This is a genomic window from Rhodoferax mekongensis, assembly GCF_032191775.1.
GTDB lineage: Bacteria > Pseudomonadota > Gammaproteobacteria > Burkholderiales > Burkholderiaceae_C > Allorhodoferax > Allorhodoferax mekongensis.
Genome location: NZ_CP132507.1, coordinates 2,230,135 through 2,287,805, shown reverse-complemented (window position 1 = coordinate 2,287,805; position 57,671 = coordinate 2,230,135). Strand labels below are relative to the sequence as shown.

General features: G+C 57.4%; 46 protein-coding genes, 1 tRNA gene, 1 pseudogene and 1 riboswitch (2 of these 49 only partly in view). Of the genes and pseudogenes, 27 read left to right on the top strand and 21 right to left on the bottom strand.

Going from position 1 to position 57,671, the window contains the following annotated elements; all coding sequences use genetic code 11:
* From RAN89_RS11010 to RAN89_RS10995, 4 genes are all read right to left on the bottom strand, one after another.
* Positions 1–351, bottom strand: the beginning of a protein-coding gene (locus tag RAN89_RS11010) for an aspartate kinase (RefSeq protein ID WP_313866352.1). 1,071 nt of this gene lie to the left of the window's left edge; the window shows 351 of its 1,422 coding nt (coding positions 1–351); its start codon is at positions 349–351; its stop codon lies off the left edge, out of view.
* A 328-nt stretch (positions 352–679) separates the two neighbouring features.
* Positions 680–1,861: a GGDEF domain-containing protein gene (locus RAN89_RS11005; protein WP_313866351.1), complete on the bottom strand. Its 1,182-nt coding sequence runs from the start codon at positions 1,859–1,861 to the stop codon at positions 680–682.
* A gap of 91 nt (positions 1,862–1,952) precedes the next feature.
* Complete coding sequence (locus tag RAN89_RS11000) at positions 1,953–2,201, bottom strand: hypothetical protein (RefSeq protein ID WP_313866350.1); 249 nt, start codon at positions 2,199–2,201, stop codon at positions 1,953–1,955.
* Between the two features lie 54 nt (positions 2,202–2,255).
* Entirely contained in the window at positions 2,256–3,464 is a 1,209-nt protein-coding gene (locus tag RAN89_RS10995) for a serine hydrolase domain-containing protein (protein ID WP_313866349.1), read from the bottom strand.
* 227 nt (positions 3,465–3,691) lie between these two features.
* Here RAN89_RS10995 and RAN89_RS10990 point away from each other — a divergent pair, with 227 nt between their 5' ends.
* Both RAN89_RS10990 and RAN89_RS10985 read left to right on the top strand, forming a co-directional pair.
* Positions 3,692–3,916 carry a hypothetical protein gene (locus RAN89_RS10990; protein ID WP_313866348.1) on the top strand — a complete coding sequence of 75 codons (225 nt, stop codon included), beginning with the start codon at positions 3,692–3,694 and terminating at the stop codon, positions 3,914–3,916.
* Between the two features lie 190 nt (positions 3,917–4,106).
* Positions 4,107–5,837 carry an MFS transporter gene (locus tag RAN89_RS10985; RefSeq protein WP_313866347.1) on the top strand — a complete coding sequence of 577 codons (1,731 nt, stop codon included), beginning with the start codon at positions 4,107–4,109 and terminating at the stop codon, positions 5,835–5,837.
* A 134-nt stretch (positions 5,838–5,971) separates the two neighbouring features.
* Here the strand turns inward: RAN89_RS10985 and RAN89_RS10980 are convergent.
* The 6 genes and pseudogenes from RAN89_RS10980 to aceE all read right to left on the bottom strand — a co-directional run.
* Positions 5,972–6,637: pseudogene (locus tag RAN89_RS10980) on the bottom strand (FAD-dependent oxidoreductase); the annotation flags it as partial.
* A 143-nt stretch (positions 6,638–6,780) separates the two neighbouring features.
* Positions 6,781–8,421: a methyl-accepting chemotaxis protein gene (locus tag RAN89_RS10975; protein ID WP_313866346.1), complete on the bottom strand. Its 1,641-nt coding sequence runs from the start codon at positions 8,419–8,421 to the stop codon at positions 6,781–6,783.
* Positions 8,418–9,737, bottom strand: coding sequence for an ABC transporter substrate-binding protein (locus tag RAN89_RS10970; protein WP_313866345.1), 1,320 nt, complete (start codon positions 9,735–9,737; stop codon positions 8,418–8,420). The genes RAN89_RS10975 and RAN89_RS10970 overlap by 4 nt, the downstream gene beginning before the upstream one ends.
* 607 nt (positions 9,738–10,344) lie before the next feature.
* The gene (lpdA, locus tag RAN89_RS10965) at positions 10,345–12,180 is read right to left on the bottom strand and encodes a dihydrolipoyl dehydrogenase (protein ID WP_313866344.1); all 1,836 of its coding nucleotides are present in this window, start codon (positions 12,178–12,180) and stop codon (positions 10,345–10,347) included.
* Between the two features lie 15 nt (positions 12,181–12,195).
* Positions 12,196–13,863, bottom strand: a complete 1,668-nt coding sequence (gene aceF, locus RAN89_RS10960; RefSeq protein ID WP_313866343.1) for a dihydrolipoyllysine-residue acetyltransferase — start codon at positions 13,861–13,863, stop codon at positions 12,196–12,198.
* A 19-nt stretch (positions 13,864–13,882) separates the two neighbouring features.
* Entirely contained in the window at positions 13,883–16,591 is a 2,709-nt protein-coding gene (gene aceE / locus RAN89_RS10955; protein ID WP_313866342.1) for a pyruvate dehydrogenase (acetyl-transferring), homodimeric type, read from the bottom strand.
* Positions 16,592–16,757: 166 nt separating this feature from the next.
* On the opposite strand from aceE, the gene RAN89_RS10950 reads away from it, so the two are divergent.
* The 5 genes from RAN89_RS10950 to RAN89_RS10930 all read left to right on the top strand — a co-directional run bounded on the left by RAN89_RS10950 (position 16,758) and on the right by RAN89_RS10930 (position 23,684).
* Complete coding sequence (locus tag RAN89_RS10950) at positions 16,758–19,304, top strand: PAS domain-containing sensor histidine kinase (protein WP_313866341.1); 2,547 nt, start codon at positions 16,758–16,760, stop codon at positions 19,302–19,304.
* 4 nt (positions 19,305–19,308) lie between these two features.
* Entirely contained in the window at positions 19,309–19,935 is a 627-nt protein-coding gene (locus tag RAN89_RS10945) for a response regulator transcription factor (protein ID WP_313866340.1), read from the top strand.
* Between the two features lie 70 nt (positions 19,936–20,005).
* Positions 20,006–20,884 (top strand): bifunctional methylenetetrahydrofolate dehydrogenase/methenyltetrahydrofolate cyclohydrolase FolD, encoded by an 879-nt coding sequence (gene folD, locus RAN89_RS10940; RefSeq protein ID WP_313866339.1) that lies wholly within the window; start codon positions 20,006–20,008, stop codon positions 20,882–20,884.
* A 50-nt stretch (positions 20,885–20,934) separates the two neighbouring features.
* Complete coding sequence (locus RAN89_RS10935; RefSeq protein ID WP_313866338.1) at positions 20,935–22,992, top strand: M3 family metallopeptidase; 2,058 nt, start codon at positions 20,935–20,937, stop codon at positions 22,990–22,992.
* A 50-nt stretch (positions 22,993–23,042) separates the two neighbouring features.
* Positions 23,043–23,684, top strand: a complete 642-nt coding sequence (locus RAN89_RS10930; RefSeq protein WP_313866337.1) for a glutaredoxin domain-containing protein — start codon at positions 23,043–23,045, stop codon at positions 23,682–23,684.
* Between the two features lie 117 nt (positions 23,685–23,801).
* Here RAN89_RS10930 and RAN89_RS10925 read toward each other — a convergent pair.
* The 5 genes from RAN89_RS10925 to cysS form a co-directional block, all read right to left on the bottom strand.
* Positions 23,802–23,894 (bottom strand) — tRNA-Ser (locus RAN89_RS10925).
* Between the two features lie 112 nt (positions 23,895–24,006).
* Entirely contained in the window at positions 24,007–24,981 is a 975-nt protein-coding gene (tilS, locus tag RAN89_RS10920) for a tRNA lysidine(34) synthetase TilS (RefSeq protein ID WP_313866336.1), read from the bottom strand.
* A gap of 17 nt (positions 24,982–24,998) precedes the next feature.
* A complete protein-coding gene (locus RAN89_RS10915) occupies positions 24,999–25,976 on the bottom strand; it encodes an acetyl-CoA carboxylase carboxyltransferase subunit alpha (RefSeq protein WP_313866335.1) in 978 nt (325 codons plus the stop codon).
* Between the two features lie 47 nt (positions 25,977–26,023).
* Positions 26,024–26,677 carry a DNA-3-methyladenine glycosylase family protein gene (locus tag RAN89_RS10910; protein WP_087493623.1) on the bottom strand — a complete coding sequence of 218 codons (654 nt, stop codon included), beginning with the start codon at positions 26,675–26,677 and terminating at the stop codon, positions 26,024–26,026.
* A complete protein-coding gene (gene cysS / locus RAN89_RS10905) occupies positions 26,677–28,053 on the bottom strand; it encodes a cysteine--tRNA ligase (protein WP_313866334.1) in 1,377 nt (458 codons plus the stop codon). The genes RAN89_RS10910 and cysS overlap by 1 nt, the downstream gene beginning before the upstream one ends.
* Before the next feature lie 184 nt (positions 28,054–28,237).
* On the opposite strand from cysS, the gene RAN89_RS10900 reads away from it, so the two are divergent.
* From RAN89_RS10900 to RAN89_RS10880, 5 genes are read left to right on the top strand one after another with little or no spacing between them, the layout of a single operon-like run.
* Positions 28,238–29,392, top strand: a complete 1,155-nt coding sequence (locus RAN89_RS10900; protein WP_313866333.1) for a L,D-transpeptidase Cds6 family protein — start codon at positions 28,238–28,240, stop codon at positions 29,390–29,392.
* Positions 29,393–29,420: 28 nt separating this feature from the next.
* Positions 29,421–30,698 (top strand): L,D-transpeptidase family protein, encoded by a 1,278-nt coding sequence (locus tag RAN89_RS10895; protein ID WP_313866332.1) that lies wholly within the window; start codon positions 29,421–29,423, stop codon positions 30,696–30,698.
* Positions 30,699–30,748: 50 nt separating this feature from the next.
* Positions 30,749–31,279 carry a peptidylprolyl isomerase gene (locus RAN89_RS10890; protein ID WP_313869381.1) on the top strand — a complete coding sequence of 177 codons (531 nt, stop codon included), beginning with the start codon at positions 30,749–30,751 and terminating at the stop codon, positions 31,277–31,279.
* Between the two features lie 3 nt (positions 31,280–31,282).
* Positions 31,283–31,789: a peptidylprolyl isomerase gene (locus RAN89_RS10885; RefSeq protein ID WP_313866331.1), complete on the top strand. Its 507-nt coding sequence runs from the start codon at positions 31,283–31,285 to the stop codon at positions 31,787–31,789.
* A 5-nt stretch (positions 31,790–31,794) separates the two neighbouring features.
* Positions 31,795–32,589, top strand: coding sequence for a UDP-2,3-diacylglucosamine diphosphatase (locus RAN89_RS10880; protein ID WP_313866330.1), 795 nt, complete (start codon positions 31,795–31,797; stop codon positions 32,587–32,589).
* Here the strand turns inward: RAN89_RS10880 and RAN89_RS10875 are convergent.
* Entirely contained in the window at positions 32,586–34,202 is a 1,617-nt protein-coding gene (locus RAN89_RS10875) for an HD domain-containing phosphohydrolase (RefSeq protein WP_313866329.1), read from the bottom strand. The genes RAN89_RS10880 and RAN89_RS10875 overlap by 4 nt on opposite strands.
* Before the next feature lie 80 nt (positions 34,203–34,282).
* A complete protein-coding gene (locus RAN89_RS10870; protein ID WP_313866328.1) occupies positions 34,283–37,012 on the bottom strand; it encodes a DUF349 domain-containing protein in 2,730 nt (909 codons plus the stop codon).
* A 939-nt stretch (positions 37,013–37,951) separates the two neighbouring features.
* On the opposite strand from RAN89_RS10870, the gene RAN89_RS10865 reads away from it, so the two are divergent.
* From RAN89_RS10865 to RAN89_RS10810, 12 genes are all read left to right on the top strand, one after another.
* Positions 37,952–38,770: a lytic transglycosylase domain-containing protein gene (locus RAN89_RS10865; RefSeq protein ID WP_313866327.1), complete on the top strand. Its 819-nt coding sequence runs from the start codon at positions 37,952–37,954 to the stop codon at positions 38,768–38,770.
* 35 nt (positions 38,771–38,805) lie between these two features.
* Positions 38,806–38,935: riboswitch (ZMP/ZTP riboswitch) on the top strand.
* 44 nt (positions 38,936–38,979) lie between these two features.
* Complete coding sequence (gene glyA, locus RAN89_RS10860) at positions 38,980–40,224, top strand: serine hydroxymethyltransferase (protein WP_087493613.1); 1,245 nt, start codon at positions 38,980–38,982, stop codon at positions 40,222–40,224.
* A 16-nt stretch (positions 40,225–40,240) separates the two neighbouring features.
* Positions 40,241–40,690, top strand: a complete 450-nt coding sequence (nrdR, locus tag RAN89_RS10855) for a transcriptional regulator NrdR (RefSeq protein ID WP_087493612.1) — start codon at positions 40,241–40,243, stop codon at positions 40,688–40,690.
* A gap of 110 nt (positions 40,691–40,800) precedes the next feature.
* A complete protein-coding gene (locus tag RAN89_RS10850) occupies positions 40,801–41,385 on the top strand; it encodes a GspH/FimT family pseudopilin (protein ID WP_428984442.1) in 585 nt (194 codons plus the stop codon).
* Between the two features lie 20 nt (positions 41,386–41,405).
* Complete coding sequence (gene pilV / locus RAN89_RS10845) at positions 41,406–42,017, top strand: type IV pilus modification protein PilV (RefSeq protein ID WP_313866325.1); 612 nt, start codon at positions 41,406–41,408, stop codon at positions 42,015–42,017.
* Complete coding sequence (locus RAN89_RS10840) at positions 42,014–43,096, top strand: PilW family protein (protein WP_313866324.1); 1,083 nt, start codon at positions 42,014–42,016, stop codon at positions 43,094–43,096. Before pilV ends, RAN89_RS10840 begins: the two co-directional genes overlap by 4 nt.
* A 32-nt stretch (positions 43,097–43,128) precedes the next feature.
* Positions 43,129–43,809 (top strand): pilus assembly PilX family protein, encoded by a 681-nt coding sequence (locus RAN89_RS10835; protein WP_313866323.1) that lies wholly within the window; start codon positions 43,129–43,131, stop codon positions 43,807–43,809.
* Positions 43,810–43,829: 20 nt separating this feature from the next.
* A complete protein-coding gene (locus RAN89_RS10830; protein ID WP_313866322.1) occupies positions 43,830–48,491 on the top strand; it encodes a pilus assembly protein in 4,662 nt (1,553 codons plus the stop codon).
* A gap of 409 nt (positions 48,492–48,900) precedes the next feature.
* Positions 48,901–49,389: a type IV pilin protein gene (locus RAN89_RS10825; protein ID WP_313866321.1), complete on the top strand. Its 489-nt coding sequence runs from the start codon at positions 48,901–48,903 to the stop codon at positions 49,387–49,389.
* Positions 49,377–49,976: a hypothetical protein gene (locus RAN89_RS10820; RefSeq protein ID WP_313866320.1), complete on the top strand. Its 600-nt coding sequence runs from the start codon at positions 49,377–49,379 to the stop codon at positions 49,974–49,976. The genes RAN89_RS10825 and RAN89_RS10820 overlap by 13 nt, the downstream gene beginning before the upstream one ends.
* Before the next feature lie 13 nt (positions 49,977–49,989).
* Positions 49,990–51,126, top strand: coding sequence for a bifunctional diaminohydroxyphosphoribosylaminopyrimidine deaminase/5-amino-6-(5-phosphoribosylamino)uracil reductase RibD (gene ribD / locus RAN89_RS10815; RefSeq protein ID WP_313866319.1), 1,137 nt, complete (start codon positions 49,990–49,992; stop codon positions 51,124–51,126).
* A gap of 54 nt (positions 51,127–51,180) precedes the next feature.
* Positions 51,181–51,804: a riboflavin synthase gene (locus tag RAN89_RS10810; RefSeq protein WP_313866318.1), complete on the top strand. Its 624-nt coding sequence runs from the start codon at positions 51,181–51,183 to the stop codon at positions 51,802–51,804.
* A 12-nt stretch (positions 51,805–51,816) separates the two neighbouring features.
* On the opposite strand, the gene rpiA is transcribed toward RAN89_RS10810, so the two are convergent.
* Positions 51,817–52,506, bottom strand: a complete 690-nt coding sequence (gene rpiA / locus RAN89_RS10805; RefSeq protein WP_313866317.1) for a ribose-5-phosphate isomerase RpiA — start codon at positions 52,504–52,506, stop codon at positions 51,817–51,819.
* A 66-nt stretch (positions 52,507–52,572) separates the two neighbouring features.
* On the opposite strand from rpiA, the gene RAN89_RS10800 reads away from it, so the two are divergent.
* Positions 52,573–53,652 (top strand): quinone-dependent dihydroorotate dehydrogenase, encoded by a 1,080-nt coding sequence (locus tag RAN89_RS10800; protein WP_313866316.1) that lies wholly within the window; start codon positions 52,573–52,575, stop codon positions 53,650–53,652.
* A gap of 50 nt (positions 53,653–53,702) precedes the next feature.
* Here RAN89_RS10800 and RAN89_RS10795 read toward each other — a convergent pair whose 3' ends face one another.
* Genes RAN89_RS10795 through RAN89_RS10785 form a run of 3 tightly spaced genes read right to left on the bottom strand, consistent with a single transcriptional unit; the run spans position 53,703 to position 56,203 of the window.
* Positions 53,703–54,566: a DUF4394 domain-containing protein gene (locus RAN89_RS10795; protein ID WP_313866315.1), complete on the bottom strand. Its 864-nt coding sequence runs from the start codon at positions 54,564–54,566 to the stop codon at positions 53,703–53,705.
* A gap of 53 nt (positions 54,567–54,619) precedes the next feature.
* On the bottom strand, positions 54,620–55,723 hold the full coding sequence (locus RAN89_RS10790; protein ID WP_313866314.1) for an NAD(P)/FAD-dependent oxidoreductase: 1,104 nt from the start codon (positions 55,721–55,723) through the stop codon (positions 54,620–54,622).
* Positions 55,724–55,729: 6 nt separating this feature from the next.
* A complete protein-coding gene (locus RAN89_RS10785) occupies positions 55,730–56,203 on the bottom strand; it encodes a hypothetical protein (protein WP_313866313.1) in 474 nt (157 codons plus the stop codon).
* Positions 56,204–56,323: 120 nt separating this feature from the next.
* Here RAN89_RS10785 and RAN89_RS10780 point away from each other — a divergent pair, with 120 nt between their 5' ends.
* Together RAN89_RS10780 and RAN89_RS10775 are read left to right on the top strand one after the other, a co-directional pair.
* Positions 56,324–57,355, top strand: a complete 1,032-nt coding sequence (locus RAN89_RS10780; RefSeq protein WP_313866312.1) for an alpha/beta hydrolase — start codon at positions 56,324–56,326, stop codon at positions 57,353–57,355.
* A gap of 16 nt (positions 57,356–57,371) precedes the next feature.
* A protein-coding gene (locus tag RAN89_RS10775; RefSeq protein WP_313866311.1) for a PilZ domain-containing protein crosses the window boundary here: on the top strand, positions 57,372–57,671 show its beginning. 390 nt of this gene lie beyond the right edge of the window; only the first 300 of its 690 coding nucleotides appear in the window; the start codon lies at positions 57,372–57,374; the stop codon falls past the right edge of the window.

The following is a 57,671-nucleotide window of genomic DNA, read 5'->3' as shown; positions in this document are numbered from 1 at the left end:
ATATTCGCGGGCTTGGGCAATGCGCTGATCAATAAAGGCGTCGGCCACGACAAGTGGCAAACCGATGTCGGCATAGCTGGCGTTCAGCTTTTTCAGGCTCGCAGCCAAGCCGGTCAGGGCGTCCTGGTAGCCCTTGCCTTCAGCAAACAGGGCGTAAATGCCGCGTTCACCTGTCTTCTTGTGCTCCAGCAACTGGTTGGTCACGCCGGAGTAGGCAGACACCACGTAAATGCGTCCGTAAATGCGTTTCGGGTCATGCAAAACGATGTGGCGCAGCACATCACCAAAAGCGGTCATCGAGGTGCCGCCGATTTTCTCGACAGAGATCTTGGAAGAATTTACGTCTGACATGGACAAGCAGGGAAGAGCAAAAAGGGGTTGGAGAGCCGGCAAGGAGCTTCTGCCGTAAGTTTGTCAACGGCTGAAAACCCTCTATTTTCCACCACTTTGGCTGGGAGCCCGATTTGCGAACCGGTCTTGCACCGCAAGCCTTACCCATCACTTCAACTTTATGTACTAATCCGGCAGCCAGCGCTCATGGAATAGACGCGAGATACTATTAAATATATAGCACTCCATCTCCTGACTAGGGGCCTATGAGATGCCGTCACAAAAAAGCGGCCCTAGGTCGGCTCAGCCCGCGACTAGCGTTCCGTCGGTCCGATGCCGCACGGTTTGCTTAATGTGCAGCCTGCTTCATGGCATACATTCTTTGGTCTGCAAGACCCAACAATGCTTCGACAGTGCTTCCGTCCTCCGGAAAACTGGCGAGACCAAAGCTGAATTCGGGCACCAATAGGGCCCCACCCCCGGTCAGTATCGGGTTCAGGCGCAACTGCTTGCGAATCTCCTGGATGGTGCGCTCTATCGCTGTAGCCTTGGCCATTGGATAACAAGCGACGAACTCATCCCCGCCCAGGCGACCCACGATGTCGGAATTGCGGGCTGACTTGCGCAACACCTGCGCAAAGTGGGCGATCAATTGATCGCCTGCCAAATGACCCTGCGTATCGTTGACTTGCTTCAGACCATCCACATCAAAAAGACCGATCACCACACGCTCTTGGTATCGCGCAGCACGCTCCAAGGCCACAGCCAACTGATCTTCAAAATAATGGCGGGTCGCCAGGCCACTCAGTGCATCCACCTGATAGCGCTTGATGTTGGCCGAATAGCGTTCTCTGGCCAATAGCACCACCTCAATCTGTGCGCGAAAGCGCTCCACAATTTCAAGGTCTTTTTGGTCGTAGGTACTCGCAATCGACGAGTCCAGATTCAACAAACCGAACAAGCGATCACCGACAAAAATCGGCGCACTGATGACCGATTGGTACCTCCAATCGTCGGGCTTGATGACGGTGGCCACGTCCTCAAAATCTGTGGCTGTGATCAAGCGCGCTTCCTTGAAGTTACCTTGCGTTACCTGGTACAAAAAGCTGTCTTCCAACCGGAGTCTGAATTTGCCCACAAACTCGTCGGAGAAGCCTTTGGATGCAACAAAGGTCAGGTGCCCATCGTCGCCCAGCTTGAGTATCGAACCGGTTGTTGCTTCATTGAAAATCCGGAACAGGTAGCCAAGAATATTGGCGTAAATCAGCCCCAGATCTTCATTGAGCAGGATGTCCCGGTTGACTTGGACATTCATTGCGGCAATGAGGCCCAACTTCCGGGACGACTCATTCACATCCCGCAAGCGCAACACGAGAAAAGTAAGCACCCCACACAGCAAGCCAACAAGGAGTGCCACCTCGATGGCCAGTGGCTTGGAGGCACCGTCATGCCAAGAAAAAACGAAGAAGCAAGCCAGTCCAGCGGCAGCGAAGGCCGATCCTGTCCAAACCACAGCTTTGTGCCCTTGCACTGCATGCTCCAATGGTTGCTTTTTTTGCAGTATGGCACACCGTGCGGCAACTTAGGAGTCGCTTTGTCGGCACCCCAGAACGGGAAAACAACTACTGCTGCATAGCAATCAGTCGGGCATCTGCCAGCCCGGCGGATCGGTGGTGAACGAGCGCTTTCAGGGCATTCGCCGTATAGCGTGCATAAGCCTCACGCCCGGTGCATGGCGTCTCCTTGCACTCAGGGGTGTATTCGGCCTGCTCTTTGAAGCGCAGCAGGTTCAGCATGGTGACTGGTTTGTCCGGCGCAGTCTTCACAAAGAGCTGGCTGAAACTCTCGCGGCTGGGATCGATAGTAGCCATGTCATCACTCCTGGGCTTCTTGGGGAAATCGTGAGCGGTGCACCCCGCAAAAAATTATTTGCCGGGCGCTGCACCTTCATCGTCAACGGCCTTTTGTACCTCCCGGTAGAAGGCCTCACGCGCGTTGGATGCCTCTGGGTCACGCGCACCCCCTGCCCAGTTGGCGTTGGACACGATGACCAACTTGCGCTTGGGGTCGATGAAAATGCCTTGCCCGAAAATGCCGCGAGCAGAAAAACTGCCGTCGTCATAAGTCCACCATTGGTAGCCATACCCACGGCCTGCTTGGCCGATGTCTGTGCGCTTGGTAGTGGCATCCGCCCACCAGCCATCGGGCACGATTCTTTTGCCACCTGCCATGGCGCCACTCAAAATGTATTGGCCCATACGGGCGTAATCCCGTGGCGACGCCTGGATGCAGCAGCCCCCGATTTCCTGACCGGTTTTGCTCAATATCCAGGTGCCTTGCTGCTCCATACCTGCCGGCCCCCACACTTTTTCGGCCAGATAGGTGGCCAAGGGCTTGCCAGTAGCTTGCTGCACAAGGGTGCCGACCAGATTGGTCTCGCCAGTGCTGTAGAGCCAACGGGTTCCCGCTGGCACATCACGCGGGAGCTTGCGCATGTAGCTCACCAACGCATCCACGCCTTCCTCAGGCTTGTGGTTGTTGAACTTTGCGACATCCGACTGCGGGTCAGAATAATCTTCGTTCCACTTTACGCCGGAGGTCATGGTGAGCAATTGGCGCACGCTCACCGCATCGTAAGCCGAGCCTCTGAGGTCCGGAATGTAGAGGCTGACTTTGTCGTCGAGGCTCTTGATGAAGCCGTCCTTCACTGCGGCGCCGACCAAGGTGGAAGTAAACGACTTGGCCACCGAAAAGCTGGTCCAACGCCCTGCCGCATCAAAGCCCAGGCCATAACGCTCGAGGCGCAACTTACCGTCTTGCAAGACCAAGAGCGCAGCACTGCGCTGGCCGGCCATGTAGGCGTCGACATTGCTTGTGAGTTTCAGTGGCGCACCCGCGGGTAAAGCAGATGGTGTACCGCCAGCGGACACCACGCGCGACTCGGCGAGAAAAGGCAGCCGGTCCAATGCACGAAAGGCGGCATCCCTTTGGGATTGAGACCAGAACAGCAGATCGCGGTTGATCGGCACCGTCGCCAACAACCCGCGGGTTTCCTTGTCGAGACTGAACCAAGCGCACACGCCGGCCACCCCCAGAACTACCAAGGTGCCGAGCACCATTTTCTTAAAGGCCAAAAGAAAACTCCCGGAACGCGCGATCACGCGAAAAAGGGAAATGTTGCACTGGCCTTAGACATATGACCTTGAGACAAACCCTTGCCGAGTCCTGCTGGAGACAGGCACTACCCGGCAACAGAGCCCTGCAGATGCCCTAGCTAGGCGTGGGGTTCCGACCTTACGTGCGCTACGTTTTTTTCCAGACCGAATGCACAATCCGGCCCTTCACTCTTACCTGAATCGCTATGAAAGACTCTGCGTTGTTGATCGGTATCTCGGATGCCGTCGGATTTGTAGCAGGTGCCCAATTGGGTTTGTGGCTAGGTCAATCCATGGGGTTTGACGCCTTCGCGGGAGGGTTTGGCAACAACGCATTGGTGGGTATGGTTTTGTTGGGCTTGGGTGGCGGTCTGGGCTTGCAACTGGCGAGTCGTTGGCGCAGCTGGCGCGCAGCCAGAAAGAGCGAATAGCCTCTCGTCATTGAAGTTTCCGAGCGGCGGCGTACCCCAAAAATCGCCAGAAAAAAGCCCCACTTTTTCCAAGCCTTAACCTTCGTGGGGGAGTAAGAAATCCGTCAGAGGCGGTTTTGACACTGCGGCCGTCCATGGCATCGCCGTGGATGCTGAGAACCGCCCTAACTAAACAAAACGGAGACTCCCCATGAGCATCAGCCCTGCCAGTGCCGCTTCGATTGAAGACCGCAAGCGGCCCATGACGCGCGAAGAGAAACGCGTCATCCTCGCGTCTTCAGCTGGAACCATTTTTGAGTGGTACGACTTCTACCTCTATGGCTCGCTTGCAGCGATCATCGGGGCCCAGTTTTTTTCTTCCTTCCCGGAAGCCACACGCAACGTGTTTGCCTTGTTGGCATTTGCCGCCGGCTTTCTGGTGCGCCCCTTCGGCGCACTGTTCTTCGGCCGATTGGGTGACATGATCGGGCGCAAGCAAACCTTCCTCATGACGATTTTGATCATGGGGATCTCGACCTTTGTGGTCGGCTTGCTGCCGGGCTACAACACCATCGGCTGGGCCGCGCCGGTCATCCTGATCCTGCTGCGCATGCTGCAGGGCCTTGCTTTGGGTGGTGAGTACGGCGGTGCTGTGGTGTATGTCGCCGAGCATGCTCCACCCGGACGTCGTGGCTTCTTCACCAGCTGGATTCAGACTACCGCTACCTTGGGCCTTCTGCTGTCCCTGATGGTGATCCTCACGGTGCGCACTATTGTTGGCGAAAAAGAATTCGCCGAGTGGGGCTGGCGTATTCCATTCCTGCTGTCGATCTTCCTGCTGGGTATCTCGGTATGGATCCGCTTGCAGATGGAGGAGTCGCCTGCGTTCAAGAAAATGAAAGCAGAAGGAACCAGCTCCAAAGCACCCATTGCCGAAGCTTTCGGTCAGTGGAGCAACGGCAAGTTTGCGCTGATCGCCTTGTTCGGTTTAGTCGCAGGTCAGGCCGTGGTCTGGTACACCGGCCAGTTCTATGCCTTGTTCTTCCTGCAAACCATTTTGCGGATTGACATGTTTACCGCCAACGTGCTGATCGCCTGGTCACTGATTCTGGGTACAGCCGGGTTTGTGATCTTCGGTTCGCTGTCCGACAAAATCGGCCGCAAGAAAATCATTCTGGCGGGTTGCTTCCTGGCCATCGTGACCTACTTCCCGGTGTTCAAAACTATCACTCAAATCGCCAATCCGGCATTGCATGCTGCGCAGCAGAACACCAAGGTGACCATCATCGCCGACCCCAACGACTGCTCGTTCCAGTTCAACCCGACCGGCACTGCCAAGTTCACCAGCTCTTGCGATGTGACCAAGGCGCTGCTCGCCCGCAGTTCCGTGAACTACTCGGTGCAGTACACCGCTGGAGCGATTCCGGCCAAGGTGCAAATCGGTACTGCTGAAGTGGTGGGCTATGAAATCGCCAAGCTCACTGGCGATGACGTCAAGGCCACGCCTGCTGCCTTTGCAAAGTCGGTGAACGAAGCATTAGCCGCCGCGGGCTACCCTGTGCCCGGCAAGCCAGCACCAGGCATTCTCAAGATGGAAGGCTTCTTTGACATCTTCAATGCCCAAGTGTTCCCGCTGGTGATGATCCTCACCTACCTCGTGCTGTTGGTCACCATGGTGTACGGCCCGATTGCTGCTGCCCTTGTAGAGCTGTTCCCCACCCGCATCCGGTATACGGGCATGTCATTGCCGTATCACATCGGCAATGGCTGGTTTGGTGGATTGATGCCAGCAACCGCGTTTGCCATGATCGCGCAAACCGGTGACCCCTACTACGGCTTGTGGTACCCCGTGGTGGTGGCCGGCATGACCGTGGTGATTGGCCTGCTGTTTGTTCCAGAGAACAAAGACAAGGACATCTTCGCCGAGGACAGCCGCCGGTAAGGCAAAGACCTCGCGACTATCAATGGAGCCCCGGACAGGCCATGACCCGTCCGAGGTTCTTCAGTCGAAACAGGCAGAAAAAAAGCCCGAACCGTTCCCGGTTCGGGCTTTTCCTATTGCTGACTAAGCTTTACTTATTTCTCGGCCGGCGGCACATCCTTGCAGCTGCCGTGCGCAATCTCCGCCGCCATGCCGATGCTTTCGCCCAGCGTGGGGTGGGGGTGGATGGTCTTGCCGATGTCCACCGCGTCTGCGCCCATCTCAATCGCCAGAGCGATCTCGCCGATCATGTCGCCCGCATGCGTGCCGACCATGCCGCCGCCCAGGATCTTGCCGTGGCCGTGTGCTTCGGGGGAGTCATCAAACAGGAGTTTGGTAACGCCTTCGTCGCGGCCATTGGCAATCGCGCGGCCGGATGCGGTCCAGGGGAACAAGCCCTTCTTGACCTTGATGCCTTGGGCCTTGGCTTGGTCTTCGGTGAGGCCAACCCAAGCCACTTCGGGGTCGGTGTAGGCCACGCCGGGGATCTCACGGGCGTTGAATGCCGCTACTGCCAGTTCCTTGTTGCCTTGCAGTTCACCGGCAATCACTTCAGCGGCCACGTGGGCTTCATGCACCGCCTTGTGCGCCAGCATGGGCTGGCCCACGATGTCGCCGATAGCGAAGATGTGCGGCACGTTGGTGCGCATCTGAATATCGACATTGATGAAGCCACGGTCGGTCACCTGCGGTGCGGGGGCGGTGCCACCCTCTTCTGCTGGCGCAAACGTCACTTCGATGCCCTTGGGCAAGGCGCGTGCTGTAGACAGTGCCCATTTCCAGGCCGATGATGCCAACTGACGCAGCATGGGATGCGCCTGAAGCGAGAGTTTGTGGCGGATGCTTGTGCCACCTAACCCCAGCAGCGTACCATGAGAATTTCAGCCAAGTAGGCCTCTAGACCCTATGCTTCTTGCGCGAGTAGCTCCTGTTTTGATAGTGACAACACTGCGTCTGAGGTGTCGCCAGATTCCCCCGCAGTCTGGAAGACCGCCACCACGCGCACCAGCGCGCTGGCCTGTGATTGCAGACTGCTGGCCGCCGCGGCCATCTCTTCCACCAGGGCTGCGTTCTGCTGGGTGACTTGGTCCATCTCGTTCACGGCCTCACCAATCTGCGACACACCGGCGCTCTGGTCCGAGCTGGCCGTGCTGATCTCGCCCACGATGTCGGTCACCTTGCGAATGGCGGCGACCACCTCGGTCATGGTGTGGCCGGCCTGGTCTACCAGGGCGCAGCCTTGTTCCACCCGTTGCACGCTGGTGCCGATGAGCTGCTTGATCTCCTTGGCCGCTTCAGCACTGCGCCCAGCCAGGCTTCGCACCTCACTGGCCACCACCGCAAAACCGCGGCCCTGCTCGCCAGCGCGAGCTGCTTCCACCGCCGCGTTCAGCGCGAGGATATTGGTCTGAAAAGCGATGCCATCGATGACCTGGATGATGTCCTCAATCTTGCGTGAGGCTTCGTTGATGCCCTTCATGGTCTGCACCACCTGACTCACCACGTTACCGCCTTGTACGGCTACGGTAGATGCATTCAACGCCAGTTGGTTGGCGTGGCCGGCGCTCAGAGCGTTCTGTCGTACCTTGGCGTTGAGGTCTTCCATGCTGGAGGCGGTTTCCTCCAGCGCGCTGGCTTGGTGTTCGGTACGACTGCTCAGGTCGTGGTTGCCTTGGGCGATTTCTGCGCTGGCAATGGCCACGCTGTCGGCCCCTTGGCGTACGGCGTGCACGATGCGGGTGAGCGACTCCTGCATGCGGGCCATGGCGGCCACCACACTGTCAGTATCGCCCGAGCGCACGGCTACGGGGGATGCCAAGTTGGCATCGGCAATGGTGCGGGCCAGCTGCGCCACATAGGCCGGTTGCCCCCCCAGCTGGCGCAAAAGCGCGCGGGTGATGAACACTGCCAGCATCACCGACAGCCCGGCGCACACCACCGTCACCGCCAGCAGCATGGTGTTGGCCTTGACGGCCGAAACCCGACCCGCCGCCTTGGCAGCGTCCGCCTGGTCCAAGTGCATCTTCCATTGCGTTTGCACCGCGTCATACGCACCTTTGTAAGCCTGTTGGCTCGGGCCGGTGAAATAGTCGCTGGCCTCTACCGCGCGTTCGGACTCGGCGCCCGCCGCCGAGTTGGACATTTGCAAAAAGGTGCTGCGTGCTGCGTGGAACTGCGATATAGCGGCGGCCAGCGCGGCATTGCTGTTCTCGTCCGACAGGTTGGCAGCAGCAGCCCTGTAACGCACCAGCGCCTCGTCCAACGATTTCACCGTCGCTTTTACGGAAGCCTCCTCGCGGTCCTTGGCAGGCATAGTCAGCGCAGCCAAGTGGCTCAGCTCGGCCGTGCGCACCACCTGCAGCCGGTCGTTCACATCGCTGAGCGCGGTGAGGGCGGGCAAGGTCTGGTCCACCAGCGCATCAAAGTCGCGATTCATGGCGGCAATGCGACTCCAAGCCGTGAGGGCCAGCAGCAGCACCAGCACCACGATCACGCCAAACGCCGCACCCAGTTGCCGACCCACGGTCCATGGCACTTTTTTCATTTGATGTACCCCGCGACACGCATGACTTGCTCGATCCGGGTCTGCGCTTTCTGCAGGGCCTGGTCCACGGTCTGCTTGCCAGCCAAGGCATCGCGTATTTCTGCGCCGGTAAGTTCGCCGATGTCCTGGAACTCAGGGATAGCGACAAACTGCACGCCCACATAGGGTGCTTTACCTTCGGTGGCATCGCGCGGGTTGGCGGTGACCATGGCAATGGCCTCCGTCATGGCAAAGCGCGCGGTCTTGATGAATTCGGAGCGCTGGTAGGTAGACAGGCGGGTGCCCGATGGCATGGCCGCCCAGCCATTGGTGTCCGCCACCAAGCGCAAGTAGGGTTCGGACGTCGCCCATTGCACAAAGCGCTGGGCGGCGTCAGCGTTCTTGCTGCTGGCGGGAATCGCCAGTGCCCAGGCCCAGAGCCAGCCCGCGCCTTTGTTGGTAACGGCGGTCGGGGCCAGTGAGAAGGCGGTCAGGTGGGCCACTTTGCTGAACTTGGGATCAATCAGTGCGCCGCCGGCGCTAGTGGCGTCTACCCAAATGCCGCACTTGCCCTGGGCAAACAAGTCCAGGTTTTCGTTAAAGCTGTTGGCCATCGCGTTGGGCGGGCCGTATTTGGTGAGCAGCTGGACGTAAAAGCTGATCGCGTCCTTCCAGGGGCTACTCTGGATCTGCGGGCGCCAGCCCATGTCGAACCATTGGCCGCCGAAGGTGTTGACCATGGTGCTGAGCAGGGCCATGTTGTCGCCCCAGCCGGCCCGCCCGCGTAGGCAGATGCCGTAGATGCCCGCAGCCGGGTTATGTATCTTGGCTGCCGCGTCGCGAATCTGCTCCCAAGTGGGCCGGTTGTTAATGCTGATACCCGCTTTCTCGAACAGATCGCTGCGGTACATGGTCATGGAACCTTCGCCATAGAAGGGCGCGGCGTACAGGCGTTTGTTGTACGAGAGTCCGTCGCGAACGGTGGGGATCAGGTCCTTCACGTTGTAGGCGTCGGTGGGCATGATTTCGCGCAGCCAGCCCTTGGCGGCCCAGATGGGCGTCTCGTACATGCCGATGGTCACCACATCAAAATGGCCGCCCTTGTTGGTCACGTCCGCACTCACGCGCTGGCGCAGGTCGGCCTCTTCCATCGTGGTCCACTTCACGCGGATATCGGGGTTGGCCTTCTCGAAATGCGTGCTGAGCTTTTGCATCTCGATCATCTGCCGGTTGTTCACCGTGGCCACGGTGATGTCTACCGCCTGGGCCCCTAGGGCCCAGGCGCACAGGCCCAGCGCGGCAAGCGGCCGCAAATTCCAACAACGTCTCTTCTGCATTGCGCTTATATCCTCCGACACAGTGCATCGAAGGTTAGGCCGCAGCAGCGCAGGGCGCCTATACGTTCTGTTCACAGATTTGTATTCAATCTGCAAAGCCGGGCTAGGACTTTCCCTAGCGCCCCAGTTTGTGTGCAATAAAGTACTGGTGGTCTAGTGCCGTGGTATGGGTAGAGCGCGCTCTGCGGCCGGCCCCAACAGGTTTATCACTTTGCGGCTGGGAATATCCATTTGCAACCGTTTGGACTTCCCCCGCTTCTGTAGACAGATTTCAACTTCCAGTTCGAAGTTGCTCGAAGTCCATCGGGCTCAGCTGGTCGAAATGGCTGGCCACATCAACTACACCGAGACCACGCTCGGTCACTTGTTTGACCGTTCAGCCTCGAATTCGGCTGGGTATCTCACCCTCTTCATGAATCGTTCCCCCTTTCAATTTCAACCCTGACAGGTGTTTATTGAAACGGGGGAAGGCCAGCGAATAGGGGCCCATAATCCTTCGACAGTCTGGAGTTCACACATAGCGTTAGCGATTGACACCAAGCAATTTTTTGTCGGTGCACCTAAAAGAAAAAGGGCTACGTCAAACGTAGCCCCTTGCGGCAATTGCTTACTTCTTCGCCGGCGGCACATCCGTGCAGCTGCCGTGCGCAATCTCCGCCGCCATGCCGATGCTTTCGCCCAGCGTGGGGTGGGGGTGGATGGTCTTGCCGATGTCCACCGCGTCTGCGCCCATCTCAATCGCCAAGGCGATCTCGCCGATCATGTCGCCCGCATGCGTGCCGACCATGCCGCCGCCCAGGATCTTGCCGTGGCCGTGTGCTTCCGGAGAGTCATCAAACAGGAGTTTGGTAACGCCTTCGTCGCGGCCATTGGCAATCGCGCGGCCGGATGCGGTCCAGGGGAACAAGCCCTTCTTGACCTTGATGCCTTGGGCCTTGGCTTGGTCTTCGGTGAGGCCAACCCAAGCCACTTCGGGGTCGGTGTAGGCCACGCTGGGGATGACGCGGGCGTTGAACGCCGCAGCAGCCAATTCTTTGTTGCCTTGCAGTTCACCGGCGATTACTTCAGCGGCCACGTGGGCTTCATGCACCGCCTTGTGCGCCAACATGGGCTGGCCCACGATGTCGCCGATAGCGAAGATGTGCGGCACGTTGGTGCGCATCTGGATGTCGACGTTGATGAAGCCACGATCCGTCACAGCAACACCGGCCTTCTCGGCGCTGATCTTCTTGCCGTTGGGCGTGCGGCCCACGGCTTGGAGCACCAGGTCGTACACCTGCGGTGCGGGGGCGGTGCCGCCCTCTTCCGCCGGCGCAAACGTCACCTCAATGCCTTCAGGCAAGGCGCGTGCGGACACGGTCTTGGTCTTGAGCATGATGTTGTCGAAGCGCTTGGCATTCATCTTCTGCCAGATCTTGACCAGGTCGCGATCAGCGCCTTGCATCAGACCGTCCATCATTTCCACCACGTCCAGGCGGGCGCCCAGCGTGCTGTAAACGGTGCCCATCTCCAAGCCGATGATGCCACCACCAAGGATCAACATCCGCTTGGGGACTTCCTTGAGCGCCAGGGCGCCGGTGGAGTCCACGACGCGTGGGTCGTTAGGCATGAACGGCAAACGCACGGCTTGCGAGCCGGCCGCGATGATGGCGCGCTTAAAGGCAATGACCTTCTTGGTACCGGTCTTCTCTTGCGCAGTGCCGCTGGTTTCTTCCACTTCGAGGTGGTTGGCACCGACGAAGTTGCCATAGCCGCGCACGGTCGTGACCTTGCGCATCTTGGCCATGGCAGCCAAACCGCCGGTCAGCTTGCCAATGACCTTTTCTTTGTGGCCGCGCAGCTTGTCGATGTTGACCACGGGCGCACCGAAGTCCACACCCAAGTCCGCCATGTGGCTGACTTCGTCCATGACGGCCGCCACGTGCAGCAAGGCTTTGGAGGGAATGCAACCCACGTTCAGGCACACGCCACCCAGAGTGGCGTAACGCTCCACCACAATGACTTTCAGGCCCAAGTCTGCCGCGCGAAAGGCCGCGGAGTAACCGCCGGGGCCGCCACCGATGACGACCACGTCGCACTCCAGATCGGCACTGCCGCCGAAGCTGCTGGCCACTGGGGCCGGAGCCGCCGGGGCTGCTACAGAAACAGGAGCTGCTGGCGCAGATGCGGCGGGCGCTGCAGCCGGTTTTGCTTCAGAAGCCGCACCTGCAGCTTCCAGCAACACGACCACAGAGCCTTCTTTGACCTTGTCGCCCAGCTTGACTTTGAGTTCGGTAACCACACCACCGGCGCTGGACGGAATTTCCATGGAGGCCTTGTCGGACTCCACGGTGATCAGGCTTTGCTCAGGCTTGATGGTGTCGCCGACTTTGACTAGCAGCTCGATGACCGCGACTTCGTCGAAGTCTCCGATGTCCGGAACCTTGATTTCTACGATTGCCATATTCAGGTTCCTGTCTTAGAGCAGCACGCGGCGGAAGTCACCCAGGATCTGGCCCAGGTACACGTTGAAGCGCGCCGCAGCGGCGCCGTCGATCACGCGGTGGTCCCAGGTCAGCGACAAGGGCAGCATCAGGCGTGGCTGGAAGGCCTTGCCGTCCCACACCGGTTCCATCTGGCTCTTGCAGACGCCGAGGATGGCGACTTCAGGCGCGTTGATGATGGGCGTGAAATAACGGCCACCGATACCACCCAGCGAAGAGATGGTGAAGGTTGCGCCGCTCATGTCGGCAGGGCCCAGCTTGCCGTCGCGGGCCTTCTTGGCCAGCTCCGACATTTCCTGGCTGATCTGGAAGATGCCTTTCTTGTCTGCGTCCTTGATCACGGGTACCACCAGGCCGTTAGGCGTGTCGGCCGCAAAGCCGATGTGGTAGTAGTTCTTGTAGATCAGCGCGTCGCCGTCCAGCGAGCTGTTGAACTCGGGGAACTTCTTGAGCGCGGACACGCAGGCCTTGATCAGGAAAGCCAGCATGGTGACCTTGATGCCGGACTTCTCGTTTTCTTTGTTGGTCGCCACGCGGAACGCTTCGAGGTCGGTGATGTCGGCGTCGTCGTGGTTGGTGACGGCCGGGATCATGATCGCGTTGCGCAGCAGGTTTGCACCGCTGATCTTCTTGATGCGGGACAGCTCCTTGCGCTCAATCGGACCGAACTTGGCAAAATCCACCTTGGGCCAAGGAATCAGGCCCAGGCCGGCGCCGTCGTTGCTGCCGGAAGCCTTGGCTTGCGCCGCAATGGCTGCGGTTTGCACCGCACCGCTCATCACAGAACGGGTGAAGCCTTGCACGTCCGCTTCGGTGATACGTCCTTTGGGGCCGGAACCCTTGACTTCGTTCAAAGGCACGCCCAGTTCGCGGGCGAACTTGCGCACGGAGGGCGATGCGTGGGGCAAGCCGAGAGTGGTGCCACCGGGCAGGTGCGCCGGCACAGCCACAGCGGCAGGCGCTGCCACAGCACTAGCTACAGGTGCCGAGGCTGCGGCGGGAGCTGCCGGCGCGGCGGCAACCGCTGCGGGTGCCGCAGCAGGAGCGGCTGCGGCACCCGCCACGCCCTCCAGAATCACCACCAAGTCACCGATGTTCACGGTGTCACCCAGCTTGACCTTGATTTCCTTGACCACACCGGCGGTGCTGGAAGGAATCTCCATGGAAGCCTTGTCGCTCTCCACGGTAATCAGGCTCTGTTCCACCTTGACGGTGTCGCCGACCTTGACCAGCAGTTCGATGACAGCCACGTCCTTGAAGTCGCCAATATCGGGCACGCGCACTTCCACCGGGCCGGACACAGAAGGCGCTGCCACCGGAGCTGCTACAGAAACAGGAGCTACTGGCGCAGATGCTGCGGGCGCTGGCGTCGCATTTGCCTCTGCAACGGGCGCTGAAGCAGCACCAACGGCTTCCACCATCACGACCACCGAGCCTTCTTTGACCTTATCGCCCAAGGCAACCTTGATTTCCTTGACCACACCGGCGGTGCTGGAAGGAATCTCCATGGAAGCCTTATCAGACTCCACAGTGATCAGGCTTTGCTCCACTTTCACGGTGTCGCCCACTTTGACCAGCAGCTCAATGACCGCGACTTCGTCGAAGTCACCGATGTCCGGGACTTTTACTTCTACCAATGCCATGTTGTTGTCTCCGGAGTGCTTAGGCGTACAGGGGGTTCACTTTGTCAGCGTTGATGCCGTACTTGGCGATGGCTTCTGCCACCTTGGCCACGGGCACGGTACCGTCTTCGCTCAGCGCCTTCAGGGCGGCGACCACGATGTAGTGGCGGTTCACCTCGAAGTGCTCACGCAGCTTGCTGCGGAAGTCGGAACGGCCAAAGCCGTCGGTACCCAGCACCTTGTACGTGCGGCCCTTGGGCACGAACGGACGGATTTGCTCGGCGTAGGCCTTCATGTAGTCGGTAGACGCGATCACGGGGCCGGTGGACTTGTTCAGTTGCTCGGCCACGAAAGGTACGCGCGGTGTCTCCAGCGGGTGCAGCAGGTTCCAGCGGTCTGCGTCCTGACCGTCGCGGGTCAGTTCGTTGAAGCTTGGGCAGCTCCACACGTCAGCGCCAATGCCCCAGTCTTTTTCCAGCAGTTCTTGCGCCGCAAAGCTCTCGCGCAGGATGGTGCCGGAGCCCAGGAGTTGCACGCGGGGTGCCTTCTTGGTGAGCGCGGGACCTTCCTTGCAGAGGTACATGCCCTTGATGATCTGCTCTTCGGTACCGGCCTTCAGCCCGGGCATCGCATAGTTTTCGTTCAGCAGCGTCAGGTAGTAAAAGACGTTTTCCTGCTTCTCGACCATGCGCTTCAAACCGTCATGCATGATGACAGCCACTTCGTGCGCAAAGGTCGGGTCGTAGCTCACGCAGTTGGGGATGGTGTTGGCAAGGATATGGCTGTGACCGTCTTCGTGCTGCAGGCCTTCGCCGTTGAGCGTGGTCCGGCCAGAGGTGCCACCCAGCAGGAAGCCGCGGGCTTGCATGTCGCCCGCCGCCCAGGCCAGGTCGCCAATGCGCTGGAAGCCAAACATGGAGTAGTACACGTAGAACGGCACCATGATGCGGTTGCTGGTGGAGTAACTGGTGGCAGCGGCAATCCAGCTGCTCATGCCGCCAGCTTCGTTGATACCTTCCTGCAGGATCTGGCCAGCCTTGTCTTCCTTGTAGTACATGACTTGGTCTTTATCGACCGGGGTGTACTGCTGGCCCGCGGGGTTGTAAATACCCACTTGGCGGAACAGACCTTCCATACCGAAGGTGCGGGCCTCGTCCACCAGAATCGGCACCACGCGTGGGCCCAAGGCCTGGTCGCGCAGCAACTGTGTCAGGAAACGCACATAGGCTTGGGTGGTGGAAATCTCACGGCCTTCGGCAGTGGGTTCGATCACAGCCTTGAAGGTTTCCAGGGACGGCACAGTGAAGCTTTCGTCCGCCTTGGTGCGGCGGTGTGGCAGGTAGCCACCCAAGGCCTTGCGGCGCTCGTGCAGGTACTTCATTTCCGGGGTGTCGTCTGCGGGCTTGTAGAACGGCACCTTGGGCAACTCGCTGTCTGGCACAGGAATGTTGAAGCGGTCGCGGAAGGCCTTGATGTCTTCGTCGGTCAGCTTCTTGGTCTGGTGCACGGTGTTCTTGCCTTCACCGGCCTTGCCCATGCCGAAGCCCTTGACGGTCTTGATCAACAAGACAGTGGGCTCGCCCTTGTGGTTCACGGCTTTGTGGAACGCTGCGTAGACCTTCTTGGAATCGTGGCCGCCACGGCGCAGGTCGAAGATTTCTTCGTCCGACATCTTGGAGACCATCTCCAGGGTGCGGGGGTCTTTGCCGAAGAAATGCTTGCGGACGTAGGCACCGTCGTTGGCCTTCATGGCCTGGTAGTCGCCGTCCAGGGTTTCCATCATGATTTTCTTGAGCGCGCCATCTTTGTCGCGTGCCAGCAAGGGGTCCCAGCCGGAGCCCCACAGCAGCTTGATCACGTTCCATCCCGCACCGCGGAATTCACCTTCCAGCTCTTGGATGATCTTGCCGTTGCCGCGCACCGGGCCGTCCAAGCGCTGCAGGTTGCAGTTGATCACGAAGATCAGGTTGTCCAAGCCTTCACGGGCAGCCAGGCCGATGGCGCCCAGGGATTCGACTTCGTCCATTTCGCCGTCGCCGCAGAACACCCAGACCTTGCGGTTTTCGGTGTTGGCAATGCCGCGGGCGTGCAGGTATTTGAGGAAACGGGCCTGGTAGATCGCCATCAACGGGCCCAAGCCCATGGACACGGTGGGGAACTGCCAGAACTCGGGCATCAGCTTGGGGTGCGGGTAGCTGGACAAGCCCTTGCCGTCCACCTCCTGACGGAAGTGCAACAACTGCTCTTCGGTCAGGCGACCTTCCAGGTAGGCGCGTGCATACACGCCTGGGGACACGTGACCCTGGATGTAGAGGCAGTCGCCACCATGGTTTTCACTCTCGGCGTGCCAGAAGTGGTTGAAACCGGCGCCAAACAGGCTGGCCAAGGAGGCAAAGGAACCGATGTGACCACCCAAGTCCCCACCATCTGCGGGGTTGTGGCGGTTGGCCTTCACGACCATGGCCATGGCATTCCAGCGCATATAGGCGCGCAGGCGTTCTTCAATTTCGAGGTTGCCGGGGGAACGCTCTTCGTCCTGGGGCTCAATGGTATTTACATAGCCAGTAGTGGCCGAGAAAGGCATGTCAATGCTCTTCTGGCGTGCGTGCTCGAGCAGTTGCTCCAGCAGAAAGTGCGCGCGCTCGGGGCCCTCGGCCTCGATGACAGCGCTGAGCGCGTCCATCCATTCGCGGGTTTCCTGGCTGTCCATGTCGGACGTGCCCAAGGGATTCTGGGGAACTGCTGCCATCGAAGTCTCCTGTTTGCTTTGGCGTAATTTAGTGCGGTACGCCTAGTTTCTCATATTTAAATTGAAATTTCAAATCATGCTTATTGATTTTGTATAGTGAAATATTTATGCTGCTTTGCAGCACTTGGAAACAGTCCGCCACCGGCCCCTCCTCTACACTCGGGCAATGCCTTTTTACAAAGTGATCTCTCTGCCCAAGCCGCTGGCTATTCCGACGGTGGATGGCGCCAAACGCTGGTGGCACCGGCTGACCCCGCACCGCCAGGACCGGGTAGCCATGTTGGCCCCACTCGCTGCGGTGTTATTGTTTTTTGCCGCCATCGTGGCGGCCTTGGGTTACCTCCGGCTGGAGGAAATGGACCGCGAACAGGAGGCCGTGCAGCGCGACGTCGAGTACACCCAGCAACGCCTTCGCCTTCGGTTGCTGGAGCGCCAGGAACAGATCACCCGTATTGCTCGTGAACTGGCCAATCGGGAGATAGACGCCAACGATTTCAAAGCCCGCGCCGCCAACCTGCTGGATCAGTACCCCGAAGTTCAGGCCATGGCGTGGGTGGATGAGAAAAAGCGTACCCGAGCGAGCCAGGGCATGGGAGCCAACACCATAGGGCCTTACTACATACCCGGGGATGTACTTCTCAAACAAGATCGCGATACCGGCTACGCCCTCACCCGCCAGCTGAACCAGCTGCTGTACGTCCAACCCCCGTTGGCAAAGGATGAGGCGCCTCTGTTGCAAATGTTCATTCCCTTGAACAACAAGGGCCGCTTCTCGGGCGTGCTGATTACCGAATACTCCATAGACGGGCTCTATAGATATGGCGTACCGTCAGAGGTATCCGCCCGCTATGCGATTTCGCTGCAGGACTCCACCGGGCGTTTGCTGGCGGGCACCAGCATCCCCGGACGCAAGCTGGTCAGCCGTTTTTTGCCTTGGGCCAACCCGGGGAATGAATACTCCATGCCCGTCTCGCCGGTCGGCTCGGGTCTGGTCATTCGCGCCCAGGCTTACCGTGCATCATTGGGCGTGATTGGTAGCGGCCTGTTTTGGCTGGTGAGCACTTTGAGCGTGATGACCGCATGGATGTTGATAGCCAATTGGCGACATACCCGCAGACGCCTGCAAGCCCAGCAGGCACTCATGTCGGAAACCAACTTCCGCCGCGCCATGGAAAACTCCATGCTCACGGGGATGCGGGCCATGGACTTGCAGGGTCGCATTACCTACGTAAATGCAGCCTTCTGCCAGATGACCGGCTGGACAGAGTCCGACCTGGTGGGGCGAACAGCCCCTTTCCCCTATTGGCCTGACAGCGAACGTGAACACGTGGCTGCCAGACTGGAGGAGGAGCTGACCGGGAACGCAACCCCCGGCGGGATACAGGTGCGCGTGAAGCGAAAAGACGGAAGCCTGTTCGATGCCCGCTTGTATGTATCTCCGCTGATTGACGCCATGGGGACCCAGACCGGTTGGGTCACCTCGATGACGGACATCACCGAGCCCAACCGCGTGCGGGAACAGCTAACCGCCTCGCACCAGCGATTCACCACCGTGCTGGAGGCACTGGACGCGTCCATCTCCGTGGCCCCTTTGGGCAGCGACGAACTGCTGTTTGCCAACAAACTCTACCGGCAGTGGTTCGGCGTACAAGCCGGCGGACACCTGCAACTGGTGGCGGAGGCCGGCATGCCCAACAGCCCGACCAACGACGACTCGGATGACAGCGTCGACTCCTTCGCAGGTCTGCCGACCACTACCTTGCCTGACAGCGATCCTGAAAGTGCAGAAATCTTTATTGAGGCGTTAGGCAAGTGGCTCGAAGTGCGCACCCGTTACCTGAGCTGGGTGGACGGCCGCTTGGCCCAAATGGTGATTGCCACCGACATCACCACCCGTCGCCTTGCCGAAGAGCAGGCCGCCACCCAAGCAGAGCGCGCCCAAACTGCCAGCCGACTCATCACCATGGGCGAAATGGCCTCGAGCGTGGCGCATGAGTTGAACCAGCCGCTCACGGCCATCAACAACTATTGCAACGGCATGGTCTCGCGTATCAAGGATAAGCAGATCACAGAGCCGGATTTGCTGATTGCCCTGGAGAAGACTGCCAAGCAGGCACAGCGCGCGGGGCAGATCATTCAGCGCATCCGCAGCTTTGTGAAGCGTAGCGAGCCAAACCGAACACCATCCGAGGTGTCCACCATGGTGGCCGAAGCAGTGGAGTTGGCTGAAATCGAGTTGCGGCGCTTCAACGTGCGCCTGAACCACTACGTCGCAGCCCGTATTCCTCAGGTCATGGTGGACCCCATACTGATTGAACAGGTGCTGGTCAACCTGCTGCGCAACGCGGCCGAATCCATAGACTCCGCGCTGCGTCAAACTTCGGACCGCATCGTGGAGCTGCGTGTATTGCCCAAGCGCATTGACGATAAGCCGGTTGTGGAGTTTTCCGTGCAGGACACCGGCAAGGGACTGGCGCCTGAAGTCATGGCCCGCCTATATGAAGCGTTCTATTCCACCAAGGCAGACGGCATGGGGATAGGGCTATCCTTGTGCCGGTCCATCGTCGAGTCCCACCTGGGGCGAATGACCGCGGAGAACATCTACAATGGAGATGACGTTGTGGGCTGCCGGTTTTCATTCTGGGTGCCCCTGAACGACACCGGTACGCTGACCTACTCGGAGCCACCGGCCCCCCAACCCAACCTCGGATAACTGAATGAGCTTGATCCCCAAAAAAGGAACGGTTTACGTCGTAGACGATGACGAAGCAGTGCGCGATTCGCTGCAATGGTTGCTGGAGGGCAAGGGGTACCGGGTTCGGTGTTTTGATTCTGCGGAGTCTTTCCTGAGTCGCTATGACGCGCGTGAAGTGGCCTGCCTGATCGTCGACATCCGAATGGGTGGCATGACGGGCTTGGAACTGCAGACCCGGCTGATCGAAGCCAAGTCCCCTTTGCCTATCGTGTTCATCACCGGTCACGGCGACGTGCCCATGGCCGTGGACAGCATGAAAAAAGGCGCCATGGATTTCATCCAGAAGCCCTTCAAGGAAGACCAACTGGTCAGTCTCGTGGAACGCATGCTCGATCACGCCAAGGACACCTTTGCCGACTACCAATTGGCGGTCAACCGTGACGCCCTGCTCTCCAAGTTGACCTTGCGTGAAAGCCAAGTGCTGGAGCGCATTGTCGCGGGCCGCCTGAACAAGCAGATTGCGGATGACCTGGGCATCAGCATCAAGACGGTGGAGGCGCACCGCGCCAACATCATGGAAAAGCTCAGTGCCAACACGGTGGCCGACCTGCTGAAAATTGCACTCGGCCAGAACACCCCGAAAACCTGACGCTACCAACTTTATAGCTACCTGCGCCCGCCCTGCCTTCGCTGCGGGCGTTTTTACTTCAAGATCAAGAATGACAGCTTCCACCACTGCCCAGATCATCGACGGCAATGCCCTCGCCGCCCAACTCCGAGCCGACGTTGCCCGCCGCACCGACGCACTCAAGGCCCGAGGCCTCACTCCAGGACTGGCTGTGGTTTTGGTTGGCGACAACCCTGCTTCTCAGGTCTATGTGCGCAACAAGGTGAAGGCTTGCTCGGATGCGGGCTTGCATTCGGTGCTGGAGAAGTACGACGCCAGCATGACCGAAGCCGAGTTGCTCGCCCGGGTGGAGGCACTCAACAACGACCCGTCTATCCATGGCATCCTGGTGCAGCTGCCCTTACCCGCACACATTGATGCCAACAAAGTCATCGAATCCATCGCCCCAACCAAAGACGTGGACGGCTTTCACATCGCCAGCGCCGGCGCGCTGATGGTGGGCCAGCCCGGTTTCTGGCCCTGCACTCCTTACGGCTGCATGAAAATGCTGGAGAGCATTGGTTATGACTTGCGCGGCAAGCATGCCGTGGTGATCGGCCGCTCCAACATCGTGGGCAAACCCATGGCCATGATGTTGCTGCAAAAGAGCGCTACGGTCACCATGTGCCACAGCGCGACATCCGACCTCAAAGCGATGACCTTGCAAGCCGATGTGATTGTGGCGGCAGTGGGCAAGCGCAATGTATTGACAGCCGACATGGTCAAGCCAGGCGCCGTGGTCATCGATGTGGGCATGAACCGCAACGACGAAGGCAAACTGTGCGGCGATGTGGACTACGCGGGCGTCAGCCAGGTGGCCGGTTACATCACTCCGGTGCCCGGCGGCGTGGGCCCCATGACCATCACCATGCTGCTGGTCAACACCATGGAATCTGCAGAGCGTGACGCGGCCGCGCGTGGCCTTGTTTAGTCACGCCTCGCCCGCATCTGCATAGCTCTGAATCGCACACCTCTGGCACCATGAATCCACTGCTCCAAAACGCCCCGCTCCCTCTTTTCGACCGCATCACACCCGCTGACGTCGGCCCGGCGGTAGACGAACTTCTTGCCAGCGCCGATGCTGCTCTGGAGCAAGTAACGGCAGCATCTTTTCCTGCAGAGTGGACGGCCATCGCGTCGGTGCTGGATGTGGCAACCGAACGCTTGGGTTTGGCTTGGGGTGCCGTAAGTCACTTGAACAGCGTAGCAGACAGCCCCGAGCTGCGCGCCGCGTACAACGCGGCCCTGCCCAAGGTGACTGAGTTCTGGACCCGTCTCGGCGCCGACGAACGCCTGTTTGCCAAGTACAAAGCCATCGACACAGCCCGGCTGAACTCAGAGCAGTTGCAAGCACACAAAAATGCCGTGCGCAACTTCGTACTGGGCGGCGCCGACCTGCAAGGCGCAGCGCGCGAACGGTTTGCCGAGATCCAGGAAAAGCAGGCTGAATTGGGGCAAAAATTCAGCGAAAACACGCTCGACGCCACGGACGCCTTCAGCTACTACGCCACTCTGGCTGAACTGGAGGGTGTACCGGCCGATGTGGTGCAAGCTGCCCGCAGCGCTGCAGAAGCTGAGGGCAAAGAAGGCTACAAGCTCACGCTCAAAATGCCGTGCTACCTGCCGGTCATGCAGTTCGCTACCAGCAGCACCCTGCGGGGCATGCTCTACCGGGCCTATGCGACCCGCGCATCCCAAGAAGCTGCCGAAGATTTCCGTAAATTCGACAACACCGAGGTCATCAACGGCATTCTGGCCCTGCGCAAAGAAGAAGCCCAGCTTCTCGGTTACCCCGACTTCGCCACGCTGTCGGTGGTGCCCAAGATGGCGGACTCTCCTGACACCGTCATCCGCTTCCTGCGGGACCTGGCCCGCAAAGCACGCCCCTTCGCGGAAAAGGACGTGGCAGACCTTCGCGCTTTTGCCAAGGATGAATTGCAGCTCATCGACCCGCAACCATGGGACTGGCCGTATATCTCTGAAAAGCTCAAAGAAGCCCGTTATGCCTTCAGCGAGCAAGAGGTCAAACAGTACTTCACGTTCCCCAAGGTGTTGGCGGGCTTGTTCAAAATCATCGAAACGCTGTTCGATGTGGAAATCAGCCCGGACACCGCACCGGTCTGGAACGCCGGCGTATCGTTCTACCGCATGGAACGGGTCGGCCCGCAGGGCCGCAAGCTGATCGGACAGTTTTACCTGGACCCGAGCGCCCGAAGCGGCAAGCGCGGTGGCGCCTGGATGGACGATGTGCGCACCCGTTGGCTGCGTCCGGACACCGGCACCTTGCAGACCCCGGTCGCCCACTTGGTCTGCAACTTTGCCGACGGCATCGAAGTCAACGGCGTCAAAAAACCGGCCCTGCTGTCTCACGATGATGTGACGACACTGTTCCACGAGTTCGGCCACGGCCTGCACCACATGCTGACCCAGGTGAACGAGCGGGATGTATCCGGCATCAGTGGCGTGGAGTGGGATGCGGTGGAGCTGCCCAGCCAGTTCATGGAAAATTTCTGCTGGGAGTGGAATGTGCTTCAACACATGACCGCCCACGTGGATACCAGCGAACCCCTGCCACGCGCACTGTTCGAAAAGATGTTGGCCGCCAAGAATTTCCAGAGCGGCATGCAAACGCTGCGCCAAATAGAGTTTGCTTTGTTTGACATGTTGTTGCATTCCCAGCACACGCCCGGCAACGACATCATGCCGCTGCTGAAACAAGTGAGGGATGAGGTTGCCGTGTTGCAGTCACCGGCTTGGAGCCGCACCGCGCATACGTTCAGCCACATTTTCGCCGGAGGCTACGCGGCAGGCTATTACAGCTACAAGTGGGCAGAGGTACTGAGCGCAGATGCATACGCGGCCTTTGAAGAGACCGTGGGAGCTGACGGCAGCGCAAATCCGGAAACCGGAAAACGCTACCGCACAGCCATTCTCGAAGCCGGCGGTAGCCGGCCCGCCATGGAGTCGTTCAAGGCTTTCCGCGGCCGTAAACCCTCCTTGGACGCCCTATTGCGCCACCAAGGCATGTCTGTCCAATAATCGGGCTGATGCAACCGACTCTATCGCTTCAAACCTTAAGGATCACGACCATGGCTTCACGCACTTCAATGGCATTGGGCTTGGCCCTGCTGGTGACGGCAGGTATCGCACAGTCCCAAGGCATTTACAAAATCGTAGGACCCGATGGCAAGGTCACTTTTTCGGACAAGCCTCCCACTGCAGCCCAAGGCACTGTCGGTACTGCGACACCGGTCACCCCCGGTGGCGGCACGACCGGCGGTGACCTGCCATTCGAGTTGCGGCAAGTCGTGTCCAAGTATCCATTTACTCTCTACACATCCGCGCAATGCGCCCCTTGCGACTCGGCACGCACGATGTTGAAATCCCGCGGTGTGCCCTTCAGCGAAAAGACGATTGCAACTGCAGAGGACAGCGAGGCCCTGCAAAGGCTCTCCGGCGAGGCCACCCTGCCTTATGCAACCTTGGGTGCGCAAAAACTCAAAGGATTCTCCGATACGGAGTGGACCCAGTACTTGGATGCCGCTGGCTACCCCAAGAACCCTATGCTGCCCAAGTCCTACCGCTACCCGGCAGCCGCTCCATTGGTCGCTGTGCAGAAAGCCACACCACCCAAAGCGGAACCTGTGGCCAAGCCTGCTGACGTTGAGATAGTTACACCGCCAGCCCCATCCGCCCCTTCGCCCTCCAATCCGGCGGGCATAACGTTCTGAACAGACAATGCCCGACAAAAAAGTGCCCGATATCTTTCGGGCTTTTTTGTGGGCAACGCGGTCTTGGATGCTGGCAAAGAAAAAGCCCCAAACAGCGAACTGTTTGGGGCTCTGACTTGGCGGAAACGGAGGGATTCGAACCCTCGATGAGGCTCTACACCCCATACTCCCTTAGCAGGGGAGCACCTTCGGCCACTCGGTCACGTTTCCTGACAGCCGGTATTATCTCACGACTCAGACCCGTTTTTTCAAACTCAGGACCGAAAGCGATATGTAGTGCGGAAAGTTAGCACTTCAGAACACACAGTGGGTGTCTTTACTGTCAATTCAAAGATTCAGCCTGCCGCCACTCCAGAGTAGCGCCGCGCCGCGTCACGAATCCATTTCCCACTTTAAGGTGAATGCGGTGACCCCGCGTCGTGCACGCCTGTACCTGCTTGCGCAACTCCAACAACTGGGAAGCTTGGGGGATCACGCCATGCTCAAGTTTCAGCCAGCGCCGCAGTACATTCGACTGTCGCGCCGGCGAGAGCGCTTGCAGACTGCGAATATCAGGCCGGCTTGTCGCCTCACGCTCCACCGTACGCCAATCCTCATCGGCCATCTCGACCAAGAGCGACTCTGCTTCCGCGGCGTGTCGGGCACTGCGGGCAAACGTGTCCAAAAACTGCGGAAAGACCCGCTGCAGTGCGGGCAACAACGCAGAGCGGATATGGTTGCGGGTATAGCGATGGTCAGCGTTCGTGGGGTCCGACACCCAGGGCTCATTGTTGGCTACCAGCCATTGTTGGAGTGCGTCACCGGCGACCTGTAGCAATGGACGAAAGAAATGGACATTGCCGCGCTGCCATTGAGCAGGCATGCCGCTAAGACCAGCCAGGCCTGCGCCTCTGCCAAGAGCCAGCAACACTGTCTCTACCTGATCATCAGCATGCTGGGCAATTGCTATAGATTTAATAGCTACTTCCGCACATTCCATCTGCGCCAGAGCATCAAAAGCCTTATATCGTGCAATGCGGGCAGCATCTTCCGGGCTTTGCCCGGGAACTGCATGGGCATGCACTGCCTCCACATGCAGCGGAATACCGAGACGACTGCACACGCTTCGGCAATGGGCTTCAAAGTCAGCAGCCGCCGCTTGCAGCCCATGATTGACGTGAATGGCCACCACTTGCCCCGGCCATTTACGGGCACAAGCTACTAGCAAGGCAGAGGAATCCGCGCCACCACTGTAAGCCACCCCCAAAGGCAAAGCGGGCTCAAAGGCCCGCATCGCTTGGTCAAAAGACTGTGTCATGCAACACGGCCTGGCATTTACTTCCCGGCAGCCTTGGTATCTGTAAAGCGGCCGTAGCTTTGTAAGCGCTCGTAGCGACGATCGACCAGTTCTTTGACTTTGAGGTCGCTGATCTGGCGGTAAGCATCCGATAACGCGCGCTTGAGGAACGCAGCTGCTTGCTTGGTATCTCGGTGAGCACCGCCCACGGGCTCGTTCACGATTTTGTCGACCAGCCCCAAAGCCTTCAAACGGTGGGCGGTGATGCCCAATGCATCGGCAGCTTCTTGCGCTTTGTCAGAGGTCTTCCAGAGAATAGATGCACATCCTTCCGGGCTGATCACCGAGTAGACCGAGTACTGCAACATGATGACCTGATCGGCCACCGAAATCGCCAATGCGCCCCCGGAACCGCCTTCACCGATGATGGTGGTGATGATGGGTACCTCCAGCTGGGCCATCTCAAAAATGTTGCGGCCAATGGCTTCTGACTGGCCACGCTCTTCGGCGTCAATGCCGGGGTACGCACCAGGAGTATCCACAAAGGTGAATACCGGCAATTTGAACTTTTCAGCCAGCTTCATCAAGCGCAGGGCCTTGCGGTAGCCCTCGGGCTTGCTCATGCCGAAGTTGCGCAGACCGCGCTCTTTGGTGTCACGGCCTTTTTGTTGGCCAATGACCATGCAAGGCGTGCCATTGAAACGAGCCAAGCCGCCCACGATGCTCAAATCGTCTGCAAAGTGGCGGTCTCCGTGCAGTTCGACGAAATGGGTGAAGATTTCGCTAACATAGTCGAGGGTGTAGGGGCGCTCAGCGTGACGAGCGATTTTGGTGATCTGCCAAGGGGTCAGGTCACTGTAAATGTCTTTGGTGAGTTGCTGGCTCTTCTTGCTCAGCTGATCGATTTCGGCAGAGATATCCACCGCCGATTCATTCTGGACGTAGCGCAATTCTTCAATCTTGCCTTCAAGCTCCGCAATGGGCTGCTCGAAATCGAGGAAAGTCTTTTTTGCCAACGTTTTTCTCCTTCTTGCGGTACTGGCACAGCCTGTGCCGGCACCCGTTAGTACGCGACCGGTAGCGGGTCGAGAGACCGCCAAATATACCAAGTTGCAACGCTGCAATATGGCGCCCAGGCGGCGGCAACCTCGCGCGCATCGCTGCGGCTCACCACATCGCCCGAAAAATAGTTTTGGCTGATGCCGGTGATCAAACCGTCGTCATCCAAGGGCAGCACGTTCGGACGCATCAAATGGAAGATCAAAAACATCTCCGCCGTCCAGCGGCCGATACCGCGAATAGACACCAGCTCGGCGATGATTTCCTCATCTTCCATACTGTCCCAGTCTTTAACGTGCAAGGCTCCGTTGTCGAAATGCAAGGCCAAATCCACCAGATACTCCACCTTGCGGGCACTCAAACCGGCGGCGCGCATGTCGTCCACTTTTAGCTTAAGCACGTTGGCCGGTGTCAGCTTTTTGGGCAAGACGGCGAATCGATCCCACACGGTTTGGGCCGCCTTGACGGAAATCTGCTGCCCGATGATGCTGCGTGCCAAAGTCACGAATGCATCACCGCGGGTCTGCAAACACGCGTCCCCGAACTGGGGGATCAAGCGCTTCATCACCCGGTCTTTCTTCATCAGGTGCTTACAGGCTTCTTCCCAGAAATAGGGCGTAGTAACCACGTCAGCAGCGGCTGTGGGGGCAACGGCCATTACTGCGCTACCTCCCAGGTGGTACCAGCCGCAGAATCTTTCAACACAATGCCTTGGGCAAGCAAGTCTTTGCGAATCGCGTCAGCTTGGGCAAAGTCTTTGGCCGCTTTGGCTGCAGCACGGTCAGCGATACGTTGCTGGATCGTGGCTTCATCCAGCCCCGCACCCGATTGCAAATAGGCATTGGCATCAGCCTGCAATAGCCCGAGACAAGCACCCAGCGCCTTCAACAAGGACGCTGCCTCCACAGACTTGGAGCGGTTTACCTCCCCCGCAAGGTCAAACAACACAGCCACCGCCTCAGGGGTGCCGAAATCCTCATCCATCGCGGCCTTGAAACGGGCGGCAAACGGGTTACCCCAATCAATACTGATGTCTGTTGCTTGTACTTGGCTGAGAGCTGTGTACAGACGCTTTAAAGCCTGACGTGCGTCATCCAGGTGGGCGTCGCTGTAATTCAAAGCGCTGCGGTAATGGGCTCGCACAATGAAAAAGCGCACAGTTTCTGCGTCGTATTGGCGGAGCACGTCGCGAATGGTGAAGAAATTCCCCAGCGACTTGCTCATCTTCTCGTTGTCCACCCGCACAAAACCGTTGTGCATCCAGAAGTTCGCCAAGGCCTGCCCATGGGCACCTTCACTCTGAGCAATTTCGTTTTCATGGTGTGGGAACTGCAAGTCTGCACCACCACCATGAATGTCAAAAGTTGTGCCCAAGGTTGCGCAGCTCATGGCGGAGCATTCGATGTGCCAGCCCGGACGACCTGTGCCGAACGTGCTGTCCCACTTGGCTTCCGGGGGCTCCTCCGGCTTTGCAGATTTCCACAGCACAAAGTCCAGTGGGTCTTCCTTGCCATCCAGCACAGCCACTCGTTCGCCTGCACGCAGTTCGTCGAGCGACTTGCCGGAAAGCTTCCCGTAACCCTCGAACTTACGAACCGAATAATTGACATCGCCATTGTTGGAACGATACGCCAGCCCTTTGGCCTCCAGCTCGCCGATCAAGGACAACATTTGGGGCACGTATTCAGTGGCACGGGGCTCCACCGACGGTGCTTCGATGGCCAAGGCACCAATATCGGCGTGCATGGCGGCAATCATTTCGTCGGTCAGTTGGCGGATGGTGATGCCGCGCTCTACCGCGCGCCGGATGATCTTGTCATCGATATCGGTGATATTCCGCACATAAGTGACTCGCAGACCACTGGATTTCAGCCACCGCTGAACCACATCAAACGCCATCATCATCCGGGCGTGGCCAATATGACAGAGGTCATAAATGGTCATGCCGCAGACGTACATCCGCACATGGCCAGGTTCCATTGGGGTGAAAGGCTGCAAGGAGCGCGTCAGGGTGTTGAAAATGCGCAAACTCATGGATGACAAGGACCTGAAGACGAAAGCAGCGAGCCCACTATGACAACAAGGGTCATGGAGGGGCTCGCCAGGAATCTATACGGGGGATTGCTTGGGGGTAAGACGCAAACCCCTCAGCTACAATGCAGCGCAGTATAAAGCCCCACGACGAGGGCTTCTAGCAGCGCAAGATTTCAAAGGCAATATGAAGCACGCCCCCACCAAGGTTTTCACAGCAATCCGTTGGATCGCACTGGCTGCCACCCTCTCTTTTGGCGTCGCCCACGCGGACGATTACGCAGACGTAGCGCAGCTGGTTCGCAACGGAAAGCTAGCGGAAGCCATGACCAAGGCAGACCAGTTTTTGGTCTCCAAGCCTCGTGATCCCCAGATGCGCTTCCTCAAAGGCGTCATACAGCGAGATTCCGGTAAAACTTCCGAGGCGATTGCAACATTCACCCGGCTGACTGAAGACTATCCCGAGCTCCCAGAGCCCTACAACAACCTGGCCGTGTTGTACGCAGGCCAAAGCCAATATGACAAGGCCCGCACGGCCTTGGAAATGGCTATTCGGACCAACCCCAGCTACACCACTGCCCATGAAAACTTGGGGGACGTTTATGCCAAACTCGCCAGCCAAGCCTACGGCAAGGCATTGCAGCTGGACAGTAGCAACGCGGCTGTCGGCCCCAAGTTGGCCCTGATCCGCGAGCTCTTCAACCCCGCTGCCGCCAAAGGTCAGCGCCCCACAACAGCGGCATCCTTGCCTGCTACGCCAGCTGCCACCGGCAACGTGCCTTCCGCGCCAGCAGTGACCAAGCCGGCTCCATCTCTGCCTGAAACACCGGTCGCCAAGGCGCCCCCTACCTTGCCTGCAACTGTGTCCAATAGCAAACCGGCTGCTGTAGTGCCTGCGGCCGCTGCACCGGCTCCTGTCGCGTCGGCGGCCCCTGCTCCAGCGGCAGCGCCAGTAACGCCAGCACCGGCCAAACCTGCCCCTGCAGAACCCAACAGCAGTGCGAATGCACACAAGGATGTGGAGACCGCGGTCCGGAATTGGGCCAAGGCATGGGCCGCGCGTGATGTGAAGGGCTACCTTGCCGCTTATGGCAAAGATTTCGCAACACCATCCGGCACCAGCCGCTCTGCATGGGAAGAAGAGCGTCGACAGCGCATCACCAGCAAGTCCAAGATCAGTGTGAAGCTGGAAAATCTGAACATCAGCGTCAACGGGACCAAAGCCACAGCGAAATTCCGGCAGGATTACAAGGCCAATGAACTGGCAGTTTCCAGCCGCAAATCACTGGATTTGGTCAAGTCAGGCGACCGTTGGCTCATCGTGCGTGAATCCGTGAACTGAAGTCCAGACTTCTCTGACCAAGGTGTTCATGACCTCTTTTCTTGCGCTGCGCAGCAGCGGCTTGTCACGTCTGGCCTTGCCGCTGGCGACCATGGCATTTCTCGGACTGTCCGCTGATTGGGCCTCCGCCAATGGCCGCAATGACAAGAAAGAGGCCAAGACAGGCATTGTCAAGCAGGCGCCATCTTCTCTGGATGCAGGCGGTGTGGCAGAGGCCAGGCTGATTGAGATCTATAACCTGATTGGGCAGGGGGCCGGCAAGGATGCGTTCTTGAAGGCCGAAAAGCTAGCCACCGACTTGCCGAACTTCCAGCTGGCGCAACTGGTCTATGGCGATCTGTTGGTCGCAAGAACTCGCCCTGTGAGCACATTGGGGGACGTACCCGCTCCAATGGCCAAGGAGGGCGGCATCGCATTGAAAGAACTCCGGGAAGAATCACTCAAACGCGTTAAGGCACTCAAAGAGCGGCCTGTTCCTGGAACCATCCCGATCCAGTTCCAGCAGCTCGCCCCGAGTACACGCCATGCCATCGCGGTCGATGCCTCGCGCTCGCGCTTGTACCTGTTTGAGAACACCCCCACCGGTTTGGCGCTGTTGGCGGATTACTACATTTCAGTCGGCAAGGCCGGCACATCCAAGACCGTGGAAGGCGACCAACGTACTCCATTGGGTGTGTACTACATCACCAGCAACCTTGATCCGAAATCGCTCAAGGATTTTTACGGCTCAGGGGCCCTGCCCATCAGTTACCCCAACGTCCTCGATGCCAAACGGGGTAAAACAGGCAGCGGCATCTGGCTGCACGGCACACCACCCACCCAGTTTTCGCGCCCCCCTCTGGCGACCGACGGCTGCGTGGTATTGGCAAACCCGGATCTGGACCACATCATCCAGACGGTGGCCGTCCGAGCAACCCCTGTGGTGATTGCACAGCAACTGGAGTGGGTGACCCCATCCAAAGCAAGAGCGGCCAGCAATGGCTTTGAAGAAGCGCTGTTTGCTTGGCGAAATGCCAAAACAGCCGGAGATGTAAACCAGGTTCTCACCCATTACACCCAGGACTTCAACAGCAATGGCAAATCGCTTGCTCAATGGACACCCCTGCTCCGGGGTGAAATGGAAAAAACCAAAGGGAGAACGATCCAGCTCAAGGATTTGTCCTACCTGCACTGGGTCGACAGCTCCGAGACCATGGTGGCCACTTTTGGCGAAGTCGCTGAAGGATCGCGTATCGGCTGGACCAAGCGCCAGTATTGGACGCGGCAAAACGGTCAATGGAAAATTTTTTATGAAGGAGTCCTTTGATGGACCGACGCTTTCGAACTTTTATTCGCTCTTTGCTAGTGTTACTCGCCATGGGTATGGCCTGCGCTTCACATGCACAGACCCCGACTACCAAAGTGGTATTCCAGACAACGGCCGGAAACTTCACCGTGGAGCTTTATTCTGACAAAGCGCCCAAAACGGTTGAGAACTTCGTCCAGTATGTGAAAGACAAGCATTACAACGGCACCATTTTTCACCGTGTCATTCCCAACTTTATGGTCCAGGGTGGCGGATTCACTCCCACCATGCAGCAAAAAGCAACCCGTGCGCCCATACCCTTGGAAGCCAACAACCAACTCAAAAACGACCGCGGAACCATCGCCATGGCCCGCACCGCGGACCCTCACAGCGCAACGGCACAGTTCTTTATCAATGTGGTGGACAACCAGAACTTGAATGCACCACGTCCGGATGGTTACGGGTACACCGTATTCGGAAAGGTGATTCAAGGCATGGACACCATCGACAAGATCCGTACAGTGCCCACGACCAGTGCCGGCATGTACCAGGACGTCCCTCAAACCCCCATCGTTATCAACTCAGCCACATTGGCTCCCTAAATCATGAGCAATCCTCAAGTCGAACTCCATATCGCCGGCTACGGTGTCATCACCCTTGAGCTGGACCAAGACAAAGCACCCAAGTCCACCTCCAACTTTCTGGCCTACGTGAACAAGGGGCACTACAACAACACCATCTTCCACCGTGTAATCCCCGGATTCATGATCCAAGGCGGCGGCATGGAGCCCGGCATGGCCCAAAAGTCCACGGATGCTCCCATCGAAAACGAAGCCAACAACGGCCTCAAAAACGCCATCTACACCGTGGCAATGGCCCGCACTGGCGATCCGCACTCCGCAACTGCCCAGTTCTTCATCAACGTTGCAGACAACGGCTTTTTGAACCACACCGCCCCCAGCATGCAAGGTTGGGGCTACGCAGTCTTCGGCAAAGTAGTAGCCGGCACCGATGTGGTCGACAAAATCAAGGCCGTCAAAACCGGTCGCAAGGGTTTCCATGATGACGTGCCCAAAGAAGACGTCATCATCGAAAAAGCCGTCGCGCTGTAAACCTCATGCCGCCAGTGGAACTGAACGCCCCGCTCCACTGGCGGCAAGTGGATTTCATTTCTGATCTCCACCTCCAAGCATCCGAGCCCGGCACCCATGCGCTTTGGGTGCAGTTCATGCAAAACACCACCGCAGATGCCTTGTTCATTCTTGGCGACCTGTTTGAAGTCTGGGTGGGTGACGATGTGCTGGATAACCCGGAAACCTTTGAAGCCGCTTGCGCAGAGACGATCAGGCTAACGGCAACGCGTCTGCCTGTCTACTTACTGCACGGCAATCGGGATTTCTTGATGGGCGCACGGCTCGCACAGGCCGCTAACGCCACACTGCTACAAGACCCGAGCACCTTGCACTTTGCAGGCAAACGGACGGTTTTGACTCACGGCGATGCTTTGTGCCTGGACGACAAAGACTACCAAGTCTTCCGCAGCATGGTGCGCTCTGACGCATGGCAGCGGGAATTTCTATCCAAACCTCTGTCGGAACGGCAGCACATCGCTGCTGACATCCGCGCACGCAGCGAAGCACAAAAAACCTCCGGGTTTGAATATGCGGATGTGGATGAATTTGCCGCTTGCGAGCTGCTGAAATCGGCGTCAGGAGACGTCATGATTCACGGCCACACCCACCGCCCCGCAACCCACACACTGCCTGATGGGCAGACGCGTTGGGTACTGAGTGATTGGCATATCCATGGTGCTTACCACCGGGCGGAAGTTCTGCGCTTGCGAGTTCCAGCCACCGGAGGTGACGCGGTGTTCAGCCGACTTCCCCCCGGAGCTTGCGGGCCCATGTCCTAGCTGGCTGCCGGCTCCACGTCATCGATCTGCCACGGATCCAGGAATTGCTCGGCGTAGCGCAAATAAACGCGCTCCTTCACGAACACGTCAAACAAATCGGGGTCGATATGCCCGGTATCCCGAAACTTGGTCATGATCTGCATGGCCTGTGAGAGCTTCATCCCCGGCTTGTAGGGTCGGTCTTTGGCAGTCAAGGCTTCAAATATATCGGCGATTCCCATGATGCGCGCCTGGACAGACATCTGTTCCCGCGTCAGGCCCTTGGGGTAGCCTTTGCCATCCATACGCTCATGGTGGCCACCCGCATATTCCGGCACATTGCGCAGATGTTTGGGCCATGGCAGCTGCTCCAGCATTTTGATGGTGGCCACGATATGGTGGTTGATGATCTCCCGTTCCGCAGCAGTCAACGTGCCGCCACGGATACAGAGGTTCTCCATCTCATCGGCCGACAGAAACTCGGATTCCACGCCCTCCGGGGTGCGCCAGCTAGTCTGAGTACCAATGGAACGCACGCGCTGCACTGCCGCATCGCTCATGTACTCGGTTCCACGATTGGTTTGACGCAAAAACTCACGGTCGGCATCCCACGCGTCGATATCAGCACGTGCTTCGGCCATCAGGGCTGCCTCCGCGTCCGGGTCTTTGACATCGCGAAGCGCCAATTGGGCGCGCAAGGCCTCTAGCTCACGATCTCTTTTGATGACCTCAAACCGCGTATCCACCAGCGCAATGCGGTCAAACAGGGTTTGTAGTTTGGTGGCTTTATCCACCACGTGCACCGGCGTGGTGACTTTGCCGCAATCGTGCAGCAAACCTGCAATCTTGAGTTCGTAGCGATCCCGTTCCCCCATCTGGAAGACGGCCAATGGCCCATCACGGGTCTGATCCACCGCTTCAGCCAACATCATGGTCAGCGCGGGTACGCGCTCACAATGACCTCCGGTGTAATGGGACTTTTCATCGATCGCCACGTTAATCAGGCTGATAAACGACTCAAACAGCGACTCCAGCTGCGTCATCAGCCCGCGATTGGTAATGGCAATTGCCGCTTGGGACGCCAAAGACTCTGCCAGGCTCTGGTCTGAGGTGCTGAAGCTGCGCACCTGCCCGGTGACAGGATCCGTAGCATTGATCAACTGCAGAACCCCGATCACGTCCCCCTCATGGTCTTTCATTGGTACCGTTAAAAAGGACTGGGAACGATAGCCTGTGCGCTCATCAAAGCGCCGTGTGCCGGAAAAGTCGAATTCGGCAGCGGTGTAAGCATCAGCGATGTTCACCGTCTGGTTATGCAGCGCCGAATAGGCCGCCACGAGGGAGTCGTTCGGGCGCCCGTCCACACCGTGCAAAGGCAGATCGGGAAAATCAATCGGCTTGCCGGAAACCCCGCCCATCGCCATATTGAGCGAGGCCGTCCTAATGATTTCAAAGCGCAGAGCAGTGCGGTCGTCCGTGACACGGTACAAGGTACCTGCATCCGCATGGGTGATGGATTTGGCCGCCAGCAGGATGCTGTCCAACAAACGGGCAATATCCCGCTCCCGGGACAAGGCTGTACCGATCTCGTTGAGCTGCTCCAATCGGCGCAGCAAGTCATCTACAGAGTCCACACACCCCCCTCTCAAGAGTGCCCTCCCTCAGGGGCCGGACTGATTGTTTCACAAGCAGCCCGGTTATCCAACCACCGGAATCAGCGTTTGAGCAGCACTTTAAGTACGTTCTGCAAGCGGCGTGCCTGCGCAGCGTCGAACTCGGCAGAAAGCACCTTGGACGTGTCTTCAGCCCAAGTTTGTGCTGGCGCGGGATCGTTGCGGCGGGTCAGCAATTGCAGCTGCAAGCCGCGCCGAGCATCCAGATGCTCCGCCGGCGTGGGGACCTCTGCTGCCATTTCCAGGCGCAACAGGTGTTGTGCTGCAGCTTCGGCCTTGACAGATGCCCCGGCACCCAGTGCCTTGGACCAAGCAGTACGGGCCTGCGCTGCCGCACGACCACCCAACTCTTGAGCCGGGGGCAACAAGGCCGCGTCACGCTTTTCCCAGGCGGTGAGAACCTGTACCAAGGCCTCTCCATGCGCTTGTGCAGCCAGCTTTTTGAGCGCCTGTTGGGCGTTTTCAAGCGCATCACGCTGGGCGCGGAACGCTGTATCGCCCAAACGAGGGGCGCTGGACTGGAGCGCACGGCTGCGATCGCCAAAGCCACCGCGGTCATCGCGGCGGGGGCCACGGTCACCGAAACCGGGCTTTCCGCCGTCACGCGCATCACGCCCACCCCGGCCTGCATCTTTGCGGTCACCCCACTTGGAAGCGCGTGGATCCACCGGCGTTTCTTTCTTCATACCGGGACGATCGTCGCCACGCACCGCCACCACGGGCCTGGGTGCGGGCTTGGGCGCAGCAGCCGGGGCAGCGGGTGCAGCATCTTCAGTTGACTCCACTTCAACTGCTGAATCTGCTACGCTTTCTGTAGCTGCTTGCGCAGTATCCACGGGCGCTAAAGCCTTATTCTCCACTTGTGCAAGGGCTTGGGCAGCCTGCTCGTTCGCACCCGCAGCGGCGACATCGGCCTGGGCCTGTGCTTGTCCATGGAGCGCGGCCTCCAATGCCGCCATGGCCGCACGGATGGCCTGAGCGTCGCCGGACGCATTGGCGGCTTCCAATGCCTTGGCAGCATCCAGCACCACGCGGTCACGGGCGCCCAGTGCGGCTTCCGCCTTTTCACGCTCCGCGCTCTTGCGGTTGAAGGCTTCGTCAATCGGCTTGCGGAACGCATCCCAGAGCTTTTGCTCCTGACGGCGATCCACAGGAATGGCGTGCGCCTGCGCTTGCCAGCGTTGCTGCAAGGATTTGACTGCATCAATCCGCAACACCGGCATGGCGCCCAGTTGCTTGGCTTCTTCAATCATGGCCTGACGGGCAGCTAGGCTTTGGGCCTGCACAGCCTCCAGCGGAGCTGCAGCCTCGGCAAAAGCGGCCTTCCACAAGGGTTGCAGCTCTGCAAACATTTTTTCGCCCACGTGACCGGCATCACGCCAGCGGTCGGAGAAGTGATGCAGGATGCGATTAAAGCCCTTCCAGTCATCGTCCAAGGCGGTGCGGTTGGCCGCCGCCCAGCCTTTGATTTCTTCAATCAGGGCCAAACGCTGGGCACGGTGTTCGGCAGACTCGGCCTTGACCTTCTCCAGCCAGCCTTCCACCACTTTGTAGGCTTCGTTACATGCTTCATCAAAGCGTTTCCACAGTGCGTGGTTGGGCACGCCGCCCTGGTCGGTTTGCTTCCATTGGTCGCGCAGGGAACGCAAGGTTTCCTGCATCTTGCGCCCACCGATGGCCTGGCCTTCGGGACGCTTGAGCAGGCCCTCGGCCTTGACCACCAGCTCTTCGCGGATCTGGTCGGCGCGCCAGCGCTGCCAACCTTCGAGCTCGCCGGCGGCTGCCAATGCGGCATGGGCCTGGTTCTCGAGCTTGGTATCAATCAGCTTGCCGAATTCCTTGAGCGCATTGCGCAAGGCACCTGCAGCGCCGGCGCTGGCCTTGCCATGTCCCTCGCCTACCTCTTGTTCTACCGTGGCCAGTGCGGCTTTGACGGCAGCATTCGCGCGGGCGCGTAGCTCGGGGTCCACCTTGGGTTTGGCCACTTTGGGCTCGGCCACGAGGGGAACACCGCGGGCTACGCGGATTTCATCCGCCCAAACGGGGACGGGTGGCAGAGGTGCCGCAGCATCTTGGGCTGCAGCCACAGCCACGGCGAGTGCCGCCTGAAAGGCATCCCATACCACCAGCAGCTGGCCTTTGGAAGCATCCAGCAAGGCCGGGAATTTGACATCCACGCTCACCCAGTTGGTGTTGGACACCAGTCCGTCGGCCTGACCCTGCCAGTGCTGCACGTCGGTGCGTAAGGCGTCCAGTGCGGTTTGTGCATCGGCCAGAGGCTTGGTGGACAAGACTTCAATGCGCTGAGCGAGCAATACCGCAGCCTCGCGCTGTACCTGTACCTGATGTTGGAGGTCTTCAATGCCGCGCACACGCTCGGCGAGCTGGGTCTTGAGTGTCAGCAGAGGCTCTTTGCTCAACGGGGCACCAGCTTTGGCCGCGTCACGCTGCCAAGCCAATGCATCCGCAATATTCAGTTTGCCGGTGTCAATCAAGGCTTGCGCCTTGGCTGCCCACTCAGCGCCTAGCACTTCTTGGCCCTTGGCCCGGCGGGCTTCATCCAGCTTCTCGCGCACGAGCTTGGCGGCGCCCTTGTCTTTGACACTGAGTTCTTTGAACACATCGGCCAATTGCTCAGGTGCAGGTTGGGTCAGCAACCACTCCCGGATACGGGATGCCCGTTCCCCCGCCGTGGCGGCGGTAAATGCACCGCCGGTCAGGCGGTCCAGGGTAGCGGTATCAATGGGTTTGGCAGTTTGGTTCGACGTCACAGCGGGCTCAGAAAGTAATGGGGGTGGAATAAGCAACCGCGTATTTTCGCTGGGTTTTGCTTGCTTGCCCGATGTTTTTGCCCAGACGGCCGCGGCAGCATGCTCATGCCCGGGGCTGAAATCATCGCATTCAAACGCTTTACAGCTGTAGCGCCCATGGAATATGCGCAAACAGCTACATTTTTAATAGCAAACATCTAGACTGAAGGACTGGAGATCCTATGCAGGCACAGATGAACTTTCCTTGGAAGACTGAAGTGTCTCTATATATAAGTGCACGTACCAGATGAGCGCTCGTCAAAGAGCGGCTTCTGGGAGGGTTCGTTTAAAGACCGTATTGCCCAAAAGAAAGCCCGGCGCATGGACTCCAAGTCCTCTGCACCGGGCTCGATGGCGACCCCAAGGGCCATGCCATCCGGGTTGCCGCGGATGAGTTGGATGTCAACCAGCGGACTTGAAGGCAATCGATTGCCTTCGACAAAGGCCGGGGCCGCTTTATCGCACACGATGGGTGGACTGGCTACTGCCGGCATTCCACCTGCAACTGCAGGCTATGGAACGATAGGCACACCGTGAGACGAATGCAAAAATGAAAATCTATGCGCAGAAGCTATCCGATTGTCTGGTTAAGCAGCGCCCCCAAAAAGCCTCCAAATCGCCTTCTCCAGAGGGAAAAAAGCAATTTTACAAACTGCCAAGAATATAGATTCAACTTGATATGGTTGACTTGACATATAAAGCCCTCCTAGAATCCGCCCATTCTTAAATCCCGACTAGGGATTACCCGCCCCGCTGCCGAACCCGGCATATTCAAATCGCTGCACATGTCGAGACGACGCCGCAGGATATTGATAGCGTACCAACCCAAACGAGGTGACTGAACTGCCGGCGCTCCGAAGAGCCATGCAGCCAAGCCTCCCCGCCAAAGAAGGAAGAGCTATGACAGCGACCAACCGACTGGCCAAAGGCATTCGCACTGTTGCGAACGATATTGCCCAAGGCTTTTTTGAAATTTCCCACAACGGCTTCGCCCTCCTCGGCTTGGCTGTGATGTTTGCCATCATTACACTGACCGTTCGCCCAGAACTCCGCAAGGAAACCGAAGTCCGCCTGATGGGCTGGCTGCAAGACCGCCACATCCAAGCCACCGGCTTGGAAGTAGAAGCCGACGCAGTAGAGCGTGCAACAGCCAGCAACCCCCAAGACTTGCCCAAACAGCAAGCGGCTGTGGCCTACTGGCTGAGCAAGAAGTACAACGTCGCGCCAGAACCACTGAGCGCCTTGGTGGCTGAAGCCTATGAAACTGGCCAACGCTCCAAACTGGATCCCACCTTGATCCTTGCCGTGATGGCCGTAGAGTCAGGTTTCAACCCTTTTGCCCAAAGCCACGTAGGCGCGCAAGGCCTGATGCAGGTGATGACCAAGGTGCACAGCGACAAGTACGAAGGCTTTGGCGGCAAGATGGCCGCCTTTGACCCCGTGTCCAACTTGCGCGTGGGTGCCAAGGTACTCAAAGAGTGCATTGCCCGCGCGGGCTCCATCGAGGGCGGACTGAAGTTCTATGTGGGCGCGGCCAATATGGAAGCAGACGGTGGTTACGCAGCCAAAGTGCTAGCTGAACACGCCAGACTGCTGAGCGTGGCCGCCGGAAAACCTGTTCCGATGATCGCCCCCACACCTGTTAAGGCTCCTGCAACTCCTGCGCCCGATGCGGCTCCCGCTGTGGAAAACGTGGCGAGCCTGATCCATTCTTCCTGATCAATCGCCGGGCCTTGCCCGGCTCGGTTAAACTCCTACCCGCACGCGACTGGCGATAGGCGCTGACTTCCTCAGGAAGCCGGTTGCTGACGTGGGACACCACTGGGAAGCGTGCCGCATGACCTGCGCGGTTTGTGCGATCAGCCGTTCGCCTGGGCAGCCCTGTTGTCACCATTGACCCACAGGCCCGATCTCCTCAAAGGACTGCCATGTACGACCGCAACATTCTTGTTGAACAAGCCGACCCCGAACTCTGGACCGCCATCCTGGCCGAAAATGCTCGCCAGGAACATCACATTGAGCTGATTGCCAGCGAAAACTACGCCTCGCCTGCCGTCATGGCAGCACAAGGCAGCCAGCTGACCAACAAATACGCCGAAGGCTACCCCGGCCGTCGCTACTACGGTGGCTGCGAGCATGTGGATGTGGCCGAGCAACTGGCCATAGACCGAATCAAGCAAATATTCGGCGCTGAAGCAGCCAACGTACAGCCCCATTGCGGTGCATCGGCCAACGAAGCGGTATTCCTCGCCTTCCTGAAACCCGGCGACACCATCATGGGCATGAGCCTGGCTGAAGGCGGTCACTTGACCCACGGCATGCCTCTGAACATGAGCGGCAAGTGGTTCAACGTAGTTTCCTACGGTTTGGACGCCAATGAAGCCATCGATTACGAAGCCATGGAGCGCAAGGCGCACGAAACCAAGCCCAAGCTGATCATTGCCGGCGCATCTGCCTATTCTTTGGCAATCGACTTTGCGCGTTTTGCGAAAGTGGCAAAAGACGTTGGCGCCATCTTCATGGTGGATATGGCCCACTACGCCGGCTTGATCGCTGCAGGCGTGTACCCCAACCCCGTGCCTCATGCCGACGTGGTGACCTCCACCACCCACAAGAGCCTGCGTGGCCCCCGCGGCGGCATCATCCTGATGAAGGCCGAGCACGAGAAAGCCATCAACAGCGCCATCTTCCCCGGTCTGCAAGGCGGCCCTCTGATGCACGTGATTGCTGCCAAAGCAGTCGCTTTCAAAGAAGCACTCACCCCCGAGTTCAAGGCCTACCAAGCCCAGGTGGTGCGTAACGCCAAGATCGTGGCAGAAACCCTGACCGCACGCGGCCTGCGTATCGTCAGCGGTGGCACCGAAAGCCATGTGATGCTGGTGGACCTGCGTTCCAAGGGCATTACCGGCAAAGAAGCGGAAGCCGTTTTGGGCGCCGCCCACATGACCATCAACAAGAACGCCATCCCCAACGACCCTGAGAAGCCCATGGTGACCAGCGGTATCCGGGTGGGCACTCCGGCCATGACCACACGCGGTTTCAAAGACGAGGAAGCCCGTGCCACGGCCAACCTGATTGCCGATGTGCTGGACAACCCACGCGACGAAGCCAATATAGCTGCCGTTCGCGCCAAAGTCCATGCCCTGACCTCGCGCTTCCCGGTTTACAAGTAAGCAAGGTCAATTCACGATGAAGTGCCCTTTCTGCAGTCATTCCGAAACCCAAGTGGTGGAGACGCGGATTTCTGAAGATGGGGACTTCATCCGCCGCCGGCGCCAGTGTGGCGCTTGCGACAAACGGTTTACTACCTACGAGCGGCCGGACGTGAACTTTCCGGCCATTGTCAAGAAAGACGGCCGCCGCATCGAATTTGAGCGCGCCAAACTGCTTGCTTCCATGAACCTGGCCCTGCGCAAAAGGCCTGTAAGCACCGAGCAGATCGACAGCGCCATCGAGCGCATCGAAGAAAAACTCCTGAATCTGGGCCTGCGCGAAGTCCAGTCCACCCGCATCGGCGAACTGGTGATGCGTGAACTCAAAAAACTGGACAAAGTTGCCTACGTGCGCTTTGCCAGCGTATACCGCAGCTTTGAAGACATTGATGAATTCAAGACGCTGGTGGATGAAGTAAGCAAATAACTATCTCCTCTGCACGACCCTTGGCGTTCAAGGACCCCCAATAGACAAGTGGTCCCGGTCCATAGCCGAACGGCGCAAACAATGCGGCCATAAAGTTTAAATTCGCTGCTATGAATAATTCCGTACGTCATTGCCGTAATCACAAGGGATTCACCTTGATTGAACTCATGGTGACATTGGCACTTATCGTCATCTTGGCAGCGTTGGCAGCCCCTGCCCTGCGCGAATATGCAATCAAAAGCAATTTACGCAACATCGGGAATGAATTTACCGCTGGTGTTTTGCGCGCTCGCAATGAAGCGATCAGCAAAAACACTTGTGTCACGATGTGCATGAGCAACACAACAGACAACGCACTACCAGCCTGCAAAACCACAGACACTGATTGGCAAGTGGGTTGGATTGCATTTCTAAATACCAGCTGCAACACCACAATCGCCGGACCGACCGCAATTGAAGACGTTATCTTTGTAAGAAGATCCGTTGGTGATCAATATTTTCTAAACTCCCAAGCTTCAACACCCCGAAGAAAGCTAACCTTTAACAGTCGGGGCTATCCGGGGCTAACCAATGCCGACGAATTTGATTTAGTTTACTCGGTAGTCAATGACCCAATGACTTCGAAGTATGCGTTCAACATTTGTCTAGACAAACTGGGACGAACAAGAACCATATCGACTGATAGTTCTTGCTAAAGTTTAGAATGAGAAGCGCCATGAATCAACGTCATTTTTCAAAAGGAATAACCCTAATTGAGGTTCTTATTTCTATAGTTGTCTTATCCATCGGACTTCTGGGTATTGCAGGCCTTCAAGCGGCTGCAACCAAATACAAGATAAATACTTGGGCACGTTCCGCCATTTCTACGCTCTCTTCTGATTTCGCAGATCGTGTACGCATCAATGCAGATGTCTCAGGCAGCAACTTTGCGACAGGCGTAACGGAGACATCTCTTTATGTTGTTTCGGACAACTGGACTACCCAACAATCAAATACGCTGACAACACCCAGCCCTAATTGTTTGTCGGCAGCGTGCACCACGGCTGAACGTGCAGCGTTTGATCTTGTGACCTGGCGGCAACGTGTGCGAGCAGAGATGCCACAAGGGGCTGCGTTGGTCTCAGGCGACAGGTTGGCAGGGTTCAATCTGACATTCATGTGGTACGACAAAGAGTTCACAGACAAGGGCAATGCCAGTGACAGTGTCGTTGTGAGCTCTTCCACTTGCACTGGTAACGAGACAGGACTGGCGCAACAAACTTGCTGCCCGGCAGCCGCGGCTGCACCATCGGGTGTTCGTTGCGCCACCATGCGGTTCATCCCATGAAAAAGAACACAAGTTCCTCCAGCCAACGAGGCACTACCCTCATCGAGTTGATGGTCGCGGTCGGCATAACTATGTTTGTGGTGACTGCGGCAGGGTACGTTTATCTGAATACCCGAGAAACCCAGGGCGCTCTGGAGCGAAATAGTGTGAGCAATGAATCCGGCGCATTCGCCTTGGATTTGCTGGGCAGAGACATCATGAATGCGGGCTATTACCCCAGCAATATGCCTCCAATCGCAACATATTCCCCGAATATGGGTCGAGTACAACCCTATCCGCCGACTGCAGGCATTCCAGCAAAAACCACTGACTGGACCGCGCCTGCTGCCATATATCTCGCGCCAATTTTCGGATGCGAGGGGTCGACATTTGACCCCAAAACTGCCACCTGCGGCGCAACAGTAGCTGGAGCTCCGGACTCGATCGTTCTGAACTACTTTACTAGTGACTCGTTGAATTTCAATGGTACTTCTGGGAACCGCTACGACTGCACCGGTGCAAAGATAGAAAACGATCCATCCAATGCGGTTCGGAAACTGAATACCGGGTCCCCAACTGCCATCACCCAAGATAACGACAAGCCTCCACAACAACCTATCTTCGGTTCGAATTTTTATACCTTAACCGCAACAGCGCTAGAGATAGAAAAGCAAGCGGTCAATACGCAAAGTCTTTCCTGCGGAGGCAACGGCAACAGCTATTTTGGACAAAACATTTCTGCACCTTATGTGCCTTTAGTCGCAGGGGTCGAAGATCTACAGTTCACTTATGGGGTCTACAACACAGAAACGACCCGATCACCCGATCGCTTCTACACCGCTACCGAAGTAAATAGCTTGGCGACAGTCACTATAGACGGCATTGCGCTCGGCCCATGGGCTCGAGTGGTTGCAGTCCGGGCGTGTGTACTTACCCGGTCACTCGGAGGCAACACAAAAATAGCTGATAAATCTGGCGCGTTACGTACCTATGTAGATTGCAGAGATCAAACAGTCACCCAACCTGCAAACGACCTTGCCGTCTACAAGAGACAAGTTCAGATATTCGGCCTTAGAAATCGACTGAATCAAACCTACTAAATCTGAATGGATTGCATGTGCGCCGCCCTTCCATGAAATACATCCGCCTTCAACCAAGCAGAACACAACAAAAAGGGGTGTCCCTTGTGATTGTGATGATTTTTCTGTTGGCTATCACAGGCATTACGGTGTGGTCCGTGAGGCAATCCCTGTTTGGCGAAGGGGCAGCCAGGAATCAACTAGATCAAGAAATTGCACGACAAGCGGCCGAAGCTGCTTTGCGTGATGCTGAACGAGATATTTTGAACCTAAGCTCCGCCCAATTAACTAACGCGTCCTGTACACGCGGTAAAGATCGCCCTCCTATAGCTGCCGACTTTACCGATACCTGTGCAAAAGGTTTCTGCTTGATTGCAGAAGCGAATTACGCCTCTTCTACGTGGTCTGCGGCTAGTGGTGCTGTTACTGAGCCCTGGTGGCCCACTGGCAAGGGCGGGCTTTGGAACAATACTTTTTCCACAAAGCCAGGTCGAGCACCTGTTACTACCACTAACTGCACATTTACCGGTGGGGTACCGCTCGGCACATACACCGGTGCAGCAGCTATCTCAGGTGTTGCCGTCCAGCCAGAATATCTGATTGAGTTGTTTCGGCGCACCAGCAATGTCACATATCAACCGACAAACGTCTACCGCATAACTGCGCGTGGTTTCGGTTACACGCAACGTACACAAATGGTTTTGCAAACCATTTACGTGCCGTTGCAAGACTAAGCAAAAACGAAGGACACACTATGTTTACACGAACCTTCAACCACGCGATAGCCAGCGTTCTACTGCTTGTCTCCAGCCATAGTGCATTTGCGGGGCCAGTACAAATATCGAGCCCTCAGGCTGCAGTACCACCCAATATCACCACAAGCTCGAACCGACCCATGGTGATGCTCACAACGTCCAAAGACCATACGCTTTTTGGCCCCATTTATACAGACTTTGAAGATCTGGATGGAGATGGCGTGCTGGACACGGACTTCAAGCCAAGTTTCAAATACTATGGTTATTTTGATCCGACTAAATGCTACTCGTACAGCACATCTGACGAAAGATTCAATCCTGCCACCAATGCCGATTATGTGAATACTGCGCGTACGAACCCATCGACTGGTGCAACAGAAACACTCTACCGTTGGACGTGCCCAAGTAACCAAAATTATTGGAGTGGCAACTTTCTAAACTGGTCGTCTATGAGCCGTTTGGATGTTGTGCGTAAAATGCTTTATGGAGGACGGCGATCGACTGATACCTCATCCCTCACGGTACTGGAGCGGGTGTACCTGAATTTTGATGCACACTCGTATACCAAGTATTACAGAGGCACAGACATTCGGGATTACACACCCTTTTCTACAACAGCCCTCACTAAAGCTGGATCTGGCCCGAATGCAGGTGTCTATGCCGGCCTTACCGTCTGTAACACCGGTGCAACTGACAGCCCCACTGGAAAACCTATTATGCGGATGGCTGTGGGTAATTACCGGCTATGGGGAACAGTTGAGCACGAGGTTTGTAGATTCCGCGATGTAGCTAATGATGCCGACGCCAAATTCACCGCGAAACTTGCCCGCTACTATAAAGATGCAGACAAAGGTGGTGGGGGCATAGCGCATGAGATACAAACACCACACTCCGTCGACGATGCTGCCAAATATGGTTCTAACATCGGGCCGGAACTCACCATGCGGGTCAAAGTCTGCGACCCGACAACAGACCCCCGCGACTCAACAAAATCGCTCATAGGGGAAGAGCGTTGCCAAGCTTTCCCGCCTGATTCCACCACCAACTTCAAGCCCTATGGCTTGTTCCAGGAGTTTGGATTTAATGCCAGTGGTAGTGCCGCGAGAGCGGAGTTTGGTGTTATCACAGGTAGCTACGACCGCAACACCTATGCAGGCGCACTCCGCAAGAACATGGGTGACTTCAGTGATGAAATCAACCCCAGCACCGGGGTGTTCTGCCACAGCACTTCTTCTGGCTGTAGCACAACATTGACAGATGGGCGGACCACTGGAAGTGGTTCCATCAAGGCCATGGATAATATTATTTTGTATGGCCGCACAAGCAGGAGTTATGGTGGCTCCACCATTGGCTCATTGCCGGCATGGGGTAATCCTGTTGGTGAAATGTTGATTCAGGCGTTGAAATATTATTCGTATGACGGTACGAATCCGGCACCGGACAATCCAACCACCACGACCAATGACACCAACACTGGTCTGCCAGTAAAGAGTTGGACTGACCCGCAGAGTAACTCCAATACAACCCGTTTCTCGCAATACGGCAACGCAATTTGTCGGCCGATGTATGCCTTGGCTTTATCCAGTAGTGCGCTGAGCTATGACGGTGAAGATGACAATGCAAAAAACTCTTTTGCCAATTTGCCAAATCGTTATTTATCTGGAAACAGTGCAAGTTCAAAAATACTTGATGACTTTACCGATGCTGTTGGCGATGCGGAGCTGATAACCGGGACGGTGCGTTCTGTAGGCCGCAACGGCACAAACAACGATTTATCGTGCTCAGGAAAAACTGTGGGGAGCTTAAGCGGAGTTATGGGCGTATGCCCAGAGGCACCTGCGATGCAAGGCTCCTTTAAGGTAGCGGGGGCTGCATACTATGCAAACACCAACCGCGTTAGAAACTACACTACCTTGCCGACTGATATTGCCTACGTGCAAGACGCATTGAAGGTAAAAACTTTGGCGGCATCGTTGTCTGGTGGAGCTGCTCGAATAGAAGTCCCTGTCCCCGGGACCAACCCTACGAAATACGTCTATATAACACCCGAAAGCGTTTGGGGGTCAAACATAGGTGCACCTTTAACTTTTGCTTCGATCAGCTCCAGTTCAACCCATGGTGCATTTATTGTTACGTGGAATGATGCCCTACTCGGTGGCGACTATGACATGGACCTTACCGGTTTTCTCCGGTATGACATTGTGGCGGACTCTGCATCACCGTCTGGATACAGCATCAAAATCACCACAGATGTGCCTTCAACATGCTCAGGTGCAGGTGGTACACATGGTTTCAGCATTATTGGCGGACGCATTCCTGGGCAAACAACTGGGGATGGCAGATACTTAACACACCAGCACTATAAAACTGACAAGTTCTCTGGCATCACCGGCAATCTCTGTGCTGACGATACCTATAGAGCAGCAAATTCAAGCTCTACTCTAAATAGCTCTACTTTGGGATACTTCACTTTTGAAGCAAAAAATCCAGATGGATCGACATTTGCTGGAACCAGTCCCATCAATGCCAAAGGTGCTTGCTATGTGAATCCGTGGACTAACGCCGCGAGAACCTCCGCAGCAACTGGCTCCGCCGGCTATTGCAACGTGCAGGACGTAGATTTCAAGGTAATTACGACCTTCCACATGGTGGGCGCTGGCGACGCGATCTTGAAGGATCCGCTTTGGTATGCAGCCAAGTACGGAAACTTTACGTCCAGCGTAAAGGGGACTGATGGCACATACTCCAATGTTTATTTGCCTACCGACACCGCATCGTGGGACAAGCTCAAGTCGGATGGCACACCCGGAGCGGATGGGATTCCCGATGGATATTACCTGGCACGTCGCCCTGATTTACTAGAGGCACAGCTTAGAAAAGCGCTTGATGATCTCGCAAAAAACTCCAACGCGGCACCTGCGGTTTCTTCGGCACAACTCCAATCTGATGGCTTTAAATACATAGCGAAATTCGACTCCACTGCGGTCGAAGGCAATATTGAGGCTTATCAGGTAGACAGTTTGGGTTACTTTAATAACGATTACACATGGCGTGCGGGTCAACTACTGGCAACCAGGACCAGCAACTCGACTAACGGAGATAAGGGCGAATCCCGAATCATTATTACGAACTATGGGAACAAAAACACCTCATCTACATCAACCAGCGCAAGTACCGGTGGTTTTGCGTTCCGTTGGGCCTCACTACCAGATGATTACAAGACCCAAATGACCAGCGCCAGCACAAATAGGCTGAGCGAGACAAATGCTTCAATTGTGGTTGATTACATGCGTGGTGACCAAACCAAAGAAGCTGCCTCTACTGGTTTACGTTCGCGTGGCGACAACATCCTTGGACCTATTGTGAACGCTACTCCCGCGATCCAGGAACGACCTTTTGCTAGTTATTCAGGCAACTTGTTTCCAGACTATTCGACTTTTGTAAGTGATAACAAGACACGGGCAAAGTTACTCTGGGTTGCTGCAAATGACGGAATGCTGCATGCTTTCAATCCAACTACAGGAGCAGAGGTGTTTGCTTATGTTCCAGGTGTACTGGCTAACCGTCTGGCAGAGATTCCGCTTCAGCGTGGTACAACGGGGCGGACTCGGCTGAACGGCGCCAACTTCACACTCGACAGCGTAGAAACACAACCTACCGGTACCGTTTGGCCTTACGTCGATGGAAACCCTTTCTCTGGTGATATCTTAGTAACTAGTGGGAGCACTAGCACTTGGAAAACCTATACCTTCGGCACTTTAGGCAGAGGTGGGCGAGCAATATATGCATTGGATACAGGTGATATCAGCATCCTAACCTCTGGGGAATCCAATACCAATCCTGATTCTATTTTTAAGTGGCAGTTCACCTCCGATGATGATAGTGACCTTGGTTATATTGTTTATGACATATTGAATAGTCCATTCTCGAATCAACCATCTCCGATTGTTAAGTTAAACAACGGCAAATTTGCCATCCTTCTTGGTAACGGCCAGAAGTCAAGCAACGGAAAATCGGTACTATTCATTATTTATACCGATGGCCCAAATTCGAATGGAACATGGACAGGCAAATACAAGAAGATTGTTGCTGACAGCGGCTCCGGAAATGGTATGTCAGCGCCAACCTGGATTGATTTGGACGGAAATGGAACCGCTGATATCGTTTATGCCGGCGATCTAAAAGGCAACATGTGGAAGTTTGATTTGACCAGCGCCTCCGAAAGCAGCTGGGATGTTGCTTACAAATCAGGTTCAACCAACCTCCCCTTGATTACGGCAAAGTCAGGATCGACGGCACTTCCTATTACTACAGCCCCTGAATTTGCGTATCCACCTTATGATGGACTCATAATCACTTTCGGCACGGGCAATGCATTCGAATCAGGCAATTTCCCGAATACAGCAGTAAGCCAGCGTATATACGGAATTTGGGACCGCCCTGCATTCGCAACCGGAAGTAGGTCGTTGCCGAATTCAGATGGGTCTACTTTGGTGGCGCGAACCTATTCGCGACAAAGCAACGGTAATGTTATCGTGACTGCCGGGGGACGATTGATTGGGCGACGAAGGACGGCTGGTATTTCAGTCTTCCTGGAAGTTCTGAAATGGTTTTGTCAGATCCCGATATTCAGGCGGGTGTTCTTGCATTCACTACAGTGATGGCGCAAAGCTCAACGAATGTTTGCTCTGCTAAGCCTGACGTCGCCTCCTATGCCATCGACCCGATTACTGGTCAACCAGAGCGTAATATACAAGGCACAACCCTAGTAGGAACAACTACATACCTGAATGCTGGTGTGACAGCACTCGATCAAAAGGTGCGTATTGTCTCCGATAGGACGAAGCGCGCTTTTACCAAGCAATGCCGTGCTGGTGATGCGGGTTGCACCTGCACCACGACGAATGGAGTAGAAACTTGTACCAAGTCCGCGACTGAATGCCCGGCTGGTACATCGGCAAGACGGAAAATCGGACAAAGCTCGGACACTGTTTTCTGTTACCGTCCCTCAGGACGCATGCAGTGGCGCGAAATTCCAGGGCTTCGGACTGATCAATGAGGTCTAAATTCATGAAACATAAATACAATGGTTTTACGCTTATTGAACTCATGATTACGGTGGCAATTGTGGGAATATTGGCCAGACTTGCTTACCCCTCTTACGTTGAATACATATCACGCGCAAAACGCGTAGAAGCGCAAAGTGCACTCATCGCAGCAACCCAGTGGATGGAGCGCTTCTACTCTGAAAACTACCGCTATGACCAAAACAGTGCAGGCACAGCGACTACCGACGCTGCGCTATTTCCTAGCCGCTTTTCTACATCCCCTCCTGCTGGCCAAGGGAGTGCGGCATACAACTTATCGCTTACAGTAGTCAATGGAAGCCGAGATTATTATTTGGTGACTGCCACGCGTGCAAACGGTTCTGTTGTGGCAAGCGACAAATGTGGAAATTTCACGATTGATAATCTGGGCCGCAAGAGTATCGTTGATAACACGTGGGATACCAGTAAATTTGCTAATAAGGCGGCTGCCATCGCGGGATGCTGGCGGTAACATCGGTTATCGCTTTGATGCGGTACTACAAAGCCATAGGTGTATGCTTACTCGCTTCAGCTTGGCTTCATTTGGTAATACTATTAACTCCTCTGTACAGCTTTTTTGGCGCCAGCAAAGCACAAACAGGCATTCAAAGAACGACGATTCGCTTTCTAACGCAATCGACTACGACGATCCCCGAGTTTAAGAATTTCGGTTTATTTGAAGGTAGTCCATCTGTTTATTCTGAAAACATCCAAATACAAACGCCATCAAGTCGAAACTTGTTGCCAAGAATTGGAGATGAATACGAATTGCATTTTTTTTCGCTCATTGAGGTTGATACGCCTGCGACCCCAGTTGGGGAATGGGTGATCGATTGGACGTCGTGGCCATCTAGCGAAAGTCAAACTATCAGCTTCACTTTGTGGATAGACGAAAAAGGAAAAATCGTTGAATGGAAGCTGTTAGGGACAACATCAAATCTTAGCCAAATTGAAAAAGCGATGGCCGTAATTATTGAGACGCCCATGAATCCTGCATTCTTGAACGGCTTGCCCGTACCGAGCGTACAGACTATCGAATTGGGATTTGTCCCTGACTAATTACTCATTAAAAATGAGTTCGATCGAGAAATTGACTGTTTCCGCTTTGGATGTGGCGGTGTTGGGTTTGCGCGTCACAAGCCCCAATCCACATGTCGGATGCATCATCGCCGATTCGAATGGAGAAGTACTCAGCTTAGGGCATACCCAAGAAGCAGGCGGCCCACATGCAGAAGTCGTCGCCCTGCGTAACGCAGCCGAAAAAGGCCTCTCAGTGGTTGGCGCCACGGCTTACGTAACCCTGGAGCCTTGCTCTCACCACGGCCGCACTGGCCCCTGCTGCGATGCGCTAATTCAAGCGGGCATCAAAAAGGTGGTGGCGACCAACCTCGACCCCAACCCACTGGTGGCCGGCAATGGCTTTACCAAGCTGCGAGCGGCGGGCGTGGAAGTCGAGGTACTGGCACCGGACCACCCTCTGGCTATTGAATCCCGCGAGTTGAATATCGGTTTCTTCAGCCGCATGATCCGCAAGACCCCGTGGGTGCGCATGAAAGTGGCGGCGTCGTTAGACGGTACTACTGCTTTGGACAACGGCGCTAGCCAGTGGATTACCGGGCCTGCTGCGCGGGAGGATGGCCACGCGTGGCGCGCACGGTGTTGCGCCATCCTCACAGGCATTGGCACCGTGTTGGCAGACCGGCCCAGGCTGGATGTCCGTTTGGTGGAGACGCCAAGGCAGCCGCATCTGGTGGTGGTGGACAGCAGGCTGGAAACGCCGCTGGACGCTCCTTTTTTTATAGCTGGTCGCACCGTATTTATCTACGCCGCGGCCCCAAATGATGCCAAACGAGCCGCGTTGGAAGCATTGGGAGCTACCGTCATTTTCATGCCCGGTAAAGACGCCAAGGGCCAACCTACCGGCAAGGTGGACTTGGCTGCCATGATGCAGGACTTGGGACGTCGCGAGATCAATGAGCTCCATGTAGAAGCCGGCTTCAAGCTCAATGGCTCGCTGCTGCGTGAAGGGTTGGTAGACGAGTTTGTGGTGTATCTCGCCCCCAAGTTGCTGGGCCAAGGCGCAGGCATGTTCCACTTGGGACCTCTCACCGAATTGAGCCAAGGCGTGGAGCTGGAGTTCAAGTCCACCGAGATGGTCGGCCCGGACCTGCGCATCGTGGCGCGCGTGCAGCGGCGCGACCAGTTCTAGGGTTTTGCGGGCGGGGCTCGTTCTGCCCTACCCTTTCCCTGCGAAAATGAATGGATGTTCACAGGCATCATCACCGGCGTTGGCCGCATTTCCGCCGTCCAGGCACTGGGCGAATCCTCCACTCATGGCAAGCGCCTCACCATTCAAGCCCCGCCGGGCTATCTGGACGATGTGGGCTTGGGCGACAGCATTGCGCTCAACGGCGCCTGCATGACGGTCACCACCTTCGATGTGGCAACACAAAGTTTCACCATCGACATTTCTGCGGAGTCCCTCGATAAAACAGCCGGTCTCGACGGACTTGGCACCGTTAACCTCGAGAAAGCGTTGCGCGCCAACGATCGCTTGGGCGGGCACATTGTGTCCGGTCATGTGGATGGCATCGGCAGCATCAGCCACTTTGCCCGAGTAGGTGAAAGCTGGGAGCTGCGGGTGATGGCGCCCCCTAGTTTGGCCAAGTACTTGGCCTACAAATGCTCCATCACGATCAATGGTGTGAGCCTGACGGTGAACCGCGTGGCGGATCTGCCCGGCGGATGCGAGATAAGTATCAATCTGATACCCCACACGGTTGAAAACACCGCCTTGGGAACTTTGGCCCAAGGCAGCCGTGTCAACTTGGAGATCGATACGGTGGCGCGCTATGTAGAGCGCATGATGTCTGCGCCTGCGGTGTAAAACTTCCGAGCTTTACTGAAACGTTAACGTTTTGACACCACTGGCTGTGCCGAGCAAACACACCTGGGCCCGCTGGTAGGCGAACACACCTACTGTCACCACGCCGGGCCACTGGCTCACCTCCGCTTCGAAGGCCAGTGGGTCAGTGATCTGCAGGCCGGTTACGTCCACGATGTACTGGCCGTTGTCGGTCACCAAGGGTTTGCCATCTTTCAAGCGGATGGAACCTTTGCCGCCTTTGGCAGCAAACTGGGCGATGACGCGCTGCGTCGCCATGGGGATGACTTCCACCGGCAAGGGAAACTTGCCCAATGTTTGCACCAGCTTGGACTCATCCGCAATGCACACAAACTTGGTGCTTTGGGCGGCCACGATCTTCTCGCGGGTCAGCGCGGCACCGCCCCCTTTGACCATATTGCCGGCACCATCAATCTCGTCGGCGCCATCGATATAGACCGAGAGCTTGTCCACCTCGTTGCTGTCAAACACCTGGATGCCCAGCGCCTGCAGGCGCTCGGTGCTGGCCACGGAGCTGGACACGGCGCCCTTGATCTGGTCTTTGATGGTGGCCAGCGCGTCAATAAATTTGTTCACGGTGGAGCCGGTACCCACGCCCACGATCTCGCCGGGCACCACGTACTGCAGGGCGGCCTGGCCTACCAGGGTTTTGAGTTCGTCTTGGGAGAGTGCGGGTGTGGTCATGAGGAAAGCCTGAAAGGTCCTGAGGGACAATGGAGGGAGTTGAAATCTGAAAGCAGGAATTATCCGATGTCTCTGGTGCCCTACGCCCTCGCCCGCCGCGTTTTGTTCAATCTGGACCCCGAAGTCGCCCACGACATCACAATGGCAGGCTTGGCTGCCAGCCAGGGCAACCCGCTTAAGCTGGCCTACTGCAACAGCCGGGTGGACGACCCGGTCACCATCGCCGGCTTGATGTTTCCCAACCGCGTGGGCATGGCCGCCGGCCTGGACAAAAACGCCCGCTGCATCGATGGCCTGGGTGCCATGGGCTTCGGCTTTGTGGAGGTCGGCACCGTCACCCCATTGGCCCAGCCGGGCAACCCCAAGCCCCGCATGTTCCGCCTGCCCGAAGCCAACGCGCTCATCAACCGCCTGGGCTTTAACAACCATGGTCTGGACGCCTTCATTGTCAATGTGCAGCGCTCCGCCCTGCGCCAGAGCAAAAACCCGTCTCTGTTGTTGGGCCTCAACATCGGCAAGAACGCGGCCACCCCCATCGAGAAGGCTACCGACGACTACCTGATTTGCCTGGACGGCGTGTACCCGCATGCGGACTACATCACTGTCAACATCTCCAGCCCCAACACCAAGAACCTGCGCAGCCTGCAAAGCGACGAGGCGCTGGACGCCCTGCTGGGCGCCATTGCCGAGCGCCGCGAACAGCTGGCCCAAAAGCACGGCCAGCGCAAACCCGTCTTCCTGAAAATTGCCCCGGATCTGGAAGCAGACCAGGTCGCCGTGATTGCCGCCACGCTCCAACGCTACGGCACCGATAGCAGTGGCAAGGTCAACAACGCCTGGGGCGTGATCGGCACCAACACCACTTTGTCACGTGAAGCGGTCAAGGGCATGCCACATGCCGATGAGATGGGCGGCCTGTCAGGCGCTCCGGTGCTGGAGAAGAGCAATGCCGTCATTGGCCAACTGCGTGCAGCGCTGGGTAAAGACTTCCCCATCATCGGCGTGGGCGGCATCATGTGCGCGGCCGATGCGGTCAGCAAAATTCAAGCGGGTGCGGATGCGGTGCAGATCTACACCGGACTGATTTATGCCGGGCCGCAGCTGGTGAAAGATGCGGCGCTGGCACTCAAAAATCTAAAGAAATAGGCTGCTGGCGCACGCATCTATTGCGCGAGCAGCTCCTGATTTCATAGCAATCAGAGTTCAACGGCCATACCCAGCACCTTGGCACCGTCACCGATGGTGCCGATAAAGGTGCCTTTGCCGGTCTGCAGGTCCAAGCTGTAGAGCCGGGTAGTTGCATGGGACTTTAGCCGGATGGCGGCAAACGCAGCGCCCGACACATCCGCAATGTCCATGCTGGCATCCACCATGTCGGCAACACCAATCGCCCCGACGGTGAACAGCTGCCCGGTATTGAACGACACCACCGGCTGCACGCCCTCCGCCGAGCCCATGGTGACCAGATAGCCGCCATTGCGGTCAATGGCAAAGTTGGTGGTGAGCTTGTCGTCCTTCTTGTTGTAGGTGTATGCGGCAGCAACCACTTCGGGCTTGGTGCCCGCGCGTTTGTCGGTGGGTGCATAGGCCGGCGCGGGGTCGGTGGCAGCCAGTGCACCGGTGTCGGGGTGCAGACGCAGGTTCTGGCCGCTAGCCCCCATCACCCGCACCCGGTCAGCCACCGGGTTGAAGTCCATACCGAAGGCATCCCCTTGCAGCGCCACCGCGGGCGTACTTCCGACCGCCTTCATGGCGCCGCTGGCGGTATCCACGGTGTAGAGGCGCCCGGACTTGCTCAAAGCAAACAGCACACCCTTGGAGATGCGGTAATCCACACCCACCAGGGTGTCACCCGCAGCCAAGCCAGACAGCATGACGCGGCTCAGCACCTTGGTCGGCTGGCCGGCGTTAATGGTGAGCAGCTCCAGTTTGTCGGTGACTACGTGCAGGGTTTCTTTGCGGGGCGCACCGGCCTGCTCCTGCATGCCAGCACATCCTGCCAAAGCCACAAGGGCACACGCAGCTCCGGCGCGTATCCAATGAGAAATAGTGAACGACATGTTTTGCTTTCCTTCCTGTTTCGACAATTCAGACTCGTGCACCCGCAAGCCTCTTATTCTGCGCCGACCAGGCCCTCTATATACGCACCGATTGCCATGGCACTGGTCAGCCCCGGCGACTCGATACCCAGCAGATTGATCCAACCCAGCACACCATGTTCGCCAACCCCTTGGATCAGAAAATCCGCCGCCGGTTCACCGGGCCCCGAAATCTTGGGCCGCATGCCGGCGTAGGCGGCTTGCAAAGCGCCATCCGGCAACGCCGGCCAGTATTTGCGTATTTCACTGTAAAACACCTCGCCGCGAGCAGGATCAACCTGCAGGTCCTCGGGGTTATCTACCCACTCCACATCAGGCCCGAAGCGGGCTTGTCCGCCCATGTCCAGCGTCAGGTGCACACCCAAGCCAGCCGCTTCGGGAACCGGGTAAATGAGGCGACTGAAGGGGCTGCGTGAGGACAACGCAAAGTAACTGCCCTTGGCGTAATGCGCTCTCGGTATCGCCTCCTGCCGCATCCCGCGGCAACGCCGCGCTACCTCACAAGCCTGCAGACCGGCCGCATTCACCACCGTTTTCGCACGCAACTCCGTGCCGTCCTCCGCTACTAATTCAATAGCGCCTCCCGCATATTCGGCGTGCGCCAGCACCGAATTCACGGCCAGAATGCCTCCGGATGCTTCCAGATCCCCCAGTAAAGAGACCATCAGGGCGTGGCTGTCCACGATTCCTGTGGAAGGCGACAGCAAAGCGCCTACGCAGTGCAATGCAGGCTCAAGGCTTCGCGCCTCGGCCTGGTCCAACAGCCGCAGGTCACCGACGCCGTTCGCCGCAGCTTTTGCCTGTAACACCTCAAGTTGGGCAAGTTGGTCGGTCCGCGTGGCTACCAGCAATTTCCCGCACTGTTGATACGGGAGATGCCGCTCTTGCAGGTAGGCGTAAAGCAGCTGTTTACCTTCTACGCACAAACGGGCCTTCAGGGAATCTTTCGGGTAGTAGATGCCTGCGTGAATTACCTCGCTATTGCGCGCACTTGTCTGGGTGCCAAAACTCTCGCATGCCTCAAGAACCAACACCTCACGCCCGGCCAAAGCCAGACTGCGCGCGACTGCCAGCCCCACGACGCCCGCACCGATCACTACGCAATCAACGGTATCCATATCGCGTCAAGGAGTTACCGGTGCTGCACCTACAGCGGCTTTTGCAGACGCACGGGCCAGGTACGCCTGGGCCTCTGGGGCCTCCATCCCGAAAGTCAGTGCCACCGTGGCATCCTGGTAGGAGCCGAAGGCGTAGCCCTTCACTTCATTCACCAGGGCGAATCGCAGGTCAAACATGCCGCCATCGCTGCAACGCATGTCCATGGCCCCCGAATTCACCGCCGTGAAGCGCAAGGAGCCTGCACAACTGGCAATGCTGCCCTCCCCCGCCATCCGGATCGCCCCGGTGCGGTCCGGCCTCAACTGCACATCGCCCTCGAGGCGTTGGCCATTGATCTGCATCAGCGCTGGTTTGGTGCTTGAGGCCAGATGCCAGCCGACGTGCTCCATGTCTGCGCAGCCTGAGATCAACCCGGCGCACAACAGACTTATGGCCGGCAAACTGCTCCAGCTCCCGGGGACCACCGCTTGTAGTTTCATACCCACTCCTGCATGCCCGCAAAGCGCGAGCCGGTGTACCATCTTAGCGAGGGAGGCGAACGCCAGAGCATCAAACAGTGCGCTTCCTACGGGCCATTTCAACCACAGGGAGCCATTGACTTGTCAACCATTGCATCCACCTCCTTAAAGGCCACCGGGAGCCGCTGGTTCAAGGTTCTGACAGGCCTGCTGGCCACATTGGCTATCGCCGTTGCCGTGTTCTTTGCCGGCCCCCGCAACGCATTCGGCCCCGATAGCCCTTTGCCACGCGCGCAAGCGCCCCAAAACGTGGCTGAGCTGGACACATGGATCAGCGCTCAAGAAGCCAAGATGAACAGCATCAAGCCCGGCAATGCAAAAGGCATTGTGTGGGCGGGTGAAGCCGGGCAGCGCACACCCTGGTCAGTGGTCTACATCCATGGCTTTTCCGCAAGCCGTCTGGAAACTGCCCCTTTGACCGAACAGGTTGCCAAAGCACTGGGCGCCAATGTCTTTTACACCCGCCTCAGCGGCCATGGTCTTCCCGGTGCTGCCATGGGCCAGGTATCCGTACAAGACTGGCTGGCAGACGCTGACGAAGCGCTTCGCATCGGTCAGCAACTGGGCGAAAAGGTATTGATCATCAGCTGCTCGACCGGGGCGACTTTGTCAACTTGGTTGGGCACCCATGACCGCAATGCACAGGTAGCGGGCCACGTGTTCGTATCGCCCAATTTCGGCCCCAAGGACACCCGGGCAGACCTCATCAACGGCCCATGGGGCCACCAGATCGCCTTCGGCATTCTGGGCGAACAGCGCAGCTGGACTCCTGCCAGCAACGCGGAGGCAAATGCCTGGACCAGTAACTACCCGACCAAAGCTTTGTTTCCCATGATGGCGCTCGTCAAAGGCGTGCGCGAAGGGCCCTTGGAGCGATTCAGCACGCCGGTTTTGGTGTTTTACAGCGCTGCGGACGAAACGGTAGAACCCGAGCAAACCAAGGCAGCGATTGCACGCTTCAATTCCCAAACCAAACAACTGGTGCAGGTCGACTACAGCGAGTCCAAGGGCCAACACGTGCTGGCGGGCGCCATCAAAGCGCCCAAGGCCGTTGCCCCCATGGCGAAGACGATTATTGAATGGGCACAAACCTTGCCAGCACCCGCCCTGTGATACCGGCGAGATACCCATGACCGACACCCACGACAACGCTGCCCATCCTGCCGATGCGGTTTTGCGACTGCCACTCAAGGCGCTGGGCCTGCGCTCCGGCATGGCTTTGCAGACCCGGCGTCTGGCAGAAGGTGCCACCAAAATTGAAGCCCAGTTTTTCGGGGCGATCGAAGGTAAAGGGGTTATGGTGGGCCCCGCAGGCTCGGACGCGACCCAAACCGAAATGACGCAGGGTGACGTGTGTGTCGTTCGGGGCTTTACCGGCCAGCACGAGTTTTCCTTCATCAGCAAAGTGCTGCAGACCTTCGAGAAGCCT

Excerpts from the sequence above, each read along its gene's own strand:
- RAN89_RS10895 (WP_313866332.1), top strand. The coding sequence starts at position 29,421 with ATGACCTCTTTTCTTGCGCTGCGCAGCAGCGGCTTGTCACGTCTGGCC.
- cysS (WP_313866334.1), bottom strand. The coding sequence starts at position 28,053 with ATGAGTTTGCGCATTTTCAACACCCTGACGCGCTCCTTGCAGCCTTTC.
- aceE (WP_313866342.1), bottom strand. The coding sequence starts at position 16,591 with ATGGCAGCAGTTCCCCAGAATCCCTTGGGCACGTCCGACATGGACAGC.
- glyA (WP_087493613.1), top strand. The coding sequence starts at position 38,980 with ATGTACGACCGCAACATTCTTGTTGAACAAGCCGACCCCGAACTCTGG.
- RAN89_RS10885 (WP_313866331.1), top strand. The coding sequence starts at position 31,283 with ATGAGCAATCCTCAAGTCGAACTCCATATCGCCGGCTACGGTGTCATC.
- RAN89_RS10910 (WP_087493623.1), bottom strand. The coding sequence starts at position 26,677 with ATGGCCGTTGCCCCCACAGCCGCTGCTGACGTGGTTACTACGCCCTAT.
- lpdA (WP_313866344.1), bottom strand. The coding sequence starts at position 12,180 with ATGGCAATCGTAGAAATCAAGGTTCCGGACATCGGAGACTTCGACGAA.
- RAN89_RS10970 (WP_313866345.1), bottom strand. The coding sequence starts at position 9,737 with ATGCAGAAGAGACGTTGTTGGAATTTGCGGCCGCTTGCCGCGCTGGGC.
- RAN89_RS10990 (WP_313866348.1), top strand. The coding sequence starts at position 3,692 with ATGAAAGACTCTGCGTTGTTGATCGGTATCTCGGATGCCGTCGGATTT.
- RAN89_RS10975 (WP_313866346.1), bottom strand. The coding sequence starts at position 8,421 with ATGAAAAAAGTGCCATGGACCGTGGGTCGGCAACTGGGTGCGGCGTTT.
- rpiA (WP_313866317.1), bottom strand. The coding sequence starts at position 52,506 with ATGACCACACCCGCACTCTCCCAAGACGAACTCAAAACCCTGGTAGGC.
- RAN89_RS10945 (WP_313866340.1), top strand. The coding sequence starts at position 19,309 with ATGAGCTTGATCCCCAAAAAAGGAACGGTTTACGTCGTAGACGATGAC.
- RAN89_RS10840 (WP_313866324.1), top strand. The coding sequence starts at position 42,014 with ATGAAAAAGAACACAAGTTCCTCCAGCCAACGAGGCACTACCCTCATC.
- RAN89_RS10835 (WP_313866323.1), top strand. The coding sequence starts at position 43,129 with ATGAAATACATCCGCCTTCAACCAAGCAGAACACAACAAAAAGGGGTG.
- ribD (WP_313866319.1), top strand. The coding sequence starts at position 49,990 with ATGAGTTCGATCGAGAAATTGACTGTTTCCGCTTTGGATGTGGCGGTG.
- RAN89_RS10785 (WP_313866313.1), bottom strand. The coding sequence starts at position 56,203 with ATGAAACTACAAGCGGTGGTCCCCGGGAGCTGGAGCAGTTTGCCGGCC.
- folD (WP_313866339.1), top strand. The coding sequence starts at position 20,006 with ATGACAGCTTCCACCACTGCCCAGATCATCGACGGCAATGCCCTCGCC.
- RAN89_RS10850 (WP_428984442.1), top strand. The coding sequence starts at position 40,801 with ATGAATAATTCCGTACGTCATTGCCGTAATCACAAGGGATTCACCTTG.
- RAN89_RS10810 (WP_313866318.1), top strand. The coding sequence starts at position 51,181 with ATGTTCACAGGCATCATCACCGGCGTTGGCCGCATTTCCGCCGTCCAG.
- RAN89_RS10830 (WP_313866322.1), top strand. The coding sequence starts at position 43,830 with ATGTTTACACGAACCTTCAACCACGCGATAGCCAGCGTTCTACTGCTT.
- RAN89_RS10825 (WP_313866321.1), top strand. The coding sequence starts at position 48,901 with ATGAAACATAAATACAATGGTTTTACGCTTATTGAACTCATGATTACG.
- aceF (WP_313866343.1), bottom strand. The coding sequence starts at position 13,863 with ATGGCATTGGTAGAAGTAAAAGTCCCGGACATCGGTGACTTCGACGAA.
- RAN89_RS10985 (WP_313866347.1), top strand. The coding sequence starts at position 4,107 with ATGAGCATCAGCCCTGCCAGTGCCGCTTCGATTGAAGACCGCAAGCGG.
- RAN89_RS10930 (WP_313866337.1), top strand. The coding sequence starts at position 23,043 with ATGGCTTCACGCACTTCAATGGCATTGGGCTTGGCCCTGCTGGTGACG.
- tilS (WP_313866336.1), bottom strand. The coding sequence starts at position 24,981 with ATGACACAGTCTTTTGACCAAGCGATGCGGGCCTTTGAGCCCGCTTTG.
- RAN89_RS10935 (WP_313866338.1), top strand. The coding sequence starts at position 20,935 with ATGAATCCACTGCTCCAAAACGCCCCGCTCCCTCTTTTCGACCGCATC.
- RAN89_RS10820 (WP_313866320.1), top strand. The coding sequence starts at position 49,377 with ATGCTGGCGGTAACATCGGTTATCGCTTTGATGCGGTACTACAAAGCC.
- RAN89_RS10880 (WP_313866330.1), top strand. The coding sequence starts at position 31,795 with ATGCCGCCAGTGGAACTGAACGCCCCGCTCCACTGGCGGCAAGTGGAT.
- nrdR (WP_087493612.1), top strand. The coding sequence starts at position 40,241 with ATGAAGTGCCCTTTCTGCAGTCATTCCGAAACCCAAGTGGTGGAGACG.
- RAN89_RS10890 (WP_313869381.1), top strand. The coding sequence starts at position 30,749 with ATGGGTATGGCCTGCGCTTCACATGCACAGACCCCGACTACCAAAGTG.
- RAN89_RS10865 (WP_313866327.1), top strand. The coding sequence starts at position 37,952 with ATGACAGCGACCAACCGACTGGCCAAAGGCATTCGCACTGTTGCGAAC.
- RAN89_RS10800 (WP_313866316.1), top strand. The coding sequence starts at position 52,573 with ATGTCTCTGGTGCCCTACGCCCTCGCCCGCCGCGTTTTGTTCAATCTG.
- RAN89_RS10950 (WP_313866341.1), top strand. The coding sequence starts at position 16,758 with ATGCCTTTTTACAAAGTGATCTCTCTGCCCAAGCCGCTGGCTATTCCG.
- pilV (WP_313866325.1), top strand. The coding sequence starts at position 41,406 with ATGAATCAACGTCATTTTTCAAAAGGAATAACCCTAATTGAGGTTCTT.
- RAN89_RS10790 (WP_313866314.1), bottom strand. The coding sequence starts at position 55,723 with ATGGATACCGTTGATTGCGTAGTGATCGGTGCGGGCGTCGTGGGGCTG.
- RAN89_RS11000 (WP_313866350.1), bottom strand. The coding sequence starts at position 2,201 with ATGGCTACTATCGATCCCAGCCGCGAGAGTTTCAGCCAGCTCTTTGTG.
- RAN89_RS10795 (WP_313866315.1), bottom strand. The coding sequence starts at position 54,566 with ATGTCGTTCACTATTTCTCATTGGATACGCGCCGGAGCTGCGTGTGCC.
- RAN89_RS10900 (WP_313866333.1), top strand. The coding sequence starts at position 28,238 with ATGAAGCACGCCCCCACCAAGGTTTTCACAGCAATCCGTTGGATCGCA.